General features: G+C 33.5%; 28 protein-coding genes, 8 tRNA genes, 3 rRNA genes and 1 riboswitch (2 of these 40 only partly in view). Of the genes, 3 read left to right on the forward strand and 36 right to left on the reverse strand.

Going from position 1 to position 57,671, the window contains the following annotated elements; translation table 11 throughout:
- From ACL_RS05520 to trhO, 7 genes are all read right to left on the reverse strand, one after another.
- Positions 1-1,350: the 5' portion of a hypothetical protein gene (locus tag ACL_RS05520; protein ID WP_012243057.1), read on the reverse strand. 144 nt of this gene lie to the left of the window's left edge; the window shows 1,350 of its 1,494 coding nt (coding positions 1-1,350); the start codon lies at positions 1,348-1,350; its stop codon lies beyond the left edge, outside the window.
- Entirely contained in the window at positions 1,350-2,609 is a 1,260-nt protein-coding gene (locus tag ACL_RS05525) for a hypothetical protein (protein WP_012243058.1), read from the reverse strand. Before ACL_RS05525 ends, ACL_RS05520 begins: the two co-directional genes overlap by 1 nt.
- A gap of 13 nt (positions 2,610-2,622) precedes the next feature.
- Entirely contained in the window at positions 2,623-12,885 is a 10,263-nt protein-coding gene (locus ACL_RS05530) for a cadherin-like beta sandwich domain-containing protein (protein ID WP_012243059.1), read from the reverse strand.
- A 1-nt stretch (position 12,886) separates the two neighbouring features.
- On the reverse strand, positions 12,887-29,704 hold the full coding sequence (locus ACL_RS05535; RefSeq protein ID WP_041634231.1) for an InlB B-repeat-containing protein: 16,818 nt from the start codon (positions 29,702-29,704) through the stop codon (positions 12,887-12,889).
- Between the two features lie 83 nt (positions 29,705-29,787).
- A riboswitch (cyclic di-GMP riboswitch) is annotated at positions 29,788-29,863 on the reverse strand.
- A 344-nt stretch (positions 29,864-30,207) separates the two neighbouring features.
- Positions 30,208-31,056, reverse strand: a complete 849-nt coding sequence (locus ACL_RS05540; RefSeq protein ID WP_012243061.1) for an AraC family transcriptional regulator — start codon at positions 31,054-31,056, stop codon at positions 30,208-30,210.
- Between the two features lie 974 nt (positions 31,057-32,030).
- Positions 32,031-32,105 (reverse strand) — tRNA-Cys (locus ACL_RS05550).
- A 105-nt stretch (positions 32,106-32,210) separates the two neighbouring features.
- The gene (trhO, locus tag ACL_RS05555; RefSeq protein ID WP_012243063.1) at positions 32,211-33,167 is read right to left on the reverse strand and encodes an oxygen-dependent tRNA uridine(34) hydroxylase TrhO; all 957 of its coding nucleotides are present in this window, start codon (positions 33,165-33,167) and stop codon (positions 32,211-32,213) included.
- Positions 33,168-33,335: 168 nt separating this feature from the next.
- On the opposite strand from trhO, the gene ACL_RS05560 reads away from it, so the two are divergent.
- Entirely contained in the window at positions 33,336-35,462 is a 2,127-nt protein-coding gene (locus ACL_RS05560; RefSeq protein ID WP_012243064.1) for an ATP-dependent Clp protease ATP-binding subunit, read from the forward strand.
- Between the two features lie 40 nt (positions 35,463-35,502).
- Here the strand turns inward: ACL_RS05560 and ACL_RS05565 are convergent, their stop codons facing one another.
- Complete coding sequence (locus ACL_RS05565; protein WP_012243065.1) at positions 35,503-36,393, reverse strand: Ppx/GppA phosphatase family protein; 891 nt, start codon at positions 36,391-36,393, stop codon at positions 35,503-35,505.
- A 124-nt stretch (positions 36,394-36,517) separates the two neighbouring features.
- Between ACL_RS05565 and ACL_RS05570 the strand changes: the two genes are divergently transcribed.
- Entirely contained in the window at positions 36,518-37,201 is a 684-nt protein-coding gene (locus ACL_RS05570; protein ID WP_012243066.1) for an SHOCT domain-containing protein, read from the forward strand.
- 50 nt (positions 37,202-37,251) lie between these two features.
- Here ACL_RS05570 and ACL_RS05575 read toward each other — a convergent pair whose 3' ends face one another.
- From ACL_RS05575 to ACL_RS05640, 14 genes are all read right to left on the reverse strand, one after another.
- Entirely contained in the window at positions 37,252-38,850 is a 1,599-nt protein-coding gene (locus ACL_RS05575; RefSeq protein ID WP_041634249.1) for a putative bifunctional diguanylate cyclase/phosphodiesterase, read from the reverse strand.
- Between the two features lie 60 nt (positions 38,851-38,910).
- Positions 38,911-39,285: an SHOCT domain-containing protein gene (locus ACL_RS05580; RefSeq protein WP_012243068.1), complete on the reverse strand. Its 375-nt coding sequence runs from the start codon at positions 39,283-39,285 to the stop codon at positions 38,911-38,913.
- A gap of 14 nt (positions 39,286-39,299) precedes the next feature.
- Positions 39,300-39,734, reverse strand: coding sequence for an SHOCT domain-containing protein (locus tag ACL_RS05585; RefSeq protein ID WP_012243069.1), 435 nt, complete (start codon positions 39,732-39,734; stop codon positions 39,300-39,302).
- 77 nt (positions 39,735-39,811) lie between these two features.
- On the reverse strand, positions 39,812-40,471 hold the full coding sequence (locus ACL_RS05590) for a DNA alkylation repair protein (protein WP_012243070.1): 660 nt from the start codon (positions 40,469-40,471) through the stop codon (positions 39,812-39,814).
- Positions 40,472-40,563: 92 nt separating this feature from the next.
- Positions 40,564-40,773, reverse strand: coding sequence for a heavy-metal-associated domain-containing protein (locus tag ACL_RS05595; protein ID WP_012243071.1), 210 nt, complete (start codon positions 40,771-40,773; stop codon positions 40,564-40,566).
- Positions 40,774-40,776: 3 nt separating this feature from the next.
- A complete protein-coding gene (locus ACL_RS05600; protein WP_012243072.1) occupies positions 40,777-43,023 on the reverse strand; it encodes a heavy metal translocating P-type ATPase in 2,247 nt (748 codons plus the stop codon).
- 136 nt (positions 43,024-43,159) lie between these two features.
- A tRNA-Gly gene (locus tag ACL_RS05605) sits at positions 43,160-43,234 on the reverse strand.
- Positions 43,235-43,242: 8 nt separating this feature from the next.
- Positions 43,243-43,319: transfer RNA gene (locus tag ACL_RS05610), tRNA-Pro, on the reverse strand.
- Positions 43,320-43,377: 58 nt separating this feature from the next.
- Positions 43,378-43,454 (reverse strand) — tRNA-Arg (locus ACL_RS05615).
- 8 nt (positions 43,455-43,462) lie between these two features.
- Positions 43,463-43,538 (reverse strand) — tRNA-Glu (locus ACL_RS05620).
- A gap of 79 nt (positions 43,539-43,617) precedes the next feature.
- Positions 43,618-44,163, reverse strand: coding sequence for a DJ-1/PfpI family protein (locus tag ACL_RS05625; protein WP_012243073.1), 546 nt, complete (start codon positions 44,161-44,163; stop codon positions 43,618-43,620).
- Between the two features lies 1 nt (position 44,164).
- Positions 44,165-44,794: a 5'-methylthioadenosine/S-adenosylhomocysteine nucleosidase gene (gene mtnN, locus ACL_RS07315; protein ID WP_012243074.1), complete on the reverse strand. Its 630-nt coding sequence runs from the start codon at positions 44,792-44,794 to the stop codon at positions 44,165-44,167.
- A complete protein-coding gene (gene udk / locus ACL_RS05635; protein WP_012243075.1) occupies positions 44,791-45,414 on the reverse strand; it encodes a uridine kinase in 624 nt (207 codons plus the stop codon). Before udk ends, mtnN begins: the two co-directional genes overlap by 4 nt.
- Positions 45,415-45,426: 12 nt before the next feature.
- Positions 45,427-45,732: a hypothetical protein gene (locus ACL_RS05640; protein ID WP_012243076.1), complete on the reverse strand. Its 306-nt coding sequence runs from the start codon at positions 45,730-45,732 to the stop codon at positions 45,427-45,429.
- 145 nt (positions 45,733-45,877) lie between these two features.
- Between ACL_RS05640 and ACL_RS05645 the strand changes: the two genes are divergently transcribed.
- Positions 45,878-46,624: a hypothetical protein gene (locus tag ACL_RS05645; protein WP_012243077.1), complete on the forward strand. Its 747-nt coding sequence runs from the start codon at positions 45,878-45,880 to the stop codon at positions 46,622-46,624.
- A gap of 48 nt (positions 46,625-46,672) precedes the next feature.
- Here ACL_RS05645 and ACL_RS05650 read toward each other — a convergent pair.
- From ACL_RS05650 to pyrH, 14 genes are all read right to left on the reverse strand, one after another.
- A tRNA-Asn gene (locus ACL_RS05650) sits at positions 46,673-46,749 on the reverse strand.
- A 60-nt stretch (positions 46,750-46,809) separates the two neighbouring features.
- Positions 46,810-46,921 (reverse strand): 5S ribosomal RNA (gene rrf, locus ACL_RS05655).
- Positions 46,922-46,985: 64 nt separating this feature from the next.
- Positions 46,986-49,837: ribosomal RNA gene (locus ACL_RS05660) — 23S ribosomal RNA — on the reverse strand.
- Positions 49,838-49,904: 67 nt separating this feature from the next.
- Positions 49,905-49,980, reverse strand: a tRNA-Ala gene (locus ACL_RS05665).
- Between the two features lie 22 nt (positions 49,981-50,002).
- A tRNA-Ile gene (locus tag ACL_RS05670) sits at positions 50,003-50,079 on the reverse strand.
- Between the two features lie 138 nt (positions 50,080-50,217).
- A 16S ribosomal RNA gene (locus ACL_RS05675) occupies positions 50,218-51,721 on the reverse strand.
- The 16S, 23S and 5S rRNA genes sit together here with 3 tRNA genes alongside, the layout of an rRNA operon.
- A 367-nt stretch (positions 51,722-52,088) precedes the next feature.
- The gene (rseP, locus tag ACL_RS07320; RefSeq protein ID WP_012243078.1) at positions 52,089-53,636 is read right to left on the reverse strand and encodes an RIP metalloprotease RseP; all 1,548 of its coding nucleotides are present in this window, start codon (positions 53,634-53,636) and stop codon (positions 52,089-52,091) included.
- Between the two features lie 21 nt (positions 53,637-53,657).
- Entirely contained in the window at positions 53,658-54,614 is a 957-nt protein-coding gene (locus tag ACL_RS05685; RefSeq protein ID WP_012243079.1) for a phosphatidate cytidylyltransferase, read from the reverse strand.
- Between the two features lie 3 nt (positions 54,615-54,617).
- Positions 54,618-55,286, reverse strand: coding sequence for a polyprenyl diphosphate synthase (gene uppS / locus ACL_RS05690; RefSeq protein WP_012243080.1), 669 nt, complete (start codon positions 55,284-55,286; stop codon positions 54,618-54,620).
- A gap of 37 nt (positions 55,287-55,323) precedes the next feature.
- Complete coding sequence (locus ACL_RS05695; RefSeq protein WP_012243081.1) at positions 55,324-56,319, reverse strand: branched-chain amino acid aminotransferase; 996 nt, start codon at positions 56,317-56,319, stop codon at positions 55,324-55,326.
- 131 nt (positions 56,320-56,450) lie between these two features.
- Positions 56,451-56,687 (reverse strand): hypothetical protein, encoded by a 237-nt coding sequence (locus tag ACL_RS05700; RefSeq protein WP_012243082.1) that lies wholly within the window; start codon positions 56,685-56,687, stop codon positions 56,451-56,453.
- A 109-nt stretch (positions 56,688-56,796) separates the two neighbouring features.
- Complete coding sequence (locus ACL_RS05705) at positions 56,797-57,012, reverse strand: hypothetical protein (RefSeq protein WP_012243083.1); 216 nt, start codon at positions 57,010-57,012, stop codon at positions 56,797-56,799.
- Between the two features lie 75 nt (positions 57,013-57,087).
- Positions 57,088-57,642, reverse strand: coding sequence for a ribosome recycling factor (gene frr, locus ACL_RS05710; RefSeq protein WP_012243084.1), 555 nt, complete (start codon positions 57,640-57,642; stop codon positions 57,088-57,090).
- On the reverse strand, positions 57,639-57,671 hold the final stretch of the coding sequence (gene pyrH / locus ACL_RS05715; protein ID WP_012243085.1) for a UMP kinase. It continues 687 nt past the right edge of the window; 33 of the gene's 720 nt are visible here — the last part of the coding sequence; its start codon lies off the right edge, out of view; it ends in the stop codon at positions 57,639-57,641. The genes frr and pyrH overlap by 4 nt, the downstream gene beginning before the upstream one ends.

The raw sequence follows: 57,671 nt of genomic DNA on the forward strand, positions 1-57,671 counted from the left end.
CTTACGTGCAATAATATAGTCAATCCCTTCAATTTCACTGCGGCCACATGCCACGTAAATTGGAATAAATTTATAGAGCTGGTTCATAATACGATTACCAAATGTAATTTGGAATGTTTCACTAATAAACTCATCTAACTTTTCTAACGCTACTAGGTTCTTATTTGATATCTCATGCTCTTTATAAGCTGTTTTAAATAGTTCATCTAAATAGTCATAAGAGATATTTATTCTATCTAACATTTGACCTTTAAATGGTTTAGCTTTTTCGTTCATGACAATAGAACTTGCTCTATCATATACCTTATCTGTAATACCAAATGTGGAGTCATCATTATTTGCAGTACCAATAAACCAAACGTTTTTAGGTATTTGAAGTTGTCCTTCTTTTAAGTGCATTGGATCACCAATTAACTGTTCAGGGACTACTTCAATTAACCACTCATCACTGTTTGGTAGTTCTAGTAAGGATAAGAAGTCAGCAAAGTAATATTCTACTCTAGCTAAATTCATTTCATCTAGAACAATTAAATTAATATCTGTTCTATAACTTGCATCATATAGACTTGTTAAAAACTCAGTTTCATTAAACTTTTTAGTAAACTCATTGTAGTAGCCCATCATTTCAAAACGGTCACGCCAAGAAGGTTGGACTGAAATAATAGATGCATCATTTTTAATAAACTTACCAAATACATAAGGTAGACTGGTTTTACCTGTACCTGAAATACCTTCTAGGATTAGTATTTTAGACGTTGCTAGACCTGCAATAAATGTAGATGCTATCTTTTCTGAATAATAGATATTATGGTGTGAGCTTGCATAGTTGATAAAGTGTGTAACAATCTCACTTAAAGATAATTTGTCCTTATTAGTCATAAGGGTTGGTAAGACTGTGTATTTATATTTATCATCTATTAAGTTTAATTTTGTAAAGCGTGATCCTGTTGCAAGTTTTGGTTTACCTTTAGAATCATTTAAGTTGAGCTTTGGTCCTTCAACATGAATAACTGTTGCATCACGCACTTTTCTTTCTAACATATTCATCTGGTTTAGTAAGGTCATCTTATCAAACTCAATTTTAGCAAATCTAAAATATCGTTTAACAAGTTGTACAATAATTAACCAGGTCATGACGTATAAGAGTATAAATATAATGATAAAACCTATCGATAAAATCCAATCGATCAAATTAAAATTGATGGATTTATCCATTAAATAGTGATAATACTCTATCGGGTAACCAATAAATAAATTATAGATACCAGTGAAAAAGCCACTGATTAAATACCACAGATCGAGGAAGAATGTTTTAAAAAACTCTACTACCCAATTTGAAAAATGATCCATTATCTTCTACCTCTTTTCTGTTTATCCGCTTTAAATTGAAGTCTTTCTTTCGTGATGTGTGAAACATTTAAAAGAGATCCATCTTGAATTGATTTTTCTGTTTTGTATAAGACTTCTATATGATTTACTTTTGCAAAATATAATAATTCTGCAATCATATCATGTTCCATGACTTTATCATCAATTTCTAATCTCTTAATGTGATAACGTTGTAGTGCTAGATATAATCCTTGATGAATCTCATCGACATGCATCGACATTTTAACACCTAAGTTACTAAGGGTTAATATATTTTTTATGAGTTCATCTTCATAAGTCACATTACTTAATCGAATCGATAATATGACATTTTCTAGTAAGAACTGATTCGCCTTAACGATTGTTTGTAGATACTCTATGAAGGTTTCTTGTTCTAGTGTTGATAATAACACTGGAATATTAATGTTTGCATAGATATTTTCATGATATAACTTGTTTAATATCATTTCTACTAACATCATATTGACCCAACTCATATCACTAACTGGTAGTTTATTTAAGAATACATCCAGTTTAGAACCATTAATCAGTAGTTCATTGAATACTTCATTTGTCTTTTTAATCTTTAAGGTTTCAACTTGATAGGTTTTTAATTCCAGTTCTACTTGTTTTAATTTATTGATTAAGTCTGCATAGGTTTCATAATCTTCTTTAACCATATCATCATGTGATGTGACTGCGCCTAAATGTTTAATTGATGAAATAAGTGTACTAGAAAGTGCCTTTAAGTCAAAACTGTCGATTGTTGCAACACTTGCAGTTTTTGTAATATGGATGCCATTTTCATGATAGGTCTTTTGGGCAAGCAGTTTAAATTGCTTGCCTAAAAGTTCTTTATCTTCATCCATAGAAGGGTAATACACAATAAATGTATCCCTTTGGTTGGTTTGTGCTAATTTACCACCAAATGGTAAATATACACTCAACTCTTTTGCGATATGTGTTAGGTAATTTCTAACTGTGTGATCGCTATATGTATGTTCAACTAATGATAGATTGTTGATTTTTACTAAATATAAATAAAATGTGTGATTCTTTTTTTCTTGATATGCCAAATACTCTAAAAAGAGTTTATATTTTATGACTAGATTAAGGGTCAACATCTTATGTTTTTTCATCTTTTTAAGACTCTTTAAGTAATAATGAATACTTAAGTAGACTAAGACTAAAACAATAATGATTGCACCTAAACTAATCAAACTTTTTTGTAGTTCATTCATCTGTTATACCTTTCTAGAATATGAGTTGATTTTTATCTTTCTTGTTGTTTTTTCTAATACGTTTAAGGATGTAAGTCATTGCTGCTATAACCCATAAAATGATACTTATAATCAGTAAAATTGTAAGTAGTAAACTTGGTTGTTGTACTCTTTCAATAATGACCATATAATGCTGTATAGAGCCATCTTCTGCTTGCACAGATATTTTAATAACTTGGCTTTCTTGGATATCGGTTAAGATGATTTCACCCATGTTATTGGTACTAAAATCGCTGCCATTAATCGATACTTTGGAACTGTTATTCGCAACCGCATTTAACTTAACTGATTGTGTACCGTTAGACAATGAATATTTATAAACGAACGGATCGTTTTCATCGGATGTTATGACTTCTTCGTTATTAATTTGTAATAGTGTGATTTCTTTTAAGTTACTTAAGGATGTATCTCTTCTTAATGTTAATACATAAGTTAACTCTTCTAAACCATCACCACTAGTTACTGTGATGTGAACCACAGTATCTTCAGAACCAATCTCTCTAATACCAAATCCTCTAATACTTGCACCACCTTGATCTTTAGCAAACCCTTTGATATTTACATATCTTGTATGTTTACCAATGATGATGGTGTATTCTAGTGTATCATCTAATAATGGAATGGTATTTTGAATATCGTGTTCTCCAATCATTTCATAGACTGTTAATTCACCTAATAATGCATTGGAGTTTACATAAGATATATGTAGTTTATAACTAGATACATCACCACTTTGAGCTTTAACTTCAATGGTAATCGTTCTTGTTTGACCTTCTATTAATGTATAGACATCATTTCCTTTAACTGTACTATTGTCACTTTGAGCTACCCCATAAATATCAAGGTATTTTTCAAATTGTAGTGGATGTACGATGGTATATTCGAAGATGTCCGGATTAAAGCCTCGAACCATTTCACCATTTATCTCTAGAGTTTCTAATAAACTATTGGTATCAGGCAGTTGTCTATTGACATAGATTGTATATACTTCTGATGTATTTGAACCATTGGTGGATTCAATTCTAAATCTGTAAACTATTTGACTACCTACACCAAAACTTTGGAGTCTGTTATCTTCAATTTCTGTATTACTTGCATCTAAATAGATTACATTACCAATTGTTTGGACAATCAGTCTTGTAGTATCTACATTAAATGGTACTAAGATATCTTCATAAACATAGATATTATTTTTAAACTCTAAACCAAAGTATGAAATACCATCATCTCCAAGAATGGAAATATCTTTGACTTCTGCAAGACTTGCAAAATCTAAATCATGTAATACGTAAATGATATATTCACCAATACTACCATCTTCTGCAACTACAGTTACAGTAATGATGGTATTGTAGTATCCTTCAACTTCACCATGTAGTTGGATGATGCCGGTGTTATAAAGTATTTGAGTTTCATGATTCTTTTCTGCTAATACATGGACTGTATTTAGTTTCATATCATCATTTAATGTAATATTATATGTACGGTTTTCTGGATTAAATATAGATTGGTCAAATGCTAGTATATTACCGTTAACATCTTCTATTACTAATGTTTTTAGTGTAGTATCTGTATTTGGTAGTGCTCTTGTTATATTAAATTTATATTCTTTTTCAGCAACTGTACCATCTTCTGCAGTCACTCGTAAGCGAATCACTTTAGTTAGTCCTGGTATCAGTGCGTATGCACCTTCACCAAATACCGTTGCAGCCTTACTTTCAGTATGCCCTTTAATATACATTTCATCATGTCCAAAAGGTAGTTGAATGTTATATTCATAGATAGTTGGGTCAAAATCGAATATAAGTTTGTTGATTGGAATTTCAATTGTGACATCTAATAAATTGGTGTTATCACTTAATACCGGGTCTGTTGCTTTACGTTTATAGACGTTAATAGTGTATTCAATGCCTTTATCTCCATTTTCAGCTATAACATAGAACTTCACTGTGATTGTATTTCCAGAGGTTAGGTTAAAGTCTTTACGTGTATTAATTTCTTGTACACCGTTAATAAATACGAGTGCTTTGTTATGTGTCTCAACACGTAAACGTGCAATCGTTGTCGATGCAGGAAACTCTAAGTCATAAGTTGTGATTTCAGGATCAAAGTTTAGACGATTAATATTGGTACTTGCATCAAAGAAACGCACGTCAATGATTTGGTTATCACTACTATAGGTTTGTTCAATAGTAAGGGTAATAGTCTTGGTTGTTTTACCACTTTCGGATGTAAAGACAATTCTAATCGTGTTTTGTCCAAAACTTAAATTGACGTCATGATCTTGTACTAAATTACCTTCAGTATCATAGATAACATAAGTACCAAAATTACTTATCATTGGTATCACTTTGATGGTTTTTTGGTCATTTGTAACACTATCCATCACGTAATCTAATACGCCTTCTTCATAAATATCTGTTTGACCTACAAGTAATTGATCAATTAAAATCTCATCATTTACTTTTTCCACTTCAATTAAGTAGGTTCTAGCAGGTTTGTTAAGATCTTCTGGTTGCACACTAATTTCAAATCGGTTGATACCGTGTTTAATATTTAACGGTATTCGTAAATCACCTGTTACTGTTTGTTTAGTTGATGCATTTGTAACATCTATCATGATGTGTTCTACAGTTTCATTGACTACAAATTTATATGTATTTGTTAAAGCATCAAACACTATTTGTGGGTTCACTGATGCATCACCTAATAGGTAGAGGTTATCTTGTGTTTTAACTAGGATGTTATCTAGAGTGTCTAAATCATCTAGTAATTGTTTAACTAAGACAGTATATGTTTTTGTTGTTGAACCATCTTCAGATGTGACATCTATTTTGATGGTATTTTCACCAGGTAAGATATCTAAAATAAAGTGTTCTGATAAGTTTCCATTAATTTTAACTGTTCCATATAGATCAGTTAGTACTGCTTCAATGTCTAGTGTTTTCTTATCAGATGAAACATCTTCTAATCTAATTATAGATTCACCAGGTAGAAGTCTATCAACACCATCAATAAATAGGTTTTGTAGATTGATTTCTGAATTAATAATGGTGATTTCAACTCGAATAATGAATGCTTCAATTGCTAAATCTTCAGGTTGAACTTCAATTTCAAATACATTTAGTCCATGTGTTAATGGTTGAGCAACATTAAATGGTGTACCACTTAATGTTTGTCCATAGTTTGCTATATAACTAAATGTAACGTTTGTATGATATTCATTTAAGCTAAATTGATATAGGTTATTTTCCGGATCAAAGTTAGCTGTTGTAAGTAGATCTTCTAGATTTGTTTTTATACCTAGATTTGCTAATTTATCTTCTGTGTTAAATAATCTAGTGACATAGACTGTATATAGTGGACTTACATCACCATTTTCTGCTTCCACATAGAATGTAATTTCTTTTGTTTCACCAGAAACTAATGTATATACACCTTCACCAAAACTAGTAGCTTTAGCATTTTTTACAATAGCTAGAGTAACTTCTGTTGTTAGGTAATCTACATTTATGTTGTATGTTTCGATGTCTTTATCAAAGTTTAATAATTGTGCACCTGATGTACCAGTAAGTGTTGCTGTAAACTCATTGTCACTAGATGCTAGTCTTGTGATGATGACTTCATATACTTGAACCACTTCGTTATATGCATTCAATACTTCAACTGATACTTTATTCTCACCCATTTCTAGATTTAGTGGTGAAGTAATTACTTTACCAACTTTATCTTTTAAGATGATGGAACCATCATTAAATAAGCTTTCAGATAGGATGTTTGCTTGTTCCTCTTCTGTTGTGTAATGTATTTCATTACTTGATGTATCTTGTACATCACCATTAATGGTTAAATGTTTTAAATCATTTTCTTTGTTTAATACATTAATCGTAATGGTATAGATAAATGGTTGTGTGTTGATACTATCTTCAGCTAGAACTGTGACTACAAATACGTTTGCACCTTTATTAAGTGTTAAAGTACTTGGGTTTGTTTTATCTACTGTTTGGTAAGTATCTGATTTTACATATCTAATAATTAAGTTTCTGTATTTAATGTCTAAATACTCTAAACCTAAATTAATGACATAGTTATTAGTTGTCTTATCGAATACAATATCTGGATTTTTGCCGGATATACCAATTAAGTAGTTTGTTGGGTCCAGTGTATCGATAATACTTATTTCTTCTAAGTGGTTGTTTGTAGAAAGTGCTCTTCTTGTTACACCGATGGTATAAATTTCAGATTCAGAACCATCTTCAGCTGTGACTTTAAATGTAATTGTGATTGTTTCATCTAAGTTGATTATGTATTTACCTAAGCCGGTTGCTGTTGCCTTGGCTGGAATTATTGCACCTAATGTGACATGTTCTACATTTTGAGGTACTTCTACAGTATATGTAAGGGTGAGTGGATCAAATGTGATATAGTTTGTTCCATTACTTCCGATTAAACTTACATTCGATAGTGTCTTCTCACTTGATTTTAAACGTGTGATTTCTAAGGTATGTGTCTTAACGATTTCTCCATACTCATTTTTGATTTCAATTGTGAAGACATTTTCATCAAAGTTTAGATTTGGCGTATTGGTTACTACATTCCCTAGACTATCTTTAATCACGAAGCTACCATGTGCCTGGTGTGTTAAAACAGGTGTAATGGTTACACTTTCTTTTTCCGTATCAAAATAGTTTACATCTTGAACTGTTAATGCTTTTCCATCTACAGTCAGAGATTGTAGGCTATTTGATTTATATAAGACTTCTATGATGATGGTGTACTTACCTTGAGTTACTGTTTCATCTTCGGCCTTAATGAAGATTTCAAAGCGGTTCGTGCCATGGTTAAGGGTCAGTGGTGCGTTAATTGGACCAGTAATTGTTTGAGCGATATGACCTTTAACGATGTTAATGATGATTTCTTCATTAATATAGGTTTCATCTAGTTTTATGTTATATGTTTTAGTCGTTGGGTTAAATGTTATTCCCTTTGGACTTAAGGTATCTAAACCTAGTAAGTATAATCCTGAGTTTAATGGATCTGTTACTGTAAGATTGTTTAGATTAATCTCTTTAGAAGCTGCCTGTCTATGAATTGTAATTGTATAAGGATCAGATACTGTACCATCTTCTGCAGTAATCGAGAATTCAAAAGTATTTTCACCTACAACTAAACTGATATTATTTAATTTATTTGGTGTCACTTGTGCCTTATTATGTGTTGGTGTAATTTCAATATTTAAACTCTTTTGACTATAAGGTAAATTAAGTACAACTGAGTTATTAGCAAGTAGTTCATCAAATGGGAATGTCACTACTTGGTTATCTTGATTTTTAATAGATACATTACTTAATGAATTATCACTGCTTAGTACAATATTTTTAACAAAACGTATTTGATAGGTCTTAGTACTATTATCTTCAGCACTTACCTTGAATGTGATGGTTTGGTCTAAGCCACCTTCACCATTGTAAGTAAGTACTATATTAGATAAATTAAATGTAGATTCTAGTACTTGTTTATCAGTGTTTTTAAGTTCAATGTCAACTTTAACATTTGAAATGGAACTTGTATCAGGTAGTTCTACTAAATAATTCGTACCATCTGCTTTATAAGTAATATTTTGACTATTAGAAATGTTAGTGATAGATAGTGATGATATATCAGTATCTTTATACGGTTCGTTTCTGTAGACGTTTAATCTATATGTATTGCCTGATTTAGTACCATATTCACTTTCACCATATATTTCAATAATGTTATTTCCATACTGAAGTGGTATGGAAGTAGCGTTTTTAACGCCGTTTACATAGTAGTTAGCAAACGTATCATTTAAGACAACATGAATTGGCAGACTTGATACTGTATATAAAACATTGTCTAATGTATATTCAAATTCACTATCTATAAATCCGATGTCGTTTGAATTACCTTTAATGTTATTGATTTCATGATCATCATTCTTACTTACGATATAAACTGTATATTCTTTAGAATGTGTACCGCTTTGAGAGGTTACTGTAATCGTATAGCTGTTAGTGATACCAGGTTTAATTTCTTTAATACCTAAACCTGTTACAGTGGAAAACTCTTTACCAACTGCACTTATTTGAACACTCATGTGTGTTCTATCTACTCTTAAGTATTCACCTTCATAACGAATGATTGAACTATCAAATACACCATCTAGTAAGTTGATGCCACCTACAATGATTTCTAGTGAATCTAATTCAGCTAGTGTACTTGCAGCTTTTCTTGTATATGTAAAGTTATAGTTTTGAGATTTAGCTTCTGCAGCATATTCTGTAGAAAGTAAATCGGATTGAATTCTTAGTGTAATTATTTGGTTGGTTCCAACTACAAGCGTATGTGTGTAGGTAATTAAACCATCTTCATCCGCAAATAGTGTTGTACCACCATTAAAGGATATTCTTGCAAATCTATCCTTTGGTGTCACAATAAATGTTAGTTGATTTGTTTGGAAATCAAACTCACCTAAATTAGGCACACTTAAAATATCACCTGTATAAATTACAGTTGAGCCATTTTTAATTACAATATTATCAATACCTATTTCAACGTTTTTACGCCAAATAGTAACTTTGTAGGTATTTGATGTACCATCTTCTGCTTTTACAATAATATCGATGACATTAGATGGTTGTGCTGCAGGGTCATTTAAATTATATGTATATGTATACCTATGATTTAACCCTGATGTATCAGTTAGACTAAATGGTGTTTGTACACTTGAGCGATCACTTGATAAAACAGTAGCTACAAACGTTACAGTATTCACTTGTCTATCTACTCTTAAAGTATAAGTGTTGGTAGTTGGATCAAAGTCTAATAAGATATTGTTTCCATTTACCATTACTTCTAGATCATCTAGATTTTTATGAGATTGGGCTACTTGTCTATTCACACGAATCTTTAGATATTCTCCAAAGTTTCCTGCTTGAGATTTGACTCTAAATTGACCTTCAATCACACCTGTTTTTGAAAATAACCAAATACCTGTTTGATTATCACCAATAAAGTTTGATGTAATCATTGATTTAGAACCATCTACCATGTTAAATGTAATGTTTAACCTATCGACATTATATGCAATATTTCCAATGTCTAGGACACCTGATATAAACTCTTGTGCTGTAAATGTTTGTGTAACAAAGCCTGTTCCACTTACAGTAACTGATTCAAAGGTTTTTACATCATTAGCTCTTTTGATGCTGATTGTGTAAGTTTTAAGTACGCCACCTTCTGAATATACTTGTATAGTCAAGTTTGAGGTTGCTCCACTTAAAACATTAAATTGTTGGTCTATTAAACTTGTAGTACCTTTAGTTCCAATGTATGCATAGTTTTGTTCATTAACTTCGGCTGAATAAATAAGTGGCCATAGTTCATCACGATCATCAATTGTAACTGTGTAGTTAGTTTTACTACTCAAGAAACTTAAATCAATAATTTCACCATTGTTCGTTTTTAAAACAAAGGATTCTAAACTATTGTCTGTTTTTGCTTGAGCTCTCACGATATTAATGACATACTCACTGCCTTTGGTTCCTGCTTCACTTTCGACCCAAACTTTAAAGGTTGTTGTGCCATTTCCAATTGCTTTAACATAGGTGTCATTGATGCGCACCTGTCCATCAATGTATACTTTGGAATCTACATTTTGAGGTGATGCTGTAATTGTGACATTACTATTAAATGAATAGTTGATGTTAATGGTATTGTTAAGTTTTGCTGGATCAAAAACAAAATCAGTACCTTCAATATTTAAAGACTTTAACGTTGTATCATTTGTTGCAACAACAAATGGAATAATAATTGTATTTTTTTCACCATTTTGTGCAGTGACTATAATCGTCACATTTTGTTCAATTCCTCGAACAAATGGAATATTTGTACTGTATCTTCCTGTTTCATTTTTAGTAAATGTTGTTGAACCAACTTTTATTGTTGCTTTAGATGTAGTAGGTAACAACACTTCAAAATTAAGCGTGTTAATACCACCAACAGGTTCAACAATTACTTTATTATAAGTGACATTAGAGTCACCAATTTGGAACTGAGAAAAAGGTAATCCACCAATATTGATTGCGCTTATATCATTGTTAGAATCAGCAGCAGTACGTGTAATTTGAATTGTATAGTTTTTAACTACAGCACCATTTTCTGATGTTACTTCTAAACTTGTAGTTTTAATGACTTCATACATACCACTAAAGTCTAAAGGCGTAATCAATTGGTTTGTTGTTGTACCTTTAATAATTGATTTGGTTGATGTTTTAGTTTCCAGTTTTAAGTTACTTGGAAATAGACCATAGTCAAAACTGTATGTATATTTATTTTCAGATGATATGAATGTAAAATCATCTAGGTTTGCAATGACAGTACCATCATCGGTTCTAAATATAATCGATTCTAATTCTGCTTGATCAGATTTTTTTTCTATTTTAATTGTGTATTCTTTTTCAGTACCATCTTGAGCTTTAATCGTAAGGATAAAATTGTTGGTTCCGTAATTTAGGCTAGCCACACTAATTTGATGTATGAGTTGTGCACTTTGGTATGTACCTTCACCAATTTTAGCCTCTCTTTTGCTACCTGGATCAATAGTTAAAGTAACAAACTCACTACTATTGTTACTTACTGTGTAAACTAAGTTTGTAATATTTAGATTTATAGCAGTAAGGCCTGATTCTTGAACCTTAATATCACCCGTTTTAATTGATGTGTCATTAGATGGTTCAATAACAAAGTTTACAATATATGTAACTACTTCATCAGGGAATTGACTTTCTGGTGTAACCACTACTTCATAAGAGTATGTTTCACCAGTTTCTAGTGAACTCTTAGAGATGATACCCGTTGTATAGTCTTTATAAGTTGTAGTACCTACTTCTTTATATTTAATGGTTTGACCTGTTTGGTTCTTAGCTATTTGAAAGCTTAAGGATGTTTTAGTGTGTGGATAATTAATTGTAAATACATTACCCACAGGTGCAAGACCTTGAGGATATTCATTGGTTATAATTTTTATATTAGCGTCTGATGACCCTTTTTCACGTTTCACATATACAGGATAATTAGTTGTTGTTGAGCCGTTTTCAGCTGTAACATTGAAATCACCAATATGCGTAAATACATCTTGCTCGATGTTAGTTACTCTAATTTCATTTTTATCCAGTGTTGCAAAAGGATATGCTGTTGTAGCTAGTATCTTTATATCATTTTCTGTGAAGGGTGTTACAATCTCATAGCGATTGTCTACACTGTTAAAAGTAATTGTTCCTAAATCACCTTGTGCTAGTTTAAGTTCGATTCCAGTATTTGTTGATTCACTACTGACAGTTAACTTGATTTCATAGATCTTTGTTGCATCCCCATCAGTAGTAGTAATTGTAATCGTATCACCTGTCTGATAATTAGTGGATGCTTTACTTTCAGTCTTGACATAGTTAGAACTACCTAAACTTGTTTTGGTAAAGACAGGATTGATGGTTAAACCACCAATACTGTCTTGATAATCTATTGTAATATTTTGCGTGATCTTGCCTTCTACTTCTGTAGCAGAAACATTGAATGGATATACTTTACTTGTTGTAGTTCCAGTAATGTTTAGTGCAGAGAGTGTTGCATCAGGGGTTGAGTTAGGATCTCCTATGATGATACTTGCCAACGAGATATCAGTTCCAGTGTATTCAATAGTTCCACTATCCCAACTTGCAGCTTCCATTATCATCTCAATTTCTAAATTCTCCGCCGGATCATTTTTGTTATATTTGATTAGTACAGTCGCAAGTTTTACTGGAGTAGTTGTAATAGATGCATCTGCTCCACCGCTAGTTGCTAGTATAACAGAATTATTTAGAGTACCACTATCAAACCAATTTTCAGGTCTACCTCCAGCAAATGGTACATATGTACCTAGTGTTTCAACATAAGATATACCTTGTAGTTTACTGTTTGATGAAAAATCAAACTGAATGTTTGTTAATCTTTCTGTACTTCCTGTGAGTGACACAGCATATATATCTGCCCTAACAACATCACCATCATAAGGATCTTCAAAGTATTGTTGATCTAGATAAGCCTTTGTAAAGTTCTTTTGCCCACCTATTTCAAAATAAATTTCCATTTTCGCTGATACTGCACTTGTTGATTGAATGTTCATTATGATTGTAGCTAAGAAAATAAACATCAGTGCAATTATTCTTTTATATTTCATATTATTCACCTAAATTCATCGTGGTTGTTTGATTTTTGTCCCAAAAAGGGGTTTTCGAATTTAAATGGTTAATTAATGCGGTTTGATCTAATACATTAATCTTCCCATCGCCTGTAGTGTCTGCGGCTAGTAGATTGGATAATAAGATTGGTTGTTTACGATTCAAGTGGTTAATTAGTGTGGTTTGATCCATAACATTCACTCTTCCATCGCCGTTAATATCACCTTTAAGTACAACATGTACTCTATCCGTAATATTTCCATTACTATCTTTAATAACTATCATACGTCCACTAGCAACTATATCTTGATCTGTTAATTCTTTACCATTTTTATCTAAGAAGTAAAGTTCTTTATTAACGAAGTTTTCCTTCAGGTTTGCCCAAGTTTGATTTTGGAATACACCCATCAAGTAAATTGGATTGGTTTCGTCATAATAATTTCTTTCTTCAATTGGTATAACACTTGTTACTTCTGCATGGAACATACCAAGCATACTTTCTGGTTTAAGTTTAATATAACTGTCGTATTCATAAACGGCAGTTAATTTAATACTACCTATAACTGTATTTGGTTTTATTTCTTCAATATAGGTTCCAAGATCTTCATTTGCTAAAATATTTGCTTGACGTCTTGCCATTTGGCGCATGTCTTGTGATGTTTCATCTTGTTCTACCATGTACCAACCAACAAACTTATAACCATTTTTGTTTGCTTGATTAAATCTGATGTAGTCTTCAATGGTATACATTGTTGGGTTGATTGCAAGCCCACCATTTAAGTCGTAGCTTATACCATAACTTATTGGTTGCCAGTATGCTGTTAAAACTAAACTACCAACATTATTATATGTAAATGAATCGCCATCACCATATGATGGTAAGACATTACCATCAACAATCCAGCCCATAAAGTCATAACCTTTTCTTACATAACCAAGATCCGTTAGTACAACATTATCATCAAAGTTTACCGTCATTGGTGTCATTGAACCTTCCACAATGACTTCATCACCTTCGTTATAACCATCATTAAAGATAATGTTATATCTTCCTGCAACAAAGACCGCATGAACTGTCATATCACCTGTGACTCTATCAATGTGTTTATCCCAGTTTGTAAATCTGTAACCTGGTTTTTCAGGATCTGAAGGAATAATAGGACGTCCATTATAAGGGACAATAACTTCTTCATGTACTTCTTCACCGGACATATAAGTAACAACATATAGTCTTATCTCTTGATTAAATGCTGCTTCAAGTTGGATATCTTGTGTGACCGATTCTTCAAAGATATTAAATACGGTAGTACTTCCTTTAATCACCCAATGACTAAACACGAATGTGTATTGCATTGTTGGCAATTTACTTGGTATTTCAGTTGGTGGTATTAATGTTTGTCCATGTAAAACAGTCAGTGTTTTAAATAAAGCACCATTACCATCAAACAGAGTCACTTTATATTCTTTATACACTTCTTTATAACGTGCAACAAAGATCATATGCTCTGTTAGAATTTCAGGAACTACCTTATCCCAACCATCAAATGCATAATCAAAACCTTCACCACCTGGTTTGTTGACTACATTTGGTTCTATAATTGGGTCCCCATAGGCACCTACAATTTGTTTTAGGATGGTTGTTTGATCATCATCATAGAATGTATAAATAAACTTCCTTGGTGTACCTAAGTACTGAGTTTGTACAATTAAGTCCTCTGTAATAAAACTAAATGTCTTATCCCAACCAGAGAATACATAAACTGTACTTGTTGTTGATGATTTTACTGGTATGTCATCAGTATTTGGTTCTACAGCACCTTCACCGTATTTGACCATTTGTTTTTCAATGACATGACCAAATTCATCAATAAATGTGACTTCATATTCTTGTAAATGATTGTAAAAAATTGCTTTAATTGTAATATCTTCATACACTTTAACTGTTAAAGTTTCCCACATTCTAAAAGTGTAATAATATTGTTTGTTTGGATCTTTTGTTGGTGTATTTAAAGGCATTTTAGGAGTAGCACCATAATAAACTTCTTGCTCATCAAATACATTTCCGTTACCATCTAAGAAGGTTACTATGTAAACTCTTAAGTGTTCTTCATAATATGGATAATAATTCTCATCTGATGTAACAACTTCATTAAATACTGGATTCCAACTTATAAATTCATAGCTAAATTGTCTATCTGCTGGTTTTATTGGACCACTTGGTGCCATAATCACTTGACCATAGGTTGCAGTGATGGTGCTAATAATTGTTGTAGTATCATAATCATAAAATGTTAATGTATAAATACGTTCGATCTTTTCATAATATAGTTCTGTTACAATATCTTCTGTAACATTATCAAATTTGACACTCCAACGTATCATGTAGTGATAATAGTTATCACTTTCTAATATTGGTACATCTGGTGCTTTAGCACTACTGCCTTTATTTACTAATTCTTCTTTAATGATAATACCTTTATCGTTTTTAAAGATAACTAAGTACTGTCTTGTAACCATATCAAATATTGGTCTAACAATTAAATCACTTGTAACAACATCATAGTTTACATCCCATGATTTAAAGACGTAAGATACATCATCTGTTGGTGTTTTAGAAGGTATACCATTTGGTGTTATAGCACTTTGTCCATAACTAATTGTTTGTTCATCGAAGACATTTCCATTGCCATCTAAGAATGTGACTTGATAGGTTGTTTTTACATAATTATAGGTTGGATAGATTTCTAAGTTCTCTGTAACATAATTAGATGGTTCGGACCATCCTGTAAACAGAAAGAAGAAATCAGGATTTGGACTTACCTTAATTGGAGTAGTTGGCTCAAATGCCTTAGAACCATATTCGATGATTTGCGTATCACCAATTTGGTTATTTAATGCATCATAGAATCTAACTTCATAGTATCTATTTACCTCACTATATAGTGCATAAATAGTTCTATTTTCTCTAACATTTATTAGATCTTGATCCCATCCACTAATAACTAGTACTTGATCATTTTCCAAGTATGAAATAATCGGATTAAATCCTTCCATAAACCTTGGATCTTTTGCATCTTGTCCATATTCAATGATTTGTGTGTTGATAATGTTATCGTCTTTATCAAAGAAATTGACAGTATAGTATCTTGGTACTTCAATAAACTTAGCTTCAATATCTAAATTCTTTGTAACACCTGAATAGCTTGTTTTCCAACCATCAAAGATGTAGAAGATGTTTTGTGTTGGTGTTTTAGTAGCAACACTAGGTGCTATAGCATCCAGTCCGTATTTCACGTAATCAGTTTTTATTAATCTGTTATCACCATCAAAAAAGTTTACGGTAAATGTGATTTCTTTTTCTTCGTATTCAGGATAAATGTCTAGATTAGATTTCACATTAGAAAAATCTTCACTCCAACCAATAAATTCATATGCATATGGACCATCAATAATTTTTGAAGGTGCATTTGGTTCAGTTGCTGCCTCATTATATTTCACTATTTGTGAGGAGATGATTTTGTTAAATGCATCATAGAAGTTAACGGTAAAGGAATCATTGACTGTATCATAAATTGCATAAACATTTAAGTTTTCTTCAACATTTGTAAAGTCCTTATCCCATCGATTAAAGATGAGTAGTGTACCATTTTGTTGGTCAATTATATCTACAGCAGGCGCTAGAGCATTTGATCCTGGTGCTACCTCTTGTAGTTTAATTAAATTATTAAATTTATCATAGAATCTAACTTCATAATAAAGATATGTTTCATCAAATAATGCTTTAATGGTGCGATTTTCTTTAACTGCTAAGCCGTTATTATCCCAACCGACAAATGTATATTTAATTTGATTTGTACTAGTTTTATAACCTACTGGGAATGTGACATTTTGACCCCAACCAACTTGTATTTTGGTTGTTTCATCACCATTAATAAGTGTGACTTCATAACTAATTAAACGTGATCCCTTATTTAAGTTAATTGTCTTTTCTGCTGTAATAAAGTCTAGTGTGCTACTCCAAGATATAAAGTAATATTCATAGCCTGTAGCTTGATTTGGATGATCCTTTAGGTAAGTTGTTAAATCTGGTGCTACTGCATCTTTTCCATATAATACATATTGTGTATTTAAGATGGTTGCACCATCTGTAAAGGTAATTAAGTATTGTCCAGCTACTTCTTGGTAGTTTGCATATACTAAAGTATCTGAGGTAATATTTTTATAATTTGCACCCCAAGAGATAAACTTATAACCAATTTCTTTTGTACCTTCTTTAAATGGTATACCTTCTGGTAATATAGCTGTTTTACCATACTCGGTTTCTACAGTCTTATAAACTGTATCTTGATCAATCATAAATGTTACTTGGTAAGTTCTTGGACTTGATTTAAACACAGGATATATTTCTAGATTTCCCGTAATAACAGTAAAATCTTGATCCCAACCATCAAATGTATAAATTTCAGATACACTTGATGGTTTGGTTGGATTATTTATTGGTTGAACTGCACTATTTAAATATTCAACAACTTGTACTTTATCAATGATTTTGCCAAAGGCATCGTAAAACGATACTTCATAATATCTATCTACTCTAATGAATTTAGGTCTTACATTTAAGTTTTCTGTAATATAAGCATAATCTTCTATCCAACCATCAAACTTATAGGCATCATTGCCTGCTGGTGCTTGAGTTGGCACCTCACTTGGATGTGCAGCCATATCACCATATAGTACTTGTTGACTAGATAAAATACTACCATCACCATTAAAGAAGTTTACTGTATAACTTCTTCTAACTTCTTTGAACTGTGCAATTACATCCATACTTGTTGTAATACTTGAAATATCTTTATCCCAACCACTAAATTCATATTTGAATTCAGGTGTTTGAGCCTTAATAGGTAATACACTTGGTGGTTCTACACTAAATAAATACTCACCCATTTTTGTTTCTATATGCATACCATCAAAGTTATAGAATTTAATTTCATAATATCTTTGAACTGGTGTAAAGATTGGATGAATATCCATTGACTCAGTAATTACTACATTAAAGTTATAATCCCAACCTTCAAAGTGATACGCATAAGTATCATAAGTTTTTGTAGGTATTTTACTTGTAGGTTGAATATATTGATTATATTCACCTTTTTGACGCTCAAACAAATGACCATCACCGTCATAATAATTAATTGTATAGTATCTATCCATTTGATGATACTCTGCACGTATTTGAGTTGGTTTTAAAATTTGAGTACCATTAAAATCAAATATCCAGCGCATATATTCATAAACATATAATGCATTTTTATTCTTTAATGGAATTAACCCGTCTGGTTGTTGAACATATTGTCCATGTCTAATTTCTTCTTCATGAATTACTTTATTGTTGCCATCTATAAACTGTACTAAGTGATATGCTTCTTCCCATTTAGCATAGACTTCAATGTCTTTTTCTTCGTTAAATACTTGGATACTTTGACCCGATTTATTAGTAAGTTGAATCTCTATACCATCTTGATCATAATACCAACCTAAGAAGTTATATCCAAAGTATGTTGGTACATATAATTGATAGTGTTCATTGTCTAATACATATTGTAGATTTTCATTTGTTGTTTCATTAAGTTCTTCAAATGTTACTGTGTATAGTCTATTGTATGTACTTTCTTTAGATAGTGCTTGAATGTGTGCTCTACTATCTTGAGCAAATACTTTTAACTGTGGATAATTTTCATTGAGTTCATTTAAGTTATAATTGGTTGACCAATGATCTAAGGGGCTTACAAAATTCATTTGGTTAGAACTTGCACCAAATACATTTTGTCCAATCATGAATCTATGATCTAGTCCTTTAACATTATCACCATTAAAGGATGAACCGACCGCACCTAGTGGTTTCGTGTGTGTTGTAGTATTTCGGTATGCACCTAATAAGGTTACATCAAAGTAACTATTATGAATACTTCCTGTATGGTAGAACCCTACTAACATACCTATATGATTCTTACCATAGATAACGCCAGTGTTATAACTGTTGTATAGTGTTCCATTTAAGTATGCAGTTAAACCAGCTACATAATCACTACCTGTAACTTTACCTTTATTGTATACATTTTTGATGACACCATTATTTGTAGCTGCAATACCAGCTACATATTGGTTCCCCACAATCACTGCCTGATTATAAACATTTTCAATGACGCCATCATTGATTGCAGCAATGCCAGATACAGAATTTCTACCTGAAATATGACCTGATACACTAATATTTCTAACTTCACCGGTTGTACCTATATGACCAAATAATGCTTGATAGTCTAGTTGATTAGATACATGTACTCTAACATTGATACCTTTCCCATCTAAAATACCACTAAATGGTTTATCTTTTGTTCCTACAGGTGCAAATTTATAGTTGGACGGATGATCTACAAAGTTAAGTTCATCTATATCGCTACTTACTTCAAAATAAACACCTTTATAGGAATTACCATTGGTTGTACTATCAGCTAGTGCTAACCAGTCACTTTCATTTCTAATGAGGTAAGGATTTACCATGCTACCATCACCAACAATGAATGTATGTGTTTCAACGGATTTTAAAGAGTCTTCTCTAACGTAGTCAAAACTACTGTTAGAAAACACAGTAAATTGTGGATAGAATGATGTAGAAATTAAACTTGGTAACATTTTGTATTTATTAGGGTTTGCAAGGTTCATGTTAGTAACTGATAAAGCGTGCATACCAATCATTTGACCGTGGTATAACCCGTTTGTTCTTACATCACTAGTTTTATTACCTACTGGATATTGAGGTTTTTTGTAACCTGATAAATCGCTTTGGTTGGTGACATCTATATCATAATAAATGGATGATAAATTACCGTTTTCAATGAAACCGATAATAATACCAATGTCTTCAACACTATAGATTTCACCAAATTGGTAGACACTAGAAATTGAACCTGTGTTCATATAAGCAACAATACCTGCAGCTTGACCTTTTTTACTTAAAATCATACCAGCGTTATAAGCTTCACTTAAATTACCAGCACTAAAGTTACCAACAATACCAGCGGCATTTTGGTTTGTAGCAATAATCTGTCCACTATTAAATACTTGATAGATAATAGAACTATTAGTACCAGCAATACCAGCAGCAATACTATCTTTTGCAAGAATATGACCGCTGTTATAACTATTAGAAATTTCACCCATATTATGTCCTGTAATACCGGCAACGTTACTAAATCCAGTAACATCATTTCTATTATAGGCATCCATAATTACACCATCATTTTGACCTGTAATACCACCTGTATATGATCCATTGGATGTTATTTTTCCTTGGTTAGTTACACGTTTAATTGTACCTTGGTTAAATCCTACAATACCACCAATATCATTACCCAGTGTAGAAGTAATATGTGCATGATTATAAATATTTTCTATTGTACCTAAGTTTCTACCTGCTAAACCACCTAAATATGCATGTCCACGAATATTACCAGTAATGACCATGTTAGATACTTTAGCTGTTTCACCGATTGTGTGGAAGATACCAAGATATTCTGAATTTGTTGAAAGTTCAATAATAAATCTAGCTTGTTTACCATCAAAGATACCACCAAAGTTATATTCATTTGAACCAATTGGAGTATAACCTAGATCTTCTAAGGTTAAATCAATTTGCGTAACTTTCGGTGCTACTTCAAAATATTTACCAACGAACTCATGGCCATCTCTAACATAATCACCAATGATCATCATGTCGTAACCATCATAAATAAGATATGGATTTAACTTTGTTCCTAAACCTTCTAACTTATTATACGTAATACTTTCTAGTGAATCTTCTACAAAAACATTATATGCATGATCAATGAATATATATAGTTCTGGGAAGTAGGTTGTAAAATCTGTTCCTTGTTTGGTTTGATATAAACTTTGATCAAAGTTCATTTGTGTAATATCATCACCTAAACTATAGATAAATGTCATTTCACTTAATGTCCTAGCACTTACATGTGCGCTGTCTTCTACATTATAAATGGCATGTTTTACTAATTTATTTGAATCTAATTGTTTCATATTTTCTATTTCTGTTGAATTATAATATGCATTTGAAATAAGTCCCTTATTTTCTACTACAATACCAGCAGCATAGCTATTTGCAGATAACTGGCCACTATAGAAAATTTCATTTATTTCACCTTCATGGATTGCAGCTATACCTGCTGCATAACTATTTGCAGTAATTGAAGTGGTTGCGTATGCATGTTCCAAACTCCCTTTAAAGTGACCAAATAAGCCACCAACATAGTTTGATTTAGAGGCATGAATTACACCACTTGAAAAGACATTCGTTAGAATAGATTCGGTTTCAATATAACCAATTAACCCACCAACATAGTTACTAGATGCATAAATTGAGCCCATAAAATATGTAGCATTTGCAGTGATTGTTTGACTGTGTCCTATCATACCACCAACATAACTTAATCCTTCTACTACGCCCTTTAAGCTAATATTTAATAATTCAGTTATTTGGCTATCTCCTGCTAATAAACCAACATAATCATGACCAGTTACGACCATATCTTTAATGTAAATATTAGAAACAACACCATTTAATCTACCCGCAAGTGCTCCAACGTAATGTTTACCTTGTACTTCTCCTTCGAGTAGAAGATCTTTAATCAGTGCATCTTCTGATACAACACCAAACAACCCTTGATAATCCTTATTTGGGTTTTCTATTTTTAAGTTTATAGTTTGATTACTTCCATCAAATGTAGCCTTAAATGGATTACTATATGTACCAATTGGTTCATATAAGTTTTTAATTGGTTCAAAATCAATAATTGCATCTTGATAGACTTTATAGACTTGATCGATAGTATCTAGACCATCTTTAACTGCAATACCTAATCCACGTAAGTCATAACTGCTATATATTAAATAAGGGTTTATTGAAGTACCTTCACCATAAAGAAGTGGATGCATTACAGAGTTTCTTGAATCAGTTGTAATGTGTGATTTAGATGATGTTTCAAATACTTTTAGTTGAGGATAGAATGCATCAAATGCTTGACTTTGTCTTGATACAAAGACACCTGTTTCAAATGTTACAAATAACTGTTCAGATGTTAATTGATTTTTATACACTGCATTTGGACCGATAGTGGATGGTTTAAAGTATCCACTTGTATCATTTAAGATAGGTTCAATGGCAAAGTAGGCATTTTCTATGACACTCACACCATCTGTTCTACCATATAAACCTGAAATATAACCACTTCTTTCAGAGGTGATTGGACTTGCTTGATAGACGTTATATAAGTTACCACCTAAATAACCTGCGATACCACCTGTACCTCTTAGTGATGTACTTAAAGTAGAATGAATATTACCAACGTTATAGGCGTTTTTAATCATTCTATTTCTTACAATACCACCTGTAATACCACCTACATAGACACCAGTTGATTGTATATTTCCTGTATTAAATGTGTTTATGATGTCATGATTTGCATAACCTGATATACCACCAATATAGTTAGTACCTGTAATATGAGCTAGGTTATAACTATTTTCAATGATTCCATAGTTTCTACCTGATATACCACCAATAAAGTTAGTACCCTTAATACTACCTTCAACGCTGACATTCTTCACATAACCGTTTGATCCAATAACACCAAATAAACCTTGGTATTCAAAGTTGTTATTTAAGTTAATATTAAATTTGACACCTTGGCCATCAAATGAACCTTGGAAATTGACACTGCTATTACCAATTGGTACATAAGGTATATCTAATAAGGTTAAATCAATATAGTCTACATCACTTGCTACTTTAAAGTAAGTATTTAACAAGCTATAACGTGCCCCAATCATTTGACTTACAGATTCCATATCATAATGCGTTCTAATGATATATGGATCTTCAAAAGTTCCACTACCTTCATTAAACTTACTAATGGTTACACTATCTTTAGAATAATCTTTAATTGGTTTATATATACTCTTTGAAAAACCTTTAATTTGTGGGTAATATGCATAGAAACCTACACTATTTTCAAATGTCCATTCATTTTCAAATACTAAGGTACCACTGTATAGTTTGTGACTTACAACACCATAGACACTATCTGTATTACCTTGATTTCCTGTTGCAATAAACGGTTTTGAATATCCTGTAATATCAGGGCTAACCTCTATTTTAGATTCATTGTAGTAAAGATTATATAACTCAGAAGCGTTTGATCCTACAATGCCGCCAACATAGGATGTCCCATAGATATTTGAAGATGCATATCCATCAGAAATAATGCCCGTATTATTACCTGAAATACCACCGATATGTTCGTTTCCTCTTACACTACCAATTGCGTAACTTACACGAACTTCTCCGTGGTTTGAGCCGGTTATGCCACCAACATTATCTTTACCTACTAAATCTGCTGTTGTAAATACATTTTCTATAACACCATAGTTTACACCAGCAATAGATCCTACAAAGTTATTTCCAGTGATACTTCCAGATACACTTAAATTCTTGACGTGAGCAGTATCTCCAAGATAACCAAATAATCCTTGATAATTTGATGAAGTATTCATCTTTACAACAAAATTCGTATGCGTACCATCAAAAGACCCTTTAAATTGTGTAGCGATTGAACCAATAGGTTTATAGTTCACTTCATAAGTTAGATCGATAACCGATACATCTTCTTTAACTTTAAAGTAGATACCTTCAAAATCTATACCACTAGAAACTAAGTTAGAAAGTATTTCCATGTCATATTTATTGACAATTACATAAGGAACATCAAAACTACCTTCACCTACAAAAACATAGGATTTAACAGACTCGATAGAGTCTTTTTGAACGCGCTCACTTAGGTGAGTGCTAAATACTTTTAATTGTGGATAGAAAGCTTCAACACCATTTGTTTCAATAAATACCCATTCATTACTATCTAGTGTCATATTAGATTGTCCTTTAAGCCCGACAATCTCTGTTTTACTTAAACCTTTAATATGTTCTTGATTGAGCTTGTTGCCAATGGATTGAATTGGTACATTATATCCTGTTGGGACTACGATGGAATCAATAATAGATGCATCATAATAAATATCTGATTCAAAGGTTGTACCTTCAATACGACCAATCAAGCCACCAAGATAACCTGTATTTTTACCTAAAATGACCCCAGCACTATAACCTTGAGAAATTTGACCGTTTCGGTGTGCACCTGTGATACCACCTATATAAGTTGCTGTTGTTGTACCTTCAACCATACCTCTGTTATAAACATAAGAAACATTATTAGCGTTATATAGATAACCTACAATACCACCAACTACTTGAACACCTTTAATATGTCCAAAGTTAAACACTTTACTAATTGTACTTGTTTGACTAAAACCGATAATACCACCAATATCTCTTGAGATTGCAGTAACATTGGCCATATTATAGATATTATTTATATTGGAGTTTGTGCTTAAACCAATTAAACCACCAACATATCTTGTACCTAAAACTTCTGCATGATTAAAAATATTAGATATACTTGCACCATTGATTTCACCTGCAAGGGCACCAACATAATTTCTACCATGTACTTTACCAGTAATTTCAATATTTTTAACTTCTGCGTTTTGACCTAAATAACCAAATAAACCTAAGTAATCTGTTGTAGTTTTTAATAATTCAATTTGGATTGTCACACCATTACCATCAAATCCACCTTTAAATTGTTGATTGATGCTTGCACTGTGACCAATACGTTCAAACCCTAAACCTTCTATCGTTAAATCAAGTAGACTTACACCATCTATTACCTTAAAGTATATGCCATCTAAGTTATTAGATTTAGTGATGTCTGATAAAGCCTTCATATCCGCTTCATGACGAATGATATATGGGTTTGACTTAGAACCAGATCCATTCGCAAACCTAATTACACTTGTATATAAGAGTGCATTTGTGCGTACCACACTACTTGCATGTTCTGCAAATGATTTTAATTGAGGATAGTAATCATATAAGCCATTTGTAGGGCTTAACTTCCATAAATCATTACTTAATAAAATACCTTCTTGACTAAATACTTCTATACCTGTTAATGCTTCTTTTTCAACTTTAAAGTGATTAAATACAATTAGATTTCCAACAGCGTTATTTGGTTTAATAAAGCCATCTAAGATATCATCATAATAAATAATTGTACCATTATAATTTAAGTTTGAAATGAGTTCATTAGAACTAAATCCTACAAGTGCACCCACATGGTTTTGACCATGGATCCTACCACCATAATAACCTTCATGAATGGTGCCTTCATTAAATCCTACAAGACCACCAACACCTTGGCTACCTGTAACATTTCCAGTACTAAACATTGTGTCTAGACTACCCTTATTATAACCTACTAAACCACCAACATTTTGGTTACCTGTAACATGAACCTTCGCATAGACATTTTCTATTTGTCCATCATTTTTACCAGCAACACCACCAACGTAGTTATTACCTTTTATAGTTCCTGAAACTGATAAATTTGAAATGGATGCACCTGATGAAAGTTGACCAAATAGACCAACATAGTTTTTATCCATCATATCAAGTTCAATGATAAAGTGTGTATAGTCACCATCAAAGTGACCCTTAAATGGTACATCTTGACCAATTGGTTTATAGTTTGTTCCAACTAAATTCATTTCAAATACATTTGGTGCAACGATATAGTATTTACCAAGTGCATCATATTCATGTGATATAGAGTGTGAAAGTATTACCATATCATCTACATTTCTAATTAAATATGGACTTTCTTTTGTACCATCACCAGTAAATGGATTAGTTCTTGTTGAAATAATTGAATCATTTACAACATGTTCATTTGCATTTTCTGCAAAATATTTTAATTGAGGAAAATATGCATAATTGCCTTCAATTTCTTTAAAAGTCCATGTGTTTAAATTAAAACCTCTTGTCAGCATTTGATCATTAAACATGGTTGCTTTATCAAGACCTTGGCCACCTAATGCATCACTTGGTTTAACATACCCTGATAATGGTGTAAAGGTTCTTAACATGGTGACTTCATAGTAGTTGTTTGTGTTTGTTAAATAACTTCCACTTGCTGAGGCATAGACCCCACCAACTCTCGATTTAGACGATACATACGCTGCATTATAGTTATATCTAATATTGGAGTTATTTTGGTAGCTTGCTAGTATTTGTCCAACAATACCACCCACTAAATCTGCTCCAATAACTTCACCTCTATTATAAGTATTATAGATATGACTTTGTAATCCTGCAGCCCCGACTACACCACCTACATAGTTTCCTGTGGATGTTACTTTAGCGTGGTTATATACGCGTTGTACGGTTGCACCTGTCATGTAACCTACAACACCACCGGTGTAGTGTCTTCCTTCTATACTTGCTAGGTTATAGACGTTTTCTACAGTACCACTAACTTGGTATGCCACAACACCTGATACATAATCATTTCCTTTAACAGATCCTGTAACATATAAGTTTCTTATCACACCAACACCAAAATAACCAAACAGTGCTTGGTAATCTTTTGTAGTATCTAAGGTATTTATATGAAACTCTGCGTTATTTCCATCAAACGTTCCATAAAATCTCTTTGTTGGTGTTCCAATGGGTTCGTAATCTTCAAAGACGAATCTTGTTACACCATCTGCTACCTTAAAATAGAACCCTTCAAAGGTATTCCCGTTTTTGACTTTGTTATTAAGTTCGATAAAGTCTTCTTCATTATAGATAATAAACGGCATATCCGATGTACCCATACCATCTTTAATATCTAATGTGACTGACTCTTTAGATCTAGTTTTAGTTGTTGCTACTTCATTTTGACTAAATACTTTGAGTTGTGGGTAATACCCTAACTCATCCGTTTTTTCTTCAAAGTAAAAGTGTGTATTAGGTAAGAGTGCACTACCTTGAATCATTTGGCTCGTATTTTTTGCGTGTAATGCTGTTTCTAAACTTGATGGTTTGATTAACCCTTCTGGTTGATAATAATTAGCGATTACGATAACATCGTAATATAAATTGGTAAGTCCTAAGTAGCTACCACCTGAGGCTACTCCATATACACCACCAACAGATCCTTTACCCGCTACTTTACCTCTACTATAAACATGTCTTAAATAACTATTATTTGTATATGCTGCATAAATACCACCAGTAATACCACCGACATAAGTACCACCAATAATCTCACCTATATTATAGGCGTAATCTAATATACCATTATAGTAGGTTTGACCGGTAATACCACCGACATAGTTTTCAGTACCTGTGATGTTTGCTGTATTATATACATTTTGTACTCGGCTTCCTGTATGATACCCTACAATACCTGATACATAATTTCTACCAGTTACACTTCCAGATACCGATAAGTTTTCTATCACACCTGTTGTGTGATAACCAAATAAACCTTGGTAATCACTATCTGGTCGATTAATATCCAATATAAAGTTTGCACCATTTCCATCAAATGAACCTAAAAATGGTTTAGTTGGTGATCCAATTGGAATAAAGTTTCCTAAATCAAATTCAGTTAAACCTGCATCGACTTTAAAATGATAATTTAAATAAGTATTTCCTTTAGACACTGCCAGTGATAAATCATGCATGTCTTGTTCTGTCTTTATTAAAAACGGGGTTGTCTTTGTACCGAATCCATAAGATACATCCATTTTTACTGAATCTATGGAATCGAGTTTAATTTCCACATTTGGATTGGTTGTAAATATTTTTAGTTGTGGATAATATGCATAATCCCCTGATTTTGCTTTTAACTCCCAAATCGCTGCGTTATACCCTAGAGTAACGAGTTCACTAAACAGTAAGAAGTCTGAGGTTTTACCTTGTGCAATATTTGTTGTGCCTGGTTTGTTATAACCTAAACCTGGGTCAAAATCTGTAAGGATGGATGTATCGTAATAGTTATTGGTGTCTGTTAAATAACTTCCACTTGCTGAGGCATAGACCCCACCAACTCTCGATTTAGACGATACATACGCTGCATTATAGTTATATCTAATATTGGAGTTATTTTGGTAGCTTGCTAGTATTTGTCCAACAATACCACCCACTAAATCTGCTCCAATAACTTCACCTCTATTATAAGTATTATAGATATGACTTTGTAATCCTGCAGCCCCGACTACACCACCTACATAGTTTCCTGTGGATGTTACTTTAGCGTGGTTATATACGCGTTGTACGGTTGCACCTGTCATGTAACCTACAACACCACCGGTGTAGTGTCTTCCTTCTATACTTGCTAGGTTATAGACGTTTTCTACAGTACCACTAACTTGGTATGCCACAACACCTGATACATAATCATTTCCTTTAACAGATCCTGTAACATATAAGTTTCTTATCACACCAACACCAAAATAACCAAACAGTGCTTGGTAATCTTTTGTAGTATCTAAGGTATTTATATGAAACTCTGCGTTATTTCCATCAAACGTTCCATAAAATCTCTTTGTTGGTGTTCCAATGGGTTCGTAATCTTCAAAGACGAATCTTGTTACACCATCTGCTACCTTAAAATAGAACCCTTCAAAGGTATTCCCGTTTTTGACTTTGTTATTAAGTTCGATAAAGTCTTCTTCATTATAGATAATAAACGGAAAACTTTGTGTCCCTATTCCGTCAGTAATATCCACCTTAACAGATTGAATTGAGCTGTTTTTCTTATAAGCTAGCGTGTCGTTAGGATGATTAATAAAATATTTTAATTGAGGATAGAATCCAAATCCCTCAGTCCTAGGTTCAAAATGCCAATAGTCTCCATGAAGTGATTTAGAATCCATATCATAAAGTTGTTGACTATTTTTTGCATGTGCTGTGGTTTCTAGGCTAGATGGTTTAACATACCCTTCCGGTTGATAATAATTAGCGATTACGATAACATCGTAATAAGCGTTTGTGAGACCAAGGTAACTACCACCTGAGGCTACTCCATATACACCACCAACAGATCCTTTACCCGCTACTTTACCCCTACTATAAACATGTCTTAAATAACTATTATTTGTATATGCTGCATAAATACCACCCGTTATACCACCAACATACGTACCACCTATGATTTCACCTGTATTATAGGCGTAATCTAATATACCATTATAGTAGGTTTGACCCGTAATGCCACCGACATAATTTAGTGCACCATTTATAAACGCTTCATTGTAAACATTTAGTATTCTACTATTTGTATGGAATCCAGCAATACCAGCAACATATGATTTACCAAAAACTCTACCACTTACAGATAAGTTTTCAATCACACCACCATTTACATAGCCAAAAAGACCTTGATAATCACTTTCAGGTCTATTAATGTTTAATATAAACTTGACACCGAAACCATCAAACGTTCCAGCAAACGGTTTAGTCGGTGATCCTATTGGAATAAAATTGCCTAATCCAATTTCATTGACCGTTGACGATACTACAATAACTTTACCAGCAAATGTATTCCCTGCTAAGACAGCCTGAGATAAAGCATTCATATCTTCAGCATTACTGATGATATAAGGATTTGTCTCGGTTCCATCTTGGCCTTCTGCCATAAAAATAGACGCACCATATGGCGTTCTATAACTAATAGTAATTTTTTCTTCATTGACTTCAGGTGACTGATTTGGTTGATTTAAAAGAATTATTAATGACGTTAAACATAAGATAACTAAGCAAATTGCTATATTTTTTTTAACTCTTATACTTTTCAAATATAGTACCTCTTCATCCTAATAATTAAAAAAAACCATGTATGCTACACATGGTTATAAATAGTTAAAAAAATTTATCTTCATTATGCAGCTGGCTACCATTTTCAAGGCCCTATAGTTTTGCGCCCTATATTTTCATATAGTTTGCCAAATATTAATTTGGATGTATGAGTTAATTATAACAAAGCTATCAATCTTAAACAAGTAAAACTATAATTTGACGACCTTATTAACCATTGTTTATTATTTTTCCGATGATAATTAGCTATTCAGCTTATTTTTACTACAATTCACCACACTTATTTGCAATATCTAGGAAACTACTGTTAATAATATTGATAAAATTATTAGAGAAAATTTTTTTTGTTTTGATTAATTTCATAAATTATTTTACCCCTTTTCCTTATTTCCACTATTTACTTGGTTTTGCCTATCTAATACCCATATAAGTATACCATTTCCCTATTTGGGAATTCATAAATTGTAGTTATTGGATTAATGCTTTATTTATGAATTGCAAACCATATCTCTTGGGTATTATCTGCACCATAAGCTTCAATAACAGGAAGATCTGCTAACTTGTATTCAGAATTAGGTAACCAAATACTATAAAAATCTTGATATGTTTTTTTTACATGTACCTTTTTCTCAACATTAAATACAACCCATGTTGATTTAGGAAAATCTATAGCTTTAAAATTATCTACTTGCGGATCATCCTCTTTGGTAACTCCCACAATATATTTCATTTCTCTTGACTTACCCCATTGTCCATTAGCAGCAATACCAAGGATACCACACGGTTTTAAATTAGTTATCATACCCATTAGTGTTTCCATTGTTCCATCTTTTTTAACCGTTTTCCACATCTTTGGTACTTCTTCAAATGCGTTTTCTGTTAAAATATCAAACTCTTTTCCATAAACTTTAAATCCACTTAATTCTTCAATTCGGTAGTTCATTTGTTCTTCTCCTATAATTTTTATTTGGAATGATAGTTTAGGAGTTAAATTAAGTTGTACTATATTTTTTCTTACCTCTGATGGCAAACATCCATGAAATGTTTTAAAGGCTCTAGTAAATGCATCTTGTGAACTATATCCATACTTAATAGCAAAATCGATAATTTTTTCATTAGATTCTAAAAGTTCAATACCTGCTTTTGATAGTCTTCTTTCTCTAATATAGACGCCTAGAGTCTTTCCAGAAATATATGAGAAAACTTTTTGAAAATTCTCAAATGAACACATCATAATTTCAGATAATTGCTGACTCGAAATACTTCCATCTAAATTTTTTTCAATATATTCAATTGATGCATTTAACTGTTTAATCCAATCCACTTCTATCATCTCCACCTATATTATATTAATCTGGCAATTTTATTACTCGCCTTTTTATGACTTTTTTAGTCGAATCCAACTAATTAAAGTATACTTTTATCTTCAAAAATAATAACCATAAAATATAAGAAAGAATGATGAGTTTTTTAGAGTTTGATTTTTAATTTGAGTGGTAAGAAAACAATAGGAAATAAGCAGTTCGTTGGTATGAATCTCGTTTTATTGATTTTTTCATATTTACTTTTGCATATCTATTACCCATGCAAGTATACCATTTTCCTATTTGAGACGTCATACACTCATGTTATTGAACTTATGAAGTATTCATTTGTATTATTGAGAAAGTATTCTTGACACTACCAAAAATTATTGTCGTACGATCAAATTAAATTGAATTAATACCATTTTCTTGTACTTTATGTTCTTTGTAGTTATTATATCATTTGTTGATTCATTGATGCTATATTCAGATGCATCAGAAGATACTTCTCACAATAAAAAAACTCTATTATCAAATAAAGTTTCATTGTTAAATAGTAAAAAGATACTCCCTAATTATGTTAAAAGGATTAAGAACTTCAAGAGTAATCACTCTATTGATGAATTTAAAAATATCATTGATAAAGTTAAAATTATTGATGCATTAACTTTTGAAATAAAACTCTCTTTGGTTAATCTTGAGTCAATTAATTATTTCGTTACTCATTCGACCATATCAATTAAGATAGGCAATCTAATGAAAGAAATTAAATATTATATTGTTCTCTAATTTTTTAGATATGGTTCAATCACTTATCACGGACTTTTATTCAAGTGCTTCAATCACTTATCACGAGCATAGAATTTTTAATAAACAAATATTGTTTAGGACTATTGGCGCCAATTTAAAATGTCATCGATAGCCCTTTTTTAATAAAAAATGCCCTAAAAGGGCATAATTTGGTATTATTTGGTAGTTTTTTGCTACCAATTAAAGATTTCTTTGGAGGCCCCGATCGGATTTGAACCGACGCGTCAAGGTTTTGCAGACCCATGCCTTACCGCTTGGCTACGGGGCCAAACACGCTATTATATTATACGTTTTGAAAACGTAAATGTCAATGATAAAAACAACCTACAAATGGGAGAGACTAGTTTCACACATTTAGTAGGTTGTTCTTCTTTTATATTTGAGTTTCTAAATTTGAAGCTATATGTTGTAAAACAAAATCTGTTGTTAGATTATGTTTTTTAACATAGCGATTATTTGGATGAATTCTACAAGCATGTGAACATGATCCTAAATATTTTTCTTCAGATGCTTCACTTGCAAGTATTTGTTTATTACACTCTGGATTTCCACAGTTAATATATCGTTCACATGGTTCGTTTGTAAAGTAATCTCTACCAACTACGACATGCTCGTGTTTATTGATATCCACTGCAATACGTTCATCAAATACATACATTTTACCATCCCAAAGTTTGCCTTCAGTATCTTTACTTGTACCATAGTTGTGGATACCACCATGCAATTGACCTGCCACATTAAAACCTTCTTTAATTAACCAGCCGCTAAACTTCTCACATCTTACACCACCGGTGCAGTATGTTAGAATTTCCTTGTCTTTAAATTGATCTTTGTTTTCTCTAATCCAGTCTGGTAAATCTCTAAAGTTTTTAATTTCAGGTTTGATTGCCCCTCTAAAGTGACCCAAATCAAACTCGTAGTCATTTCTAGCGTCAATAACTACTGTATTTGGATCTTGTAGTTTTTGATAAAACTCAATAGGTTCTAAATACTTACCTGTAATTTCAAGTGGGTTCACATCATCTTCTAAACTTAAGTTCACTAATTCTTTTTTAACACGTACATGCATTTTACTAAATGCGTGTGCATCTACTTCATCAATTTTAAAGAAGATATCTTCAAAACCTTGAAGACTTTTTAAATAATCCATGTAGTTTTCTGTTTGTTCAAATGTACCTGATAAGGTACCATTAATACCTTCACTAGAAACTAAAATACGCCCTAGTAAATCTTGGCTCTTACAATAAGCTAAATGCTCATCTTTAAACTTTTCTGGGTTTTCAATGGCTGTATACTTATAATAAAGAAGCACTCTATAATTTTTTTGCATTTAAATCTTCCTTTTTTGTTCATTCATTTACCGGTTTATTATACATAATTGTGGTATGTCTTACAAAAGATTTGCCTATATCACTCATTATTAGCACTCATCACTTGACAGTGCCAATTATTCGGCATATAATAATGTTATATTATAGAATTTTAAGGAGGAAATAATATGCAATTTAACCCAATGGATGATTATTCAAAAGATCCTGACATTTTAAAAAAGTTCGGTAGAAATATTGTAGAACTTGTTAAAGAAGGTAAAGTCGACCCAGTGATTGGTCGTGAGGAAGAGATTAGACGTATTATTAAAATTCTATCTAGAAAAACCAAAAACAACCCTGTTTTAATTGGTGAACCGGGGGTGGGTAAAACAGCGATTGTTGAAGGCTTAGCTAGAAGAATTGTTGATAAAGACGTACCTTTAAGTCTGCAAAATAAAATTGTTTATGAACTAGACTTAGCTCAATTAGTTGCTGGTGCAAAATTTAGAGGTGAGTTTGAAGAACGTTTGAAGGATGTTTTAAATAAGATTAAAGAAAGCGATGGCCAAATCATCTTATTTATTGATGAATTACATAATATTGTAGGTGCTGGTCGTGCAGATGGTGCAATGGATGCCTCAAACATCTTAAAACCAATGCTTGCACGTGGTGAACTTCACTGTATTGGTGCTACAACATTAAATGAATACCGCTTATATATTGAAAAAGATAGTGCACTCGAAAGAAGATTTCAAAAGATCACTGTGACTGAACCAACTATGGAAGATACAATTTCTATCTTACGTGGACTTAAAGATCGATTTGAAGCACATCATGGTGTGCACATCTCTGATGGTGCCATCATCGCTGCTACAAATCTATCAGCACGTTACATTACAGATAGATTCTTACCAGATAAAGCAATCGACCTTATTGATGAGGCTTGTGCTTCTATTCGTATGGAAATTGATTCTATGCCAGTGGAACTTGATGATGTTCAAAGAAAAATACTACAACTAGAAATTGAAAAATCTGCTTTAAGTAAAGAAACAGATACATTAAGTAAAGAGCGTCTATCTAAAATTAAATCTGAGATTGATGATTTAAAATTAGAGGAAGCCAGTCTAAAAAGTAGATGGGAAAAAGAAAAATCTCAACTTAATTTATCAAAACGCAAAAAAGAAACCTTGGAACAACTTAAAAACGAACTTAATACTGCTTATAACGAAGGTAACTATTCTAAGGCTGCAGAACTTCAATACTCAAAAATACCTAATCTAGAAAAAGAAATATCTGAATTATCAGATACTTCAACAGATGATAAACTTCTAACAGAAACTGTTACCCCTGAATCGATTGCTGAAATCGTAAGTAAATGGACCCATATACCTGTAACAAAACTAGTATCAGGTGATAGAGAAAAACTTAGAAACCTACGTTTAAGCCTAGGTAAACGTGTATTAGGTCAAGATCATGCACTAGAACTGATTAGTAACGCCATATTACGTCATCGTGCAGGTATCAAAGATCCAAATAGACCAATTGGTTCATTCTTATTCTTAGGTCCGACTGGTGTTGGTAAAACAGAGGCTGCTAAAGCACTTGCTGAAAATTTATTTGACTCAGAAAATCATATTGTTCGTATAGATATGTCAGAGTATATGGAATCACATAGTGTCTCTCGTTTAATCGGCGCACCTCCAGGATATGTAGGTTATGATCAAGGCGGTCAACTTACAGAAAAAATAAGACGTATGCCTTACGCAATCGTCTTATTTGATGAAATTGAAAAGGCACATCCTGAAGTCTTTAATATCCTACTTCAAGTATTAGATGATGGTCACTTAACAGATGGACAAGGTCGTACAATAGATTTTAAAAATACTGTCATTATTATGACATCTAACATTGGCAGTCAATATTTACTAGAAAACGCAAGTGATGCCCAAGAAAAAATAGATAAACTGCTAAAACAATCCTTTAAACCAGAATTTTTAAATAGAATTGATGAAATTATTACATTTAACTCACTTGGATTTAAAGTTCAAGTGGATATCACAAGAAAACTACTCAATGAACTTTCAGAAAAATTAAAAGAAGAAAACATCTACATTACATTGGGTGAAGATGTTCAAAAATACGTTATCAAAAACGGATTTAATGAACAATTTGGTGCAAGACCACTTAAACGTTATATCCAAAGAGACATAGAAACATTTATCGCAAAAGCAATCATTTCAGAAGATGTACTGCCAAATCATCACTATGAAGTTATTGTAGACAATGATACATTAAACATTAAATTAGTCTCATAAATTAAAATATCCCTATCACTAATTTGTGATAGGGATATCTTTATTTTTGGATTTGTTCTAACAAGTAACCTTCTCTAATACCTGATTTACTTACAATAATTTCTTCAATATTAAAGAAATTCATTAAAGTTTCTAAAATTATTAGACCTGGCATAATCGTATGAATACGTTCTGGAATCATACGAATAATGGATAGATACGTCTTTTTCTTAGTAGGATCTATCTTTGAAATTAAATCTTGAATGTTTTGACGTGTTAACTTATCAAACTTCTTTTGGTAAAAGTTTTGTAGTAAAACAAGGCTTGCTTGAACAGTTCCACCTATACCATAAGCTACTTTCACATCTACTTTATCTACTTTATGTAGTTTTAATGCTGCAACGACTGCAGATGAAATACGTTCTACTTCATGTGTAGTTGGAAAAATTTCTTTGACATAGGTAATATAGGTGTTTAATGACCCTAAATTAAGCGATACAGAGTCTTTAAGCTTACCATCAGTTACGAGTGATAACTCTGTGGAACCACCACCAATATCAACAATTAACCCTCTATCAATTTTGTGATTAAGTGATACACCTTTATAGCCATAATAGCCTTCTTTTTCTTCATCTAGTAGTTCTACTTTCATCCCTGATGCTGTTTTAATACGGGTTAAGATTTCATTTTGATTACGTGCTTCTCTAATCGTTGCAGTCGCAATCATAAATAGTTTTTCTAATTTATAACTTTGACTTACTTCCATAAAATCTTTAACAACTCGAATCACAGAATCGATACCTAAATCAGATAAATAGCCTTCGGGTAATAAGTAACTCGCTAAACCTACAACTTCTCTTTTTGAAAATATATTGGTTAGTTTATGATTCTCATACGTAAATATTTCTAACCTAAGTGAATTAGATCCTAAATCAATAATGCCATAGTTCATATTAATCACCGCCCCTTTAATTATATAATATCAAAGAACATGTATTTTGTGTGTATGTTTTACATATAAATGATTTGAAAATATGCTAAATACTTGGTATCATTAACTAAAGGAGATTTAAACAATGAAAAAAACATATAATCTAGGTTTACTAACAGGTGGTATTTCTTTAATGCTCGCACTGATTGCCTCATTTGTGCTACAGGATTACTTTTCAGAATCTTTTCTGACATTGAGCTTCACATTTGATACCTTTATATTAATTGCAGTCGCATTTATGCTCATCTTACAATTCAAATCATTTGATAAGATTGCTGCAATCGTATTGGTCATATATGGTGCCTTTAATATTCTTTATGGTATCGTAGGAAGTCAGACATTATCTGATGTGATCAATTCAACTGAACTTGAAGTGATCTTCATCTTAGGGTTATTATTAGGACACGTCTTATTTGAAATTGCTGTACTCTTTGTACTACTTCACTTAACTCAACAAAGATTTGAGTATAAGTTCACTAAGAAGTTTGTGATTGTAGCACTATCAGTTTCACTTCTGTTACTTATTGCGATTTCACCACTTGTAACATTTATGACTTTTCAATCGATTATTCGTATGGTGTTCTCTATTATTTCTATTATCGCGTTGTATTTTTGTATCCAACAAATGGTTACAGATACACCGATTGTAGTTGAAGCACCTGCTAAAGCAGTACCAAACAAAAGATTAGAGTTATCTAAGTTATACGAACGTGGTATCATCACTCAAGAAGAGTATCAAACAAGACTAGATTTAATCGATAAAGAATAATTAAAAAAAGAAACTGCGTTATACCTTAAATTAGGGTATAACGCAGTTTTTTATTTGGATAGAATGATTTCATTTAATTGTGATACTTCAAGTGGTTTATAATAATAAAAACCTTGGACATAGTCTACATCATGTAGTTTTAATATATCAATTTGTTCAATGGTTTCAACACCTTCTAAAACTATCTTTTTAGACATCGCATGCGATAAGTCTAAAACAAACTTTAAGAAATGTCTTTCAGTTGGTGATTTATCAATTTTGGCGATAAAGTCCTTATCCATTTTAATAATGTCTACTGGTAAATGTTTAAAGTAAGTTAATGAAGAATATCCACTTCCAAAATCATCTAATGCGACTAAAAAACCTTTCTCTTTGAGTTGTTTTAAGACGATGATTGTTTGATCAATATTTTCAAGTGCCATCGATTCAGTGATTTCAATAATCACTTGTTTATGATCGATTTCATGTTTTTTGATGTAACTTCCAATATCTTCTATGAATGTTGGATGCATCAATACCTTGGGTGAAATATTAATATCTACTGTAAAGTGTTTACCCATTTCATTCCAAGTTTTAATTTGACCAAATACCTTATCATATAAAAAGTGTGTAAGTTCTAAAATAGAACCCGATATTTCAGATAGATATATAAAATTATTTGGTGGAATATAACCCATGGATGGGTGATTCCATCTAAGTAGTGCTTCTAACTTTCTAATTTCACCTGATTTAAAATCTAGAATTGGTTGATAGACTACATAAAATTCATTGTTTTGAAGTGAAGGTTTGATGGCATTTGTAATTTCATATTCACGTTCTTTGGATTCATGCATAAAGGTATTATAAATCACTACTTGGTCTTTACCGTTTTTCTTTGCAGCTGATAATGCAAGATTAGCATATCTTAAGATATCTCCATATACCAGTCCGTGATCTGGATAGATAGCAACCCCTGCAGATGCTGAGTAAAAGTAAGCTTCACTTTGTTTAGACATTAAGTTTTTTACTTTGTTGATACTTAAATCCGCAAGTGTCTTAATTTCATCTAGATGTTCAAATTGATAGAATACTAGAACAAATGAATCTTCGCTCATTCGAGCTACAATATGTTCCTTACCAACCTTCGTAAGTTCTTTAGCAATGAGTAATAATGCCTCATCACCCCATTTATGCCCTTTTAATTCGTTGATTGCACCAAAGTCATCAATATCTAGATAAAGCAGCGCAAAAGGTGTTCTATTTTGAATTAAACGGTTAACCTTAATCTCTAATCGGTTACGATTGATTAAGCCCGTTAAAGCATCGAAATAGGCTAAATTGAAGTGTTTTTCTTCTAAGGTGGTCAGTTGTTTATTTTGATATTCTAATTCAAATAGAACCTTTTTTAATTGTTCATTATTTGATAAGTACTTCTTAACTCTTCTATACACAATAATATAATAGACCAGGCCAATAAGACCCAGAGAAATAAAGCCCTTGAGAGTTTGAATCACTTGAGCGGTGTTTGGATCTGTTACATACTCTAAAATCAACCAATCACTAAACCATATATATGCATAAGCACATATAAAGTATGCTAATGTGATTTCAGTTGATTCCCTAAACGCTGATTTTACTTTTTTTTCATCCTGATGAACATTATTTTGCATTTGTAACTCCATTAGTTTGTATAGTGTAAGTTAAGTGAATTAAGACAGTTATTTATGATTTTAAATATTTTCTAAAATTGCTTTACGGCGTGCTTCATATTCTTCTCTTGAAATCACACCACGGTCAAATAATCCGTCTAATTGTTTTAGTTTTTGTTCTACAGTTACTGGTTCTGTGTCTGTTGAACTTACACCAGTTCCAGCGAGTAAACCAAATATGCCACCAATTGTTGAAGTGAATATTAAGTAAATACTATAGTTTGTAACTTGTTCTTTTGTTGCTTCACCTTTTTTAGCTTTATCAAATACTGATGCAGCTTTAAAGTTAAAGTATGCTAGAACTAGTGGGAAGATTAATAATCCGCCCGGGAAAATAAATAAAACCCCTGAAATAATTGCGAATACTTGTGCTACTGTTAAGAATGTTTTGTTCATGTTTTTTGCCCCTTTTAGACACTTTCTATTATTTTTTTACGTCGTTCATGGTACTCATCTAAAGTGATTAAACCCTTATCAAACAAGTTATCTAGGTCTTTTAATCTTTTTTCTAATGATGAACTTTCGCTTTGAGTTTGGCCATTATCTTCAAGCAGTACACCAAGTAGTGCAAAGACACCACCAAGAATATTAGATGTCAGTAATAAGATAATACTGTATATGATAATTTCAGTTTTCATATATGGATTGTCTTTGGCTTGTCCAATTCTAATAAACACAAAGATGTTAAATCCCACAATGATAAACATCACCAAACCAACGATATTGAAGGTGACATCACTTTCAATTTGGCCTAAAACAAACATAAAGATTAGTGCATAAATACCTATCACTGCAGCAGCGATAGCTACAAACACCTGAGATATTGTTAATAACGTTTTATTCATTTAGAATAATCCCCTTTCGTACGTACATAAATTATTATATTATAATTCGTTCGATATTTCAAAAATAATTGATAATTTTATTTTATAACTGCATGTATCCAATTAGGAACATAGGCTGATGTACAACCAGGAGCGACTTTCATATCTTTATAAACACCTAATTCTTCTGATAAATTTAATACTTTTGTTCTATATGCTTCATAAGTAATGCCTATTTGTGCAAAGCATCGATTCATCATCCACTGAGCTTTAGGTGTTTCATCCACTAAGTTGCGTTGTATGTTGTCTAAAAGATAAAGAACTTCATTATCATCTATTATCTTTAGACGAACACGTTCGACGTTAATCGCCCAAAGTGCACGTTTTAACATATCAGAGTCACTATCCTTTAACATATCATACAACACATCTACTTCTTCAATCAAGGTAACTACTCTAAACATAAAATCATCGAGTACTTGATCAAATGTGATAATACCTAACACATCATATGCTTCTTTAGCACTTAATTTAGATACATCAAACAGCATGACAGCAAGTAGCATAGCATCTGTATTTAATGTATGCATAAGTTTAAATGCTAGATCATGATGGGTACCTATTTTTTTAGCATAAGCTCTTAAATAACCTAATAATACACCATAGGTATTTTCACTTGCACCGGCTTTTAATAAACTCTTTTTTCTAGAAGCGTTAGAGTTTAATTTCAAATCATTCATTACTTGTTCTAATGTCATTGTATGATTCCTTTCAAATTTAAACTACTTTGATTATATCCTTATGGAATGAAAAAAGTACATTGATATGATCAATATACTTTTTGTGTTGATTATTTAATCTCTTTAACTTCGTAACCAAGAGTATGAATTGTATCTAAAATAACATCATGATTAACTGGGTCTTTAGTCTTTAGAACTGCAAAACCTTTATCAAGATTCACTTTAGCAGATTGAACACCTTCAACTGTTGAAAGTGATTTTTCCACCTTAGCCATACAATTTTTACAATGCATACCATCAATGTATACTGTTGTTTTCATAGTTTATCCTTTCTTTACGATCGGTTTAAATCGTTTTAGTCTTAATGCATTTGCAAGTACTGAAACAGAACTTAGACTCATTGCTGCTGCAGCAAACATAGGATTTAATAGTGGTCCACCAAATAGATGTAATACGCCCATTGCTATAGGTATACCAAGTACATTATACCCGAATGCCCAAAATAAGTTTTCTTTAATGTTCTTAATTGTTTTTTGACTTAAATGAATTGCATTTGCAACATCCAATAAATCATTTTTTACTAATACAATATCCGCAGATTCTATCGCAACATCCGTACCACTTCCAATAGCGATACCTACATCAGCTTTGACAAGTGCTGGTGCATCATTTATACCATCACCAACCATAGCCACTTTTTTACCACTATTTTGAAGTTTTTCAACCTCGTTTGCTTTATCTTCTGGTAAGACCTCAGATAAGACTAAATCAATGCCTATTTGTTTTGCTATTGCATCTGCAGTGAGTTTATTATCACCTGTGATCATAACAACTTCTACACCCATTTGATGGAGTTTATCAATGGCTTGTTTAGAGGTTGGTTTGATGGTGTCTGCAACTGCAATCATACCTGCTAACTTTTGATTGATTGCTACAAACATTGGTGTCTTACCTTGGTTAGCTAAGTTTTCTGATTGATCAAATAATTCTGATAAATCGATAGCTTGTTCTTTCATAAGTTTTAGGTTACCTAGTAGAATAACTTGGTCTTCTATCACCACTTCAATACCATGTCCTGGTATGGCATGGAATTTAGAAGGTGTAGTCAGTTCAATACCCTTAGATGTCGCATCTAGTACAATCGCTTCACCTAATGGATGCTCTGATCCTTTTTCTGCGGATGCAGCTAGTCTTAGAAGATTTAGTCCATCGATTTCACTTGTTGTAATGATATCTGTAACAACCGGTTTACCTTGTGTAATAGTTCCTGTTTTATCTAGAATCACTGTATCTACTTTGTGAAGTGTTTCAAGTGATGCACCACCTTTAATTAAAACACCATACTCAGCACCTTTACCTGTACCAATCATAATTGCGGTTGGTGTTGCAAGTCCAAGTGCACAAGGACATGCAATCACTAAAACTGCGATAAAGATTGTCATTGAAAAGTTTAGGTCTTGACCACCAAATATATACCAAAGTAATCCTGAGATGATAGCAAGTACAATAACAACCGGTACAAAGTATCCACTAATAATATCTGCTAGTTTTGCAATTGGAGCTTTAGAACTTTGAGCATCTTCTACAAGTTTAATAATTTGAGCAAGTGCTGTATCTTTACCTATTTTAGTTGCCTTATAATGAATTGTTCCAAACTTATTAATACTTGCACCTACAACCAAATCACCAATTTGCTTTTCTACTGGAATAGATTCACCTGTCAACATCGATTCATCAATTGATGTGTGACCAAAAGTGACAACACCATCTACAGGAAGTTTATCCCCTGGTTTAACAACGATTATATCGCCTACAACCACATCTTCAATAGCAACCCTTACCTCAATGCCATTTCTTAGAATAGTTGCTTCCTTTGGTGCTAAACCAATTAACTTTTTTATTGCAGCAGATGTTTTACCAATAGAAATAGATTCTAAGTATTTACCTAATGTAATAAGTGTTAGAATCACTGCAGCTGATTCAAAATATAAATCGTGTACAAAATGATGATTTCCGTTAATAATCATAATGAGTGCATATACACCATATATATAGGCTGCAGAGGTTCCAATAGCAATTAATGAATCCATATTAGGGCTTAGTTTAAAAAGTGTTTTAAAACCTATTTTAAAGAACGGATACCCAATAATCATGACTGGTGTTGTTAGAATAATTTGTATAATCGTAAAATTTAGGGGACTTAGGTCAGGATGCATAAAATCCGGTAACCACAATCCGATCATAGGACCCATTGCAATATATAGTAACGGTAATGTAAAAATTGCGGATACCAAAAATCTAGTCCATAAGTTCTTAATTTCTTGTTCTTTTCTCAGTTGATGCTCATCTGCCGTTTCTGTTTCTGTTAAAACTTCATAGCCAACAGCTTTTACAGCCTTTTTAACATCTTCGATAGAAACTTTATCCATATCATAATCAAAGGTTAACTTTTCGGTTGTTAAATTGACATTGACATTTGTTATACCCTCTAGTTTAGCTGTTGCTTTTTCAACAGATGCTACACAGGATGCACATGTCATACCTTTAACACTTAAATTTTCATGTTTCATCTAATCACCTTATCTTTCTCATACCCCTATGTAGGGGGTATATATATCTTACAATAGTAACTACCAATTTGTCAAGGAGCTGGCATTATAAATATAAAAAAAAGACCTTTATCAGATCTCATCATTTGTAAATTAATGGAGCGGGTGAGCGGAATCGAACCGCCGTCTTCAGCTTGGAAGGCTGGGGTAATAACCATTATACGACACCCGCAAGTAAAATGGTCGGGAAGACAGGATTTGAACCTGCGGCCCCTTGGTCCCAAACCAAGTGCTCCACCAAGCTGAGCTACTTCCCGATTACTTTGTCGCGCTAAATAATTGTATCAAAGTTTTTTTACTTTGTCAATCATTAAATGGCGCACCCAAGAGGACTTGAACCCCTAACCTTTTGATCCGTAGTCAAACGCTCTATCCAATTGAGCTATGGGTGCAAATAAAGTGGTGACCCGTACGGGATTCGAACCCGTGAGTGCATGCGTGAAAGGCATGTGAGTTAACCGTTTCTCCAACGGGCCACTTAATGCGCATGTATAATTATATCAACTTATTATGATTTGTCAACAATTAAATGACATTTTTTTTGATTTGTAGCAATCAATACATAATGTTGTTAATAAGCGATTTAGATAATGCTTCATCTTGATTTTTCTTAATAATTTGATATACAAATTCAATTACAGCCCCTGCTGATCTTGCAGTGATAATTCTAGGTGTAACTACAACTTTTTTAGAAGCTAAGTAATGCCCTAATTTAGCATCTTCTTCGGAGCCCGGAAAGGCTGTAAAGTCTAGGTTGTCTAAGAGTCCTAATCGGCCTAAAAAGCGTGGTGCAGCACAGATTGCATAGATATCCTTATCTTCTCTTTTAAATGCTTTAATTAGGTCATATATATAGTCTGCATGATCAATCACTTTAGCTACATAGCCACCACCAGGTATGATTAAAAATTGATAATTGGATAGCTTAATATCATGTAAATGGTAATCTGCTTTAACAGTGATACCAAAACCCGTTTTCACATATAAATCAGGTTCTTTAGTTACAGAATCTATGTGCATCCCTGCACGTCTTAATAAAGCTAAAGTAGATAGTGCTTCATTATCTTCCATACCGTGTGAAAAAATGATGAGACCTTTCATATTAAATCACCTCTAATACTTGATCGAGTGCATCAATTAAAGCATTAGATAGTTCTGTTTCACTTTTTTTGTATACTTCCATTTGGTCATGACTACCTAATACATCGGATACTACTTTAATAGCTAATACAGGATATTTGTAGCTATGCGCTACTTGATAAATACTTGCACCTTCCATATCCACGATATATGAATTTGGATTAATTGGTTTTGTAGAGAATATATCACCTGTGTATAATCTGATTTGATTGAAATCTTCTAATTTATTTAGTATTTTAGTATCTGTAAAATAGAGTGTTGGATATTTAGGAATTTGTCCATATTCATAGTTAAATATCGTTAAATCCACATCATGGTAAGTGACCTCAGATACCAGGTATGTATCATAAAGATTCACCTTATGTCCACCAACGATACCAAGATTGATTATAAATCTAGTTTCAGGATGCAATGTTAAGATATGTGATAGTGCACTAGATGCATTTGTTTTACCAATGCCAGAAATGATAAGCATCACATCTTGTCCCTGGTATTTACCCTCATATATGTTATAAGGGTGTGTTGATTTTAAGTTTAAATTGGAAGTAAGTACTTCTACTTCAGATAGCATCGCTGCAATAATAACTATCATATAGACTCCTTTACAGTTTTAAGCATGTTGACAATGACATCCACTGCTGCACTGTGTTTATCATCATTAGGTATGATGATATCAGCATAACGTTTGGTTGGTTTTACAAATTTGTGGTACATTGGCTTAACCGTAGTTATATATTGATTGATGACTGATTGCATCGTACGTCCTCTATCTTTAACATCTCTTGAAAGACGTCTAATAAAACGGATATCATCATCTAATTCTACGTAGAGTTTTAAATCAGCAAGGTCACGAATAGAATCATCTACTAAACTTAAAATACCTTCAAGTATAATAATTGGTTTGGATTCTACTTCTTCAATCACTTCACTTCTTGTGTAGTTACTATAATCATATGTAGGTTTATGAATTGTTTTTCCTTCAAGTAACATTAAGATATCTTTCTTTAATAGTTCAATATCAATACTTTTAGGATGATCATAGTTCATGAGTACTCGCTCGTGCATTGGAAGTTCATTTTGATCTAAGTAATAGTCATCTTGATTGATGACTAATACATGCTGAATGCCTGCTTTTTCTAATATGGACTTAACAACTGTTGACTTACCAGAGGCTGAACCGCCTGCTACAATCATAAAAAATGGTTTTTTCATATATTTTTCCTATCAATTAAAGATATCTTCTTGAGGGAATTCATCTAGATTTAGTAATACTAATATATCATTTAAACTGTTAAATGAACCTAAAACATTACCATCTGAATCTCTTAACTCATACCTAACTTGGTTATTGTAATATCTATTATAGTTAAGTTTTGAATAAATTACGTATGATTTTCCATTCACCTTAAATTTCTTTATCGGTTCATGATTTCTCTTTCTAATTTTTAGAGTATTAGTGATACTTACAACAACAACTATAATAAACACGATAAAAAAGATTGTAAAAAACCCTGAAAAAAATGGTGGCATGTGAATTCTCCTTCAAATATTTTCTCATTACTATTATATATGAAATCATCATAAATAGGTGTGAAACTATATAATTAATCAAATTTCCCATGATTATTTAAATTTATTTTATAATAGTATTAAAGTAAAAAAATGAGGTAAGACTATGGTAAAAGCAATCCAAAGAATGGAAAAGTTAGCAGAAAAATTAAAAAGCTATAAAGATTGTCAATGTTTATTAGGATTAGGCAGTATGTCTCAGGTTAGACGTGCTGATAATTACTCGGATATGGATTTCTTCTTAATTGTAAAAGAAGGTTCTAAACAGTCATTTTTAGAGGATTTGAAATGGTTAAGTGTAAGACCACTTGTTTACATCTTTAAGAATACTATGGATGGTTATAAAGTGTTATTTGATGATGGTGTATTTGCTGAATTTGCAGTATTTACAGAAAAAGAAATAGTTGATGCACACTTTACTAGAGGCATCGTCTACTATAAAACAAATGATTTTGATGTATCACTTGTTGCACCAAATAATATGCCAAAGAAGAAAGTAATTGACAAAAATTACCACTTAAATGAAGCTCTAACAAATATTTATATTGGTTTAAATAGGTTACATCGAGGCGAGATTTCTAGTGCTACAACCTTTATTCAAAACCATGCATTCGATAATATTTTACGCCTATTTGACAGTATTTTTAAGAAATTGGATGACTATTTTGACCCTTATGTCTATGAAAGACGCATTGAATTTAAATACACTGAAGCAGCAGATCTACTTCCTAAATTCAGACAAGGATATGATAAAAATAAGGAATCTGCGCATGAAATGTTGAAGTTTTTAGTTGAAAACTTTGAAATTAACCCTTATTTATTAGATAAAATCAATGAATTACTCCATATTTAGACAAATAAAAAACTCACAGTTCATGTGAGTTTTAATTTATAAAAAAAGTGGCGCCCACTGCTGGACTCGAACCAGCGACCCCCTGATTAACAGTCAGGTGCTCTAACCAACTGAGCTAAGTAGGCTTACAATTGATAATTCATGGGTGACACTAAGCTACATATAAAATATTTAAGAAAGTAAATGCCTGGCAACGTCCTATTTTCGCTAATTGTAATAACTATCGTCGGCGCTAAGATGCTTAACTTCTGTGTTCGGGATGGGAACAGGTGGAACCATCTTGCCATCGTCACCAGACATAATGCTCTCAAAACTAGATAAATGATTTTCTCTGAAAAGAATGTGATGCGAATCATCACGAAAGGTTAAGTCCTCGACCTATTAGTACCAGTAAGCTGAATACATCGCTGTACTTACACACCTGGCCTATCAACCTCATAGTCTTTGAGGGGTCTTACTAATTGGGAAATCTCATCTTAAGGGGGGCTTCACGCTTAGATGCTTTCAGCGTTTATCCCTTCCGCACATAGCTACCCAGCTGTAGTACTGGCGTACTAACTGGTGCACCAGGGGTGCGTCCATTCCGGTCTTCTCATACTAGGAACAGCTCCCTTCAAATTTCCAACGCCCACGATAGATAGAGACCGAACTGTCTCACGACGTTCTGAACCCAGCTCGCGTGCCGCTTTAATGGGCGAACAGCCCAACCCTTGGAACCTACTCCAGCTCCAGGATGCGACGAGCCGACATCGAGGTGCCAAACCGCTTCGTCGCTGTGAACGCTTGGAAGCGATAAGCCTGTTATCCCCAGGGTAACTTTTATCCGTTGAGTCACGGCCCTTCCATTCGGTACCGTAAGATCACTATGTCCGACTTTCGTCCCTGCTCGACTTGTTGGTCTCGCAGTCAAGCTACCTTCTGCCATTGCACTCTATAGAATGATTTCCAACCATTCTGAGGTAACCTTCGAGCGCCTCCGTTACTCTTTGGGAGGCGACCGCCCCAGTCAAACTGCCCACCAGACACTGTCCTTTAGATTACACATCTAGAAGTTAGAAACTAAGTGCACGAAGGGTGGTATCCCAACGTTGGCTCCGACAATACTAGCGTACTATCTTCATAGCCTCCCACCTATCCTGTACATCTTACACCCAGTTTCAATATCAAGTTACAGTGAAGCTCCATGGGGTCTTTTCGTCTAATCGCGGGTAGCCGGCGTTTTCACCGGCAGCTTGATTTCACCGAGTCTGTTGTTGAGACAGTGCCCAAATCGTTACGCTTTTCGTGCAGGACGGAACTTACCCGCCAAGGAATTTCGCTACCTTAGGACCGTTATAGTTACGGCCGCCGTTTACTGGGACTTCAATTCAATGCTTCGGTTTAACCCTGACATCTCCTCTTAATCTTCCAGCACCGGGCAAGCGTCAGCCTCTATACTTCACCTTACGGTTTTGCAGAGACCTGTGTTTTTGCTAAACAGTCGCTTGGGCCTTTTCTCTGCGACTCCTCGTTTTCATAAGGAGTCCCCCTTTTCCCGAAGTTACGGGGTCAATTTGCCGAGTTCCTTAACAACAGTTTTCTCGCGCGTCTTAATATATTCTACTCACCCACCTGTGTCGGTTTACGGTACGGGCAGTATAATGATTAACCTTAGAAGCTTTTCTTGAAAGCATGAACTCGTACGTCTTTATATCAGTTCTCAGCTTTAACAGTACCCGGATTTGCCTAAGTACTAGCCTCGAATCCTTCTCACCCAATCCATTAAGGGTGGACGCCTATCCTTCTTTGTCACTCCATCAGTCACTACACTGGTACTAGAATCTCTACTAGTTATCCATCGGCTACGCTCTTCAGCCTCACCTTAGGCCCCGACTTACCCAGGGCGGACGAACCTTCCCCTGGAAACCTTGGGTTTATGACGGACAGGATTCTCACCTGTCTTTTCGTTACTTACACCGGCATTCTCACTTCCTAACGCTCCACTAGTCCTCACGATCTAGCTTCACCGCTGTTAGGAACGCTCCCCTACCACTTAAAAAATCTTTTTAAATCCGCAGCTTCGGTAATATGCTTAGCCCCGGTACATTTTCGGCGCAGAGTCACTCGACCAGTGAGCTTTTACGCACTCTTTAAAGGATGGCTGCTTCTAAGCGCAACCTCCTGGCTGTTTGTGCATCTCTACTTCCTTTTCCACTTAGCATATATTTTGGGACCTTATCTGGCGGTCTGGGCTCTTTCCCTTTTGACCACGAACCTTATCACCCGTAGTCTGACTGCCAACTTACTTTACCGACATTCGGAGTTTGATTGAGATCAGTACCCCGAGGTGGGGCCATCACACATTCAGTGCTCTACCTTCGATAAACCTATTTTGTTGACGCTATCCCTAAAGATATTTCGGGGAGAACCAGCTATCTCTGAGTTCGATTGGAATTTCTCCCCTAGCCACAAGTCATCCGAGCCTTTTTCAACAGGCGGCGGTTCGGTCCTCCATAAGGTACTACCCTTACTTCAACCTGCTCATGGCTAGATCACCCAGTTTCGGGTCTACATCACACAACTTAAGCGCCCTATTCAGACTCGCTTTCGCTTCGGCTCCGGACCTTCATCCTTAACCTTGCTATGTAACATAACTCGCCGGTTCATTCTACAAAAGGCATGCCATCACCCATTAACGGGCTCTGACTAATTGTAAGCACACAGTTTCAGGTTCTCTTTCACTCCCCTCCCGGGGTTCTTTTCACCTTTCCATCACTGTACTGGTTCACTATCGGTCACCAAGTAGTATTTAGCCTTAGGAGATGGTCCTCCTATCTTCAAACGGGATTCCACGTGTCCCGCCCTACTTTCTGATACCATGGATTATATAATTTCGACTACAGGGCTCTCACCTTCTTCGACCGATTTTCCCACATCGTTCATCTATTATATAATTTTGTAACCTTAGGTATCTGGCTCCTCCGCGTTCGCTCGTCGCTACTGACAGAATCGTTATTACTTTCTTTTCCTGTAGGTACTTAGATATTTCAGTTCCCTACGTATTGCCTCTAACACGTGTGTTAGATACTATGTCTTCAACATAGTGGGTTCCCCCATTCGGACATCTCGGAATCGTCGCTTACTTACAGCTTCCCCGAGCATTTCGGTGTTAGTTCCGTCCTTCATCGCCTCTTGGTGCCAAGGCATCCACTGTGTGCCCTTTGTTCCTTAACCTTATTTCTTTTCAGACATCATTTATCTACTTTTCAAAGATCTCAATTAGGTTACCCTAATTTTATATTGGTGGAGCCTAGCGGGATCGAACCGCTGACCTCCTGCGTGCAAGGCAGGCGCTCTCCCAGCTGAGCTAAGGCCCCAATTTTTATTGATATTTATTAATGGTGGGCCTGAATGGACTTGAACCATCGACCCCTCGCTTATCAAGCGAGTGCTCTAACCAACTGAGCTACAGGCCCCACTTATTATTAATATGTGGTTACTTGTTTGAGTGACATTTAAGTCTCTCAAAACTGAATATGATGAACAAATTTAGAGAATGTTACTACTTACTAGTAGTCATCTTGTGCTAAGTGTTAGTTAGCCTTTCTCCTTAGAAAGGAGGTGATCCATCCCCACGTTCCCGTAGGGATACCTTGTTACGACTTAACCCCAATCATGGACCCTACCTTAGACGGCTCCCTCCCTTTCGGGTTAGGCCACCGGCGTTGGGTATTGCCCACTTTCGTGGTTTGACGGGCGGTGTGTACAAACCCCGAGAACGTATTCACCGCAACATGCTGATTTGCGATTACTAGCGATTCCGACTTCATGGAGTCGAGTTGCAGACTCCAATCCGAACTGAGACTGTTTTTGTGAGTTTCGCTCCAGGTCACCCTATCGCTTCTCTTTGTTCCAGCCATTGTATCACGTTTGTAGCCCAGGTCATAAGGGGCATGATGATTTGACGTCATCCCCACCTTCCTCCAATTTATCACTGGCAGTCTCGCTAGAGTCCCCAACTTAATGATGGTAACTAGCAATAAGGGTTGCGCTCGTTGCGGGACTTAACCCAACATCTCACGACACGAGCTGACGACAACCGTGCACCACCTGTACATCTGTTAGCCTCCGAACTTATTTCTAAGCCTTTGCAGAGTATGTCAAGACCTGGTAAGGTTTTTCGTGTATCTTCGAATTAAACAACATGATCCACCGCTTGTGCGGGGTCCCGTCAATTCCTTTGAGTTTCATACTTGCGTACGTACTACTCAGGCGGAGAACTTAATGCGTTAACTGCAGCACTGACCTTTTGGCCAACACTTAGTTCTCATCGTTTACGGCGTGGACTACCAGGGTATCTAATCCTGTTTGCTCCCCACGCTTTCGTGCATCAGTGTCAGTATAGACCCAGCAAGCCGCCTTCGCCACTGGTGTTCCTCCATATATTTACGCATTTTACCGCTACACATGGAATTCCACTTGCCTCTGTCTCACTCTAGTTATATAGTTTTCATAGCCTCACAGCGTTAAGCACTGCACTTACACCACAAACTTTTATAACCACCTACGCACCCTTTACGCCCAGTAAATCCGGATAACGCTCGCCCCCTATGTATTACCGCGGCTGCTGGCACATAGTTAGCCGGGGCTTATTCATATGGTACCGTCAATTTTTAATTTTTCTTCCCATATAAAAGAACTTTACATACCGAAGTACTTCGTCGTTCACGCGGCGTTGCTCGGTCAGGGTTTCCCCCATTGCCGAAAATTCCCTACTGCTGCCTCCCGTAGGAGTTTGGGCCGTTCTCAGTCCCAATGTGGCCGGTAGACCTCTCAGTCCGGCTACGCATCATCGTCTTGGTAGGCTTTTACCCCACCAACTAACTAATGCGCCGCAGACCCCTCTTAAACCGATAAATCTTTAAATGTGTTTTTTTCATGCACACATCCTATCCAGTATTAGCTCCAGTTTCCCGGAGTTATCCTCGAGTTAAAGGTAGGTTATCTACGTGTTACTCACCCGTTCGCCACTAAGCATCCGAAGATGCTTCGTTCGACTTGCATGTATTAGGCACGCCGCCAGCGTTCATCCTGAGCCAGGATCAAACTCTCCATATAATTTATGTTTTGTTTTGATTTTAGCTCTTATTTTTGTTTTCTCTTGTTCATCATCATTCAGTTTTCAAAGACTCAATTTTGCGTCTCTTCTTTCGAGCGCTTAATCATTCTATCATTATAATTTTTACTTGTCAACAACTTTTTTTATTTTGTTGAACTTTCAAGTTTATCTTATAGATAACAGTTGGATTTGTGTTCTCGAAGAAGTGAACCTGTAATATTCTAACACATACATAATATAAGTCAACCTTTATTCTAAAAAAAAGTGCAAAAATGTAAATTAAAATGTTTTATTTTCAAAATCCGTAGTTTTCCAATAAAAAAGGGCCACTTTTTGATTAGATGGCCCTTTTAAGGTAATTTTAAATTATGTAAAAATTCTTAAAATGTCATTCCAAGTTACAAATACAAAGAGCATTAATAACAGTATAAAGAATGCATTATTGACAAGTCCTTCAACTTTAGCGGGAATTTTCTTTTTAGAAACTGCTTCGTATCCTAAGAATAATAAGCGACCACCGTCTAAAGCTGGAATTGGAAGTAAATTCATCAGTCCAATATTTACAGATAAGAAGGCTACAAATCCTAATAGGTTAATGAAACCACCTTGTGCTGCATTAGATACTAAACTAAATATACCGACTGGACCTGCAAGATCTGAAACACCCACACCACTAGAGGCACTAAATAACATACCAATAGTGTTTACCATTTCAGTAACTGAACCACCAAATCTTTGGAACGGATTATATAATATATATAAGAAGTCAAATTCATAACCTGTTTGAAATCCAAAACGTACGGCTATACTTTCATGACCTAACTTATTTAATGTATCTTCAGGTAACACATCATATGTAAAAGTTAAGTATTCTCCATCACGTAAAACGTTTAATGTAATAGTTGTTTCATTATAGTTTCTGGCAAGCACTAAAATATCTGACCAATTCGATACAGGTATCCCATTAACTTGTGTGATTTCATCACCTAAGTTTACACCTGCACTACTTGCTTTACCACCGATACCACCAATAAATGCACCGTCTTTATACGCATCTGTTGTATCATTGACTAAACCAAAATTTTGTAAAAGAATCGTCACATATAGATCAATAGATTCTTCAACACCGTTTCTAACGACTACTACTGGTACAACATGATCTGTGATCAGTGCGCCCATTTGTCTAATGTCATCTAAGTCTTCGACATCTGTACCATCAATATTGACAATAATATCACCTGCAATTAAACCGGGATTTGATGATTCATGTACAACATTATCATCTACTGGTTTACCTTGAACAGCTGCAATAATAATAAATAGTAATAGGGCTAAGATAAAGTTCATCATTGGTCCCATAAATAATACTAAGAAACGTTGCCAAATTGTCTTAGATGCAAAAGATGATTCTTCTGGTGTGATCTGTAATTCTTTTTCTTTACCATAATAATATTTAGCATCACGGGTCACTTGATATCGTAATACTTCACCTTCATCGGTTTTAATTTCAATGAAAAGTTCACTTAAGTTTTTACCATATAAATCAAAATCAACAACTTCACCTGTAACAAGTGGTTTTTTTCTAGTTTGATCTAATAAAATACCTGTAACTAAACCTATCTCATTTAAACATATACCCACTCTAGAGCCTTTTGAGATTAAAGCATAATCCCCATTTTCTCCACTCATAGATACATAGCCACCTAAAGGTATAGCTCTAAAGGCATACTTTGTATCACCTTTAGTTTTTGCAACAATTTGAGGTCCCATACCAATTGAAAACTCATGTATGAGAATACCAGCTCTTTTCGCGAATAAGAAATGTCCTAATTCGTGAATTGAGATGATTACTGTTAAAACTAATAAAAATAATATTAAGTTAGTCAATATACTAACAAGTTGTGAAAAATCCATAGTGCTACTCCTTATACGAAACTACATTGGGTAAAACTGTTTAATTAATATAAATATACCTAAGAACATGATACCGATGAATATAATAGAGTCAAAACGATCTAAGATACCACCATGACCTGGAAATATATTTCCAAAATCTTTAATTTTATAATTACGTTTTAATTTAGAAGCTACTAAATCTCCTATTTGAGCAGATATAGAACCTAATAAAGTAATCGGTATAATGATAAGTGCTTGAATTAATAAATGCTCATTACCTATACTAGTAAAGTTATCAAATATCGTTTGGTAACCATCTGGATTAAAGATATATCCTAAAAATCCATCTGGGCTAAATATTACACCATAGAATATTGCAAATGATGATGCAATAATCGTGCCAAAGAATGTACCTGCAATAGCACCTTCCCATGATTTTTTAGGTGATATTCTTGGTGCCATCTTATGTTTACCAAAAGCAATACCAAAGAAATAAGCAAAGATATCTGTCATCATCGAAATTAAGGCTACATAAACAATAAACCTGACACCTAAATATCTTAAGATAGTAATCGATGCAGCACCTAAACCAATATAATTAATAATCGTAAATGCTTTACCTAAATCTGATCCACTAAAATCATCAATGAATACTAATAAACTTAATAAAATAACTGTTACAAATGAAAGTATTATGACTGGGTTTAGATTTAATGTAATTAAAGATAAACCAGGTAATACTTGCGGATTTAATGGTGCAATCATCCCACCAACATTCATATAGGTTAATAAGGATAATACGATAATGACTACTTGAACGACAATTTTGATTGGCTTTTCTTTTTCATACATATGAATAAGTTCTAATGCCCCCATAATCACAAATAGTAACATCACTACTTGAAATATATTAAATACCCATTTTGGATAATTTAAAACTGTAATTGGTAGCAATAATAATATTAAAACAATTGCTGTAATGATTCTTTTCTTCATATGTTATAATCCCCCAAAACGTCTTTGTCGTTTTGAATACTCTTTGAGTGCCCTATCAAAATGTTTGATTTTAAATGCTGGCCAGTATCTTTTTGTAAAATATAATTCCGCGTATGCTATTTGCCATAGTAAGAAGTTAGATAACCTTTGTTCTCCACCTGTGCGAATTAATAGATCTACTGGTCTATTTACCATCAAATGTTGTTCTAGATGTGCTTCATCTATAACATCCATTTGTTTGATGGCAGTAATGAGTTCATCATAACTACCGTAATCAATACATACATTAATTGTCATACCTGTAAAATCTTTTGTTTCATCTTCCAGACTATCCATTAATTCTAAAATATCTTTGGATAATCTATCTTTTCTTCCTTTAAAACGAATACGGATATTTGCTTGACAGATTCTAGCTTTATTTTTACCTACAACTTCGATTGGTTTAGTCATTAAATATTCGACTTCATCCTGTGGTCTTTTCCAGTTTTCAGTTGAAAAAGCATAAACAGTGAGTTCTTCTATACCTCTTTTATTTGCATGTTCGGCAATTTTAGCCAGATTTAGGCCACCTTGATAGTGACCTGCTGATCTTGGTAGATGTAATCTTTTAGCCCACCTGCCATTGCCATCTAAAATAATGGCGACGTGTTTTGGTAGATTTTGAATTTTCATGAATAGTTTCCTTTCAAGTACACTTTATTATAGCAAACTAAACTTCAATGACCCAACCAAAATCTTCTTTTATATCGCCAAACTGTATACTTTGAATTAAATCATATAATTTATGTAATTTTTCATACGATTTGAACTCATAATTCACACCATTATCGTGAATTTTAGAAATTGGTGTAATCACAGCAGCTGTGCCACATGCACCCACTTCATCAAATGTAGATAGTTCTGTGACATCAATTGCACGTCGAATCACTTCCATGCCTAACATCTTTTCAGCAATTGTTTGTAAAGAGTTGTTTGTAATACTTGGTAAGATTGATTTTGACTGCGGTGTAATAAACATATTATCCTTAATCGCGATAATATTGGTTGCACCCGTTTCATCTACTTTGGTATGTGTTTTTGGATCTAAATATAAACAATCATCAAACCCTTGTTGTTTTGCTAAATGTTTAGGATATAAACTTGCCGCGTAGTTCGCACCAGATTTTACATGACCTAGACCATTTGGTGCAGCACGGTCATATGGTGTTGTTGTTAAATCAATTGGTTTAAATCCATCTTTAAAGTAATTTCCAACTGGTGTTGCTACAATACAAAATAAGAATTCATTAGAGGACCTTACACCCATCACAGTTTCTGTACCAATGACAAACGGTCTAATGTATAAAGTACCTTTAGATTCATAACTTGGTACTAAATCTTTATTAGCTTCTACAACTTTGTGTACTGCATCTAAAAACATCTCAACCGGTACTTTGGGCATGAGGAGTCTTTCACAACTATTTTGTAGCCTTTTAGCATTCGCATCTGGTCTAAATAGTAAAGTGCGCCCATCTTTTGCACGGTATGCCTTTAAACCTTCAAAGACTGATTGTCCATAATGAAGTGCAACAGCCATCGCTGATATTTCAAAATGAAGTGAACTATCTAATTTACCTTCATCCCATTTTCCATCTTTATAATAAGCATAATATACTTTATTTGTTCCATGATACTTAAATCCTTCTACTTTCATCCGTGTGCCCATAGGTGATGTATATACATCACTATCCCTTTCCTTGATTCATTTTTGATATATCACAATTGCTTAAAATAATTACTTATCATTATACCACAAAGAAAAAAGCATACCCTTTAAATGAAGTATGCTTATATATTTTATAAAGCGTCTGTTAATATTGGTTTGCCCATTGCAGTGGTTGTAACTATATCAATGATCCATAAGATGTTCCATCCAAGAACAATCCATAAGATACCTACAATCAGTAACCCATTATTCTTTAGTTCAGCACCTTTAACAATTCTGTAAATCGCCCAAGTAATATCAAGAAGTGGTAAACAAAATATCACCTTTACAACAAACGGTAATTCATCCATCCATTCAACAAATTTCATATTTTAGTTTCTCCTTTTATAGTATAGTTCTATTATATACCTTTAATTTATAAGTTTCAATAAATAAAAACTGCAGCCTTTTCTGGTTGCAGTTTTAAACTTAACTTCTCTAAGCTAAGACAGTTAAGTCGCGACTTAAAATCATAGTGACTAAGTCGATGATATAGAATAAAGGAGCAATGAAGAAGTTTAAAACAGCCCCTAAAATGTTTCCACGTTGAACTCTTGTAACTATACCTAAGATAACGTTAGTTACCGGAATAATCGCTAGGATTAATGATACAATCCACTCTAAACCTAAATATGCTTTTTGTCTTTTTGCCATTGTAAATCTCCTTTTTCTTTTATTTTACCACATAATAAAAAAAACCACTTATTACAAGTGGTTTTTATCATTTAATTAGACGTCTAATAATTCTTCGGATTTTTCTTTAGTCAGTTCATCTACTTTTTTGACATATGCGTCAGTTAGTGCTTGAACATCTTCTAAGTATCCTTTTTCATCATCTTCAGTTAATCCTAATTTCTTAAGATGTTCATTACCATCTCTACGGATATGACGAATTGCTACTTTACCAGCTTCAGCCATTTTCTCAACATCTTTAACAAGACTACGACGTCTTTCACCAGTTAGCGCTGGTAATGTTAAGCGAATACCTGTTCCATCATTTCTTGGAGGTAATTCTAATGAAGATGTGTTGATCGCAGTTTCTATATCTTTTAATATAGATTTGTCAAAAGGTTTGATGTAAAGTTGTTGTGCTTCAGGTACTGAGATGGATGCTACTTGTTTAAGTGGTGTATCTACACCATAGTAACTTACCATAATACGGTCAAGAATATTTGGGTTTGCACGACCTGTACGAACTGCTGCATATTCTCTGCCTAAAGCTTCTAAACTCTTTTCCATTTTTTCTTCAATTTCAAGTAATATCATATCTGCTTGTTCATTCATGAGTTTGCTCCGTTTCTTACAACTGTACC

The sequence above is a fragment of the Acholeplasma laidlawii PG-8A genome (genome assembly GCF_000018785.1).
Taxonomy (GTDB): domain Bacteria; phylum Bacillota_I; class Bacilli_A; order Acholeplasmatales; family Acholeplasmataceae; genus Acholeplasma; species Acholeplasma laidlawii.

Bases quoted from the DNA above. Each gene is read 5' to 3' on its own strand.
- udk (WP_012243075.1), bottom strand. From the start codon at position 45,414: ATGAAAAAACCATTTTTTATGATTGTAGCAGGCGGTTCAGCCTCTGGT.
- ACL_RS05600 (WP_012243072.1), bottom strand. From the start codon at position 43,023: ATGAAACATGAAAATTTAAGTGTTAAAGGTATGACATGTGCATCCTGT.
- ACL_RS05625 (WP_012243073.1), bottom strand. From the start codon at position 44,163: ATGAAAGGTCTCATCATTTTTTCACACGGTATGGAAGATAATGAAGCA.
- ACL_RS05695 (WP_012243081.1), bottom strand. From the start codon at position 56,319: ATGGGCACACGGATGAAAGTAGAAGGATTTAAGTATCATGGAACAAAT.
- frr (WP_012243084.1), bottom strand. From the start codon at position 57,642: ATGAATGAACAAGCAGATATGATATTACTTGAAATTGAAGAAAAAATG.
- ACL_RS05700 (WP_012243082.1), bottom strand. From the start codon at position 56,687: ATGAAATTTGTTGAATGGATGGATGAATTACCGTTTGTTGTAAAGGTG.
- ACL_RS05525 (WP_012243058.1), bottom strand. From the start codon at position 2,609: ATGAATGAACTACAAAAAAGTTTGATTAGTTTAGGTGCAATCATTATT.
- ACL_RS05640 (WP_012243076.1), bottom strand. From the start codon at position 45,732: ATGCCACCATTTTTTTCAGGGTTTTTTACAATCTTTTTTATCGTGTTT.
- ACL_RS05580 (WP_012243068.1), bottom strand. From the start codon at position 39,285: ATGAACAAAACATTCTTAACAGTAGCACAAGTATTCGCAATTATTTCA.
- ACL_RS05575 (WP_041634249.1), bottom strand. From the start codon at position 38,850: ATGCAAAATAATGTTCATCAGGATGAAAAAAAAGTAAAATCAGCGTTT.
- ACL_RS05645 (WP_012243077.1), top strand. From the start codon at position 45,878: ATGGTAAAAGCAATCCAAAGAATGGAAAAGTTAGCAGAAAAATTAAAA.
- ACL_RS05585 (WP_012243069.1), bottom strand. From the start codon at position 39,734: ATGAATAAAACGTTATTAACAATATCTCAGGTGTTTGTAGCTATCGCT.
- ACL_RS05530 (WP_012243059.1), bottom strand. From the start codon at position 12,885: ATGAAATATAAAAGAATAATTGCACTGATGTTTATTTTCTTAGCTACA.
- mtnN (WP_012243074.1), bottom strand. From the start codon at position 44,794: ATGATAGTTATTATTGCAGCGATGCTATCTGAAGTAGAAGTACTTACT.
- ACL_RS05570 (WP_012243066.1), top strand. From the start codon at position 36,518: ATGAAAAAAACATATAATCTAGGTTTACTAACAGGTGGTATTTCTTTA.
- ACL_RS05595 (WP_012243071.1), bottom strand. From the start codon at position 40,773: ATGAAAACAACAGTATACATTGATGGTATGCATTGTAAAAATTGTATG.
- ACL_RS05560 (WP_012243064.1), top strand. From the start codon at position 33,336: ATGCAATTTAACCCAATGGATGATTATTCAAAAGATCCTGACATTTTA.
- uppS (WP_012243080.1), bottom strand. From the start codon at position 55,286: ATGAAAATTCAAAATCTACCAAAACACGTCGCCATTATTTTAGATGGC.
- ACL_RS05565 (WP_012243065.1), bottom strand. From the start codon at position 36,393: ATGAACTATGGCATTATTGATTTAGGATCTAATTCACTTAGGTTAGAA.
- ACL_RS05540 (WP_012243061.1), bottom strand. From the start codon at position 31,056: ATGATAGAAGTGGATTGGATTAAACAGTTAAATGCATCAATTGAATAT.
- rseP (WP_012243078.1), bottom strand. From the start codon at position 53,636: ATGGATTTTTCACAACTTGTTAGTATATTGACTAACTTAATATTATTT.
- ACL_RS05685 (WP_012243079.1), bottom strand. From the start codon at position 54,614: ATGAAGAAAAGAATCATTACAGCAATTGTTTTAATATTATTATTGCTA.
- trhO (WP_012243063.1), bottom strand. From the start codon at position 33,167: ATGCAAAAAAATTATAGAGTGCTTCTTTATTATAAGTATACAGCCATT.
- ACL_RS05705 (WP_012243083.1), bottom strand. From the start codon at position 57,012: ATGGCAAAAAGACAAAAAGCATATTTAGGTTTAGAGTGGATTGTATCA.
- ACL_RS05590 (WP_012243070.1), bottom strand. From the start codon at position 40,471: ATGACATTAGAACAAGTAATGAATGATTTGAAATTAAACTCTAACGCT.